The organism is Streptococcus cameli, from assembly GCF_053207365.1.
In genome coordinates this window covers 1-57,671 of record NZ_JBRUIM010000007.1, presented here as the reverse complement: position 1 = coordinate 57,671, position 57,671 = coordinate 1, and the positions used below count along the sequence as shown (strand labels likewise).

56 protein-coding genes, 1 other RNA gene and 1 CRISPR repeat array are annotated in these 57,671 nt (G+C 41.4%); of the genes, 50 read left to right on the top strand and 7 right to left on the bottom strand.

What is annotated here, in order from left to right; all coding sequences use genetic code 11:
• Window positions 1–42: 42 nt before the first annotated feature.
• The 23 genes from ACVR1I_RS10395 (at window position 43) to csn2-St (ending at window position 20,607) form a co-directional block, all read left to right on the top strand.
• The gene (locus ACVR1I_RS10395) at window positions 43–1,215 is read left to right on the top strand and encodes a galactokinase (RefSeq protein WP_447443960.1); all 1,173 of its coding nucleotides are present in this window, start codon (window positions 43–45) and stop codon (window positions 1,213–1,215) included.
• An 11-nt stretch (window positions 1,216–1,226) separates the two neighbouring features.
• On the top strand, window positions 1,227–2,708 hold the full coding sequence (galT, locus tag ACVR1I_RS10390; RefSeq protein WP_447443959.1) for a UDP-glucose--hexose-1-phosphate uridylyltransferase: 1,482 nt from the start codon (window positions 1,227–1,229) through the stop codon (window positions 2,706–2,708).
• A gap of 80 nt (window positions 2,709–2,788) precedes the next feature.
• Window positions 2,789–3,712, top strand: coding sequence for a DMT family transporter (locus ACVR1I_RS10385; RefSeq protein WP_447443958.1), 924 nt, complete (start codon window positions 2,789–2,791; stop codon window positions 3,710–3,712).
• A gap of 155 nt (window positions 3,713–3,867) precedes the next feature.
• A complete protein-coding gene (locus ACVR1I_RS10380) occupies window positions 3,868–4,395 on the top strand; it encodes a YqeG family HAD IIIA-type phosphatase (protein ID WP_447443957.1) in 528 nt (175 codons plus the stop codon).
• Window positions 4,396–5,502 (top strand): ribosome biogenesis GTPase YqeH, encoded by a 1,107-nt coding sequence (yqeH, locus tag ACVR1I_RS10375; RefSeq protein WP_447443956.1) that lies wholly within the window; start codon window positions 4,396–4,398, stop codon window positions 5,500–5,502. It begins immediately after the preceding gene.
• Between the two features lie 24 nt (window positions 5,503–5,526).
• Window positions 5,527–5,916, top strand: a complete 390-nt coding sequence (locus ACVR1I_RS10370) for a DUF5301 domain-containing protein (protein WP_447443955.1) — start codon at window positions 5,527–5,529, stop codon at window positions 5,914–5,916.
• 33 nt (window positions 5,917–5,949) lie between these two features.
• A complete protein-coding gene (gene yhbY / locus ACVR1I_RS10365; RefSeq protein ID WP_447443954.1) occupies window positions 5,950–6,261 on the top strand; it encodes a ribosome assembly RNA-binding protein YhbY in 312 nt (103 codons plus the stop codon).
• 127 nt (window positions 6,262–6,388) lie between these two features.
• The gene (locus ACVR1I_RS10360; RefSeq protein ID WP_447443953.1) at window positions 6,389–7,021 is read left to right on the top strand and encodes a nicotinate-nucleotide adenylyltransferase; all 633 of its coding nucleotides are present in this window, start codon (window positions 6,389–6,391) and stop codon (window positions 7,019–7,021) included.
• Complete coding sequence (gene yqeK / locus ACVR1I_RS10355; RefSeq protein ID WP_447443952.1) at window positions 7,018–7,608, top strand: bis(5'-nucleosyl)-tetraphosphatase (symmetrical) YqeK; 591 nt, start codon at window positions 7,018–7,020, stop codon at window positions 7,606–7,608. The genes ACVR1I_RS10360 and yqeK overlap by 4 nt, the downstream gene beginning before the upstream one ends.
• 48 nt (window positions 7,609–7,656) lie before the next feature.
• On the top strand, window positions 7,657–8,010 hold the full coding sequence (gene rsfS, locus ACVR1I_RS10350; protein WP_447443951.1) for a ribosome silencing factor: 354 nt from the start codon (window positions 7,657–7,659) through the stop codon (window positions 8,008–8,010).
• Window positions 8,011–8,057: 47 nt separating this feature from the next.
• Entirely contained in the window at window positions 8,058–8,792 is a 735-nt protein-coding gene (locus ACVR1I_RS10345; RefSeq protein ID WP_447443950.1) for a class I SAM-dependent DNA methyltransferase, read from the top strand.
• Window positions 8,793–8,834: 42 nt separating this feature from the next.
• Window positions 8,835–9,698: a hypothetical protein gene (locus ACVR1I_RS10340; RefSeq protein ID WP_447443949.1), complete on the top strand. Its 864-nt coding sequence runs from the start codon at window positions 8,835–8,837 to the stop codon at window positions 9,696–9,698.
• A gap of 87 nt (window positions 9,699–9,785) precedes the next feature.
• Entirely contained in the window at window positions 9,786–10,061 is a 276-nt protein-coding gene (locus ACVR1I_RS10335) for a hypothetical protein (protein ID WP_447443948.1), read from the top strand.
• A 53-nt stretch (window positions 10,062–10,114) separates the two neighbouring features.
• Entirely contained in the window at window positions 10,115–10,468 is a 354-nt protein-coding gene (locus ACVR1I_RS10330; RefSeq protein ID WP_447443947.1) for a hypothetical protein, read from the top strand.
• A gap of 277 nt (window positions 10,469–10,745) precedes the next feature.
• Window positions 10,746–11,000: a type II toxin-antitoxin system Phd/YefM family antitoxin gene (locus ACVR1I_RS10325; protein WP_447443946.1), complete on the top strand. Its 255-nt coding sequence runs from the start codon at window positions 10,746–10,748 to the stop codon at window positions 10,998–11,000.
• A 3-nt stretch (window positions 11,001–11,003) separates the two neighbouring features.
• Window positions 11,004–11,258 (top strand): Txe/YoeB family addiction module toxin, encoded by a 255-nt coding sequence (locus tag ACVR1I_RS10320; protein ID WP_447443945.1) that lies wholly within the window; start codon window positions 11,004–11,006, stop codon window positions 11,256–11,258.
• 307 nt (window positions 11,259–11,565) lie between these two features.
• Entirely contained in the window at window positions 11,566–12,960 is a 1,395-nt protein-coding gene (locus ACVR1I_RS10315; protein ID WP_447443944.1) for a YeeR family protein, read from the top strand.
• Between the two features lie 264 nt (window positions 12,961–13,224).
• Window positions 13,225–13,506: a hypothetical protein gene (locus tag ACVR1I_RS10310; RefSeq protein WP_447443943.1), complete on the top strand. Its 282-nt coding sequence runs from the start codon at window positions 13,225–13,227 to the stop codon at window positions 13,504–13,506.
• 38 nt (window positions 13,507–13,544) lie between these two features.
• On the top strand, window positions 13,545–14,633 hold the full coding sequence (locus tag ACVR1I_RS10305) for a nucleotidyltransferase (RefSeq protein ID WP_447443942.1): 1,089 nt from the start codon (window positions 13,545–13,547) through the stop codon (window positions 14,631–14,633).
• 115 nt (window positions 14,634–14,748) lie between these two features.
• On the top strand, window positions 14,749–18,135 hold the full coding sequence (gene cas9, locus ACVR1I_RS10300) for a type II CRISPR RNA-guided endonuclease Cas9 (RefSeq protein WP_447443941.1): 3,387 nt from the start codon (window positions 14,749–14,751) through the stop codon (window positions 18,133–18,135).
• Window positions 18,136–18,303: 168 nt separating this feature from the next.
• Window positions 18,304–19,215, top strand: a complete 912-nt coding sequence (cas1, locus tag ACVR1I_RS10295; protein WP_447443940.1) for a type II CRISPR-associated endonuclease Cas1 — start codon at window positions 18,304–18,306, stop codon at window positions 19,213–19,215.
• Between the two features lies 1 nt (window position 19,216).
• Window positions 19,217–19,540 (top strand): CRISPR-associated endonuclease Cas2, encoded by a 324-nt coding sequence (gene cas2, locus ACVR1I_RS10290; RefSeq protein ID WP_447443939.1) that lies wholly within the window; start codon window positions 19,217–19,219, stop codon window positions 19,538–19,540.
• Window positions 19,537–20,607, top strand: coding sequence for a CRISPR-associated protein Csn2-St (gene csn2-St, locus ACVR1I_RS10285; protein ID WP_447443938.1), 1,071 nt, complete (start codon window positions 19,537–19,539; stop codon window positions 20,605–20,607). Before cas2 ends, csn2-St begins: the two co-directional genes overlap by 4 nt.
• Before the next feature lie 41 nt (window positions 20,608–20,648).
• A CRISPR array of direct repeats spans window positions 20,649–21,145; the repeat unit is 36 nt; unit sequence GTTTTTGTACTCTCAAGATTTAAGTAACCATAAAAC.
• 28 nt (window positions 21,146–21,173) lie between these two features.
• On the opposite strand, the gene trpB is transcribed toward csn2-St, so the two are convergent.
• Window positions 21,174–22,349, bottom strand: coding sequence for a tryptophan synthase subunit beta (trpB, locus tag ACVR1I_RS10280; protein ID WP_447443937.1), 1,176 nt, complete (start codon window positions 22,347–22,349; stop codon window positions 21,174–21,176).
• Between the two features lie 730 nt (window positions 22,350–23,079).
• Between trpB and ACVR1I_RS10275 the strand changes: the two genes are divergently transcribed.
• The 6 genes from ACVR1I_RS10275 to ACVR1I_RS10250 all read left to right on the top strand — a co-directional run bounded on the left by ACVR1I_RS10275 (window position 23,080) and on the right by ACVR1I_RS10250 (window position 29,459).
• Window positions 23,080–25,173 (top strand): AAA family ATPase, encoded by a 2,094-nt coding sequence (locus tag ACVR1I_RS10275; RefSeq protein WP_447443936.1) that lies wholly within the window; start codon window positions 23,080–23,082, stop codon window positions 25,171–25,173.
• Between the two features lie 249 nt (window positions 25,174–25,422).
• On the top strand, window positions 25,423–26,040 hold the full coding sequence (locus ACVR1I_RS10270; protein WP_447443935.1) for a CPBP family intramembrane glutamic endopeptidase: 618 nt from the start codon (window positions 25,423–25,425) through the stop codon (window positions 26,038–26,040).
• 14 nt (window positions 26,041–26,054) lie between these two features.
• The gene (locus ACVR1I_RS10265) at window positions 26,055–26,465 is read left to right on the top strand and encodes a peptide deformylase (protein WP_447443934.1); all 411 of its coding nucleotides are present in this window, start codon (window positions 26,055–26,057) and stop codon (window positions 26,463–26,465) included.
• Window positions 26,466–26,594: 129 nt separating this feature from the next.
• Window positions 26,595–27,584 carry a lipoate--protein ligase gene (lplA, locus tag ACVR1I_RS10260; protein WP_447443933.1) on the top strand — a complete coding sequence of 330 codons (990 nt, stop codon included), beginning with the start codon at window positions 26,595–26,597 and terminating at the stop codon, window positions 27,582–27,584.
• Window positions 27,585–27,738: 154 nt separating this feature from the next.
• The gene (gene trhO, locus ACVR1I_RS10255) at window positions 27,739–28,725 is read left to right on the top strand and encodes an oxygen-dependent tRNA uridine(34) hydroxylase TrhO (protein ID WP_447443932.1); all 987 of its coding nucleotides are present in this window, start codon (window positions 27,739–27,741) and stop codon (window positions 28,723–28,725) included.
• A gap of 83 nt (window positions 28,726–28,808) precedes the next feature.
• Window positions 28,809–29,459, top strand: a complete 651-nt coding sequence (locus tag ACVR1I_RS10250) for a uridine kinase family protein (protein WP_447443931.1) — start codon at window positions 28,809–28,811, stop codon at window positions 29,457–29,459.
• Window positions 29,460–29,463: 4 nt separating this feature from the next.
• Here ACVR1I_RS10250 and rsmG read toward each other — a convergent pair whose 3' ends face one another.
• From rsmG to recU, 3 genes are read right to left on the bottom strand one after another with little or no spacing between them, the layout of a single operon-like run.
• Entirely contained in the window at window positions 29,464–30,177 is a 714-nt protein-coding gene (gene rsmG, locus ACVR1I_RS10245) for a 16S rRNA (guanine(527)-N(7))-methyltransferase RsmG (protein ID WP_447443930.1), read from the bottom strand.
• A gap of 55 nt (window positions 30,178–30,232) precedes the next feature.
• Window positions 30,233–32,395 carry a penicillin-binding protein PBP1A gene (pbp1a, locus tag ACVR1I_RS10240; RefSeq protein WP_447443929.1) on the bottom strand — a complete coding sequence of 721 codons (2,163 nt, stop codon included), beginning with the start codon at window positions 32,393–32,395 and terminating at the stop codon, window positions 30,233–30,235.
• Window positions 32,385–32,996: a Holliday junction resolvase RecU gene (gene recU, locus ACVR1I_RS10235; RefSeq protein WP_447443928.1), complete on the bottom strand. Its 612-nt coding sequence runs from the start codon at window positions 32,994–32,996 to the stop codon at window positions 32,385–32,387. Before recU ends, pbp1a begins: the two co-directional genes overlap by 11 nt.
• Before the next feature lie 65 nt (window positions 32,997–33,061).
• Here recU and ACVR1I_RS10230 point away from each other — a divergent pair, with 65 nt between their 5' ends.
• The 5 genes from ACVR1I_RS10230 (at window position 33,062) to ACVR1I_RS10210 (ending at window position 36,985) form a co-directional block, all read left to right on the top strand.
• On the top strand, window positions 33,062–33,613 hold the full coding sequence (locus ACVR1I_RS10230; RefSeq protein ID WP_447443927.1) for an SLOG family protein: 552 nt from the start codon (window positions 33,062–33,064) through the stop codon (window positions 33,611–33,613).
• Between the two features lie 69 nt (window positions 33,614–33,682).
• Complete coding sequence (gpsB, locus tag ACVR1I_RS10225; RefSeq protein WP_447443926.1) at window positions 33,683–34,015, top strand: cell division regulator GpsB; 333 nt, start codon at window positions 33,683–33,685, stop codon at window positions 34,013–34,015.
• 12 nt (window positions 34,016–34,027) lie between these two features.
• Window positions 34,028–34,388: RNase P RNA component class B (gene rnpB, locus ACVR1I_RS10220), an RNA gene on the top strand.
• A gap of 81 nt (window positions 34,389–34,469) precedes the next feature.
• The gene (locus ACVR1I_RS10215) at window positions 34,470–35,627 is read left to right on the top strand and encodes a THUMP domain-containing class I SAM-dependent RNA methyltransferase (protein WP_447443925.1); all 1,158 of its coding nucleotides are present in this window, start codon (window positions 34,470–34,472) and stop codon (window positions 35,625–35,627) included.
• An 11-nt stretch (window positions 35,628–35,638) separates the two neighbouring features.
• A complete protein-coding gene (locus ACVR1I_RS10210; protein ID WP_447443924.1) occupies window positions 35,639–36,985 on the top strand; it encodes a cell division site-positioning protein MapZ family protein in 1,347 nt (448 codons plus the stop codon).
• A 38-nt stretch (window positions 36,986–37,023) separates the two neighbouring features.
• Here the strand turns inward: ACVR1I_RS10210 and ACVR1I_RS10205 are convergent, their stop codons facing one another.
• Window positions 37,024–37,506, bottom strand: a complete 483-nt coding sequence (locus tag ACVR1I_RS10205; RefSeq protein ID WP_447443923.1) for an S-ribosylhomocysteine lyase — start codon at window positions 37,504–37,506, stop codon at window positions 37,024–37,026.
• Window positions 37,507–37,665: 159 nt separating this feature from the next.
• Here ACVR1I_RS10205 and ACVR1I_RS10200 point away from each other — a divergent pair, with 159 nt between their 5' ends.
• The 13 genes from ACVR1I_RS10200 to ACVR1I_RS10140 all read left to right on the top strand — a co-directional run bounded on the left by ACVR1I_RS10200 (window position 37,666) and on the right by ACVR1I_RS10140 (window position 52,428).
• The gene (locus ACVR1I_RS10200; protein WP_447443922.1) at window positions 37,666–39,279 is read left to right on the top strand and encodes a ribonuclease Y; all 1,614 of its coding nucleotides are present in this window, start codon (window positions 37,666–37,668) and stop codon (window positions 39,277–39,279) included.
• Window positions 39,280–39,627: 348 nt separating this feature from the next.
• On the top strand, window positions 39,628–40,254 hold the full coding sequence (gene gmk, locus ACVR1I_RS10195; protein ID WP_447443921.1) for a guanylate kinase: 627 nt from the start codon (window positions 39,628–39,630) through the stop codon (window positions 40,252–40,254).
• A gap of 25 nt (window positions 40,255–40,279) precedes the next feature.
• Window positions 40,280–40,594: a DNA-directed RNA polymerase subunit omega gene (gene rpoZ / locus ACVR1I_RS10190; RefSeq protein ID WP_447443920.1), complete on the top strand. Its 315-nt coding sequence runs from the start codon at window positions 40,280–40,282 to the stop codon at window positions 40,592–40,594.
• A gap of 84 nt (window positions 40,595–40,678) precedes the next feature.
• Window positions 40,679–43,060, top strand: a complete 2,382-nt coding sequence (locus tag ACVR1I_RS10185) for a primosomal protein N' (protein WP_447443919.1) — start codon at window positions 40,679–40,681, stop codon at window positions 43,058–43,060.
• 109 nt (window positions 43,061–43,169) lie between these two features.
• Window positions 43,170–44,102 carry a methionyl-tRNA formyltransferase gene (gene fmt, locus ACVR1I_RS10180; protein WP_447443918.1) on the top strand — a complete coding sequence of 311 codons (933 nt, stop codon included), beginning with the start codon at window positions 43,170–43,172 and terminating at the stop codon, window positions 44,100–44,102.
• Complete coding sequence (gene rsmB / locus ACVR1I_RS10175) at window positions 44,095–45,408, top strand: 16S rRNA (cytosine(967)-C(5))-methyltransferase RsmB (RefSeq protein ID WP_447443917.1); 1,314 nt, start codon at window positions 44,095–44,097, stop codon at window positions 45,406–45,408. The genes fmt and rsmB overlap by 8 nt, the downstream gene beginning before the upstream one ends.
• Before the next feature lie 38 nt (window positions 45,409–45,446).
• On the top strand, window positions 45,447–46,181 hold the full coding sequence (locus tag ACVR1I_RS10170; protein WP_447443916.1) for a Stp1/IreP family PP2C-type Ser/Thr phosphatase: 735 nt from the start codon (window positions 45,447–45,449) through the stop codon (window positions 46,179–46,181).
• A 3-nt stretch (window positions 46,182–46,184) separates the two neighbouring features.
• Window positions 46,185–48,134 (top strand): Stk1 family PASTA domain-containing Ser/Thr kinase, encoded by a 1,950-nt coding sequence (pknB, locus tag ACVR1I_RS10165; protein ID WP_447443915.1) that lies wholly within the window; start codon window positions 46,185–46,187, stop codon window positions 48,132–48,134.
• A 167-nt stretch (window positions 48,135–48,301) separates the two neighbouring features.
• Window positions 48,302–48,997 (top strand): cell wall-active antibiotics response protein LiaF, encoded by a 696-nt coding sequence (gene liaF, locus ACVR1I_RS10160; protein ID WP_447443914.1) that lies wholly within the window; start codon window positions 48,302–48,304, stop codon window positions 48,995–48,997.
• Window positions 48,997–50,013, top strand: coding sequence for a sensor histidine kinase (locus ACVR1I_RS10155; protein ID WP_447443972.1), 1,017 nt, complete (start codon window positions 48,997–48,999; stop codon window positions 50,011–50,013). The genes liaF and ACVR1I_RS10155 overlap by 1 nt, the downstream gene beginning before the upstream one ends.
• Complete coding sequence (locus ACVR1I_RS10150; protein WP_447443913.1) at window positions 49,985–50,626, top strand: response regulator transcription factor; 642 nt, start codon at window positions 49,985–49,987, stop codon at window positions 50,624–50,626. The genes ACVR1I_RS10155 and ACVR1I_RS10150 overlap by 29 nt, the downstream gene beginning before the upstream one ends.
• 31 nt (window positions 50,627–50,657) lie before the next feature.
• Window positions 50,658–52,058 carry a Cof-type HAD-IIB family hydrolase gene (locus tag ACVR1I_RS10145; protein ID WP_447443912.1) on the top strand — a complete coding sequence of 467 codons (1,401 nt, stop codon included), beginning with the start codon at window positions 50,658–50,660 and terminating at the stop codon, window positions 52,056–52,058.
• Between the two features lies 1 nt (window position 52,059).
• Window positions 52,060–52,428: a S1 RNA-binding domain-containing protein gene (locus tag ACVR1I_RS10140; protein ID WP_447443911.1), complete on the top strand. Its 369-nt coding sequence runs from the start codon at window positions 52,060–52,062 to the stop codon at window positions 52,426–52,428.
• Window positions 52,429–52,449: 21 nt separating this feature from the next.
• On the opposite strand, the gene cysK is transcribed toward ACVR1I_RS10140, so the two are convergent.
• On the bottom strand, window positions 52,450–53,373 hold the full coding sequence (cysK, locus tag ACVR1I_RS10135) for a cysteine synthase A (protein ID WP_447443910.1): 924 nt from the start codon (window positions 53,371–53,373) through the stop codon (window positions 52,450–52,452).
• 89 nt (window positions 53,374–53,462) lie between these two features.
• The gene (locus ACVR1I_RS10130) at window positions 53,463–54,095 is read right to left on the bottom strand and encodes a YigZ family protein (protein WP_447443909.1); all 633 of its coding nucleotides are present in this window, start codon (window positions 54,093–54,095) and stop codon (window positions 53,463–53,465) included.
• Between the two features lie 57 nt (window positions 54,096–54,152).
• On the opposite strand from ACVR1I_RS10130, the gene ACVR1I_RS10125 reads away from it, so the two are divergent.
• The 3 genes from ACVR1I_RS10125 to hpf all read left to right on the top strand — a co-directional run bounded on the left by ACVR1I_RS10125 (window position 54,153) and on the right by hpf (window position 56,722).
• Complete coding sequence (locus ACVR1I_RS10125) at window positions 54,153–55,442, top strand: ATP-dependent helicase ComFA (protein WP_447443971.1); 1,290 nt, start codon at window positions 54,153–54,155, stop codon at window positions 55,440–55,442.
• Window positions 55,435–56,106 (top strand): ComF family protein, encoded by a 672-nt coding sequence (locus ACVR1I_RS10120; protein ID WP_447443908.1) that lies wholly within the window; start codon window positions 55,435–55,437, stop codon window positions 56,104–56,106. Before ACVR1I_RS10125 ends, ACVR1I_RS10120 begins: the two co-directional genes overlap by 8 nt.
• 76 nt (window positions 56,107–56,182) lie before the next feature.
• A complete protein-coding gene (gene hpf, locus ACVR1I_RS10115; RefSeq protein WP_447443907.1) occupies window positions 56,183–56,722 on the top strand; it encodes a ribosome hibernation-promoting factor, HPF/YfiA family in 540 nt (179 codons plus the stop codon).
• Window positions 56,723–57,671 lie beyond the last annotated feature (949 nt).

Sequence of the window (57,671 nt, the reverse complement as noted above, 5' to 3'; positions counted from 1 at the left end):
ATGATTAAAATAAAATAAAAACGGTTACAAAGGAGAATTCTGATGAAGACGACGGAATTAACACAAGCTTTTGTTGAAGTATTTGGAGTAGAGCCAGATGCGACCTTCTTCTCGCCTGGTCGAATCAATTTGATTGGGGAGCATACAGACTACAATGGAGGGCACGTTTTCCCAGCCGCTATTACGTTAGGAACCTACGGGGCTGCTCGAAAACGGGATGACCAAACCTTGCGGTTTTATTCCAAGAATTTTGCCGATTTAGGGATTATTGAAGTATCGCTGGCCGATTTAGTGTTCAAAAAGGAGGACAACTGGACCAATTATCCAAAAGGTGTCCTCAAGTTCTTGCAAGAAGCGGGTCATACCATTGATTCGGGGATGGATGTCTATGTCTATGGCAATATTCCAAACGGATCAGGCTTGTCTTCTTCTGCCTCCTTGGAATTGCTGACAGGAATCATTGCTGAAGAGCTTTTTGATCTGGATTTGGAGCGTTTAGACTTGGTTAAAATCGGAAAACAAACCGAAAATGAGTTTATCGGGGTCAATTCTGGTATTATGGACCAATTTGCCATCGGTATGGGGGCAGACCAACGGGCCATTTATTTGGACACCAATAGCTTAGAATACGATTTGGTGCCTCTTGATTTGGGAGACCATGTAGTGGTCATTATGAACACTAACAAACGCCGTGAGTTAGCGGATTCCAAATACAATGAACGCCGGGCAGAATGTGAAAAAGCAGTTGAAGAACTCAATACTGTCCTATCGATTGAAACCCTGGGTGAGTTGGATGAGGCAACCTTTGACCAATATGCTTACTTGATAAAAGATAGCAACCGACTCAAACGGGCCCGCCATGCGGTTTCTGAAAACCAGCGGACCTTAAAGGCAAAAGAGGCCTTGGTGGCGGGCGACTTGGACCAATTTGGTCGTCTGGTCAATGCTTCGCATGTGTCTTTGGAACACGATTATGAAGTGACCGGTGTGGAGTTGGATACCTTGGCACATACAGCTTGGGAACAAGAAGGTATATTGGGTGCCCGCATGACAGGTGCTGGATTTGGTGGCTGTGGCATTGCCATTGTCCAAAAAGACAAGGTAGGAGCTTTTACGGAAAACGTTGGCCGCATCTACACAGAGAAAATTGGCTATGCTCCGGATTTCTACATTGCTGAAATTGCAGGTGGTAGCCGCGTCTTGTCACGAAAATAGTAGGAAAAATTATGGTTGAAACACTACTGGGAAAATTTGTTCAACAGGTTATTGAACACAGTGATTACGAAGAGTTGGACCGGATTTATCTATCCAACCGGGTTATGGCCCTGGTGGGGGAAGAAGGTCTTGAAACAGAAACAGGAGCAGAAACCCTGATCGACTTAAAGGATGAGTTGGTGGCTGTGGCTGTTCAAAATGGCTATTGCGGGCCATTATTGGAGGAACAAGATATAGTGGGTGCCCAACTCATGGATTTTGTGACGCCTCCTCCGAGCCAAGTCAACCAGCGCTTTTGGTCGACATATGCAGAAAATCCAGAGAAGGCCATTGCAGATTTTTACCAATTGAGCAAGGCCAATGATTATGTAAAGGTAAAGGCCATTGCCAAAAATATCTATTACCAGGCTTCGACGGAGTATGGGGATTTGGAAATCACCATCAATTTGTCCAAGCCCGAAAAAGATCCAAAGGCCATTGCAGCAGCCAAATTGGCAAAAAAATCTTCCTATCCAAAATGCCAGCTCTGTATGGAAAATGAAGGGTACCAGGGTCGGATCAACCATCCAGCTAGATGCAATCACCGGGTGATTCGTTACCAAATGCAGAATGAAGAATGGGGATTCCAGTATTCTCCGTATGCGTATTTTAATGAGCATTGTATCTACTTCTATGGCCAGCATGAGCCCATGCAGATTGGGGATTCGACCTTTGTTCGCCTCTTGGACATTGTCGATCAGTTTCCGGGGTATTTTGCAGGATCCAATGCAGACTTGCCAATTGTAGGCGGATCGATTTTGACCCATGAACACTACCAAGGTGGTCGGCATACCTTTGCTATGGAAGTGGCCCCTGTTGAAAAAGAATTTGTCGTCACAGGATTTGAGAATGTGTCCGCGGGCATTGTCAAATGGCCGATGTCGGTGATTCGGATTGCTAGCACGGACAAGGTTGCCTTGGTGAAATTGGCCTCTCACATCTTGGCTGTTTGGCGAGGGTATTCGGATGAGGATGCTCAGATCAAAGCCTTTACTGGGGAGACTCCGCACCATACCATTACACCGATTGCCCGTAAAAAAGGGGTGGTCTTTGAGTTGGATTTGGTCTTGCGGGATAACCAAACAACAGCTGAATTTCCAGATGGACTTTACCACCCGCATCCAGATGTCCAACACATCAAAAAGGAAAATATTGGTTTGATTGAGGTCATGGGATTAGCCATCTTGCCACCTCGTCTCAAGGCGGAATTGCAAGATGTCGAGGACTTCCTATTAGGAAAGGCCGTAGAGGTTGCTCCTTATCACCAAGCTTGGGCAGAGACCTTGCGAGACAGCTTTGTGGTAACTGAGGAAAATGTGACAGAAGTTGTCCAAACGGCAGTGGCTAAGGTGTTTAGCCGTGTCCTGGAAGACGCTGGTGTCTACAAACGTACCCCTCAAGGGCAGGCAGCCTTCTGGCGCTTTGTGCAAGAGTTGGGGATTCACTCATCATAGTCTAAAAAAAAGGTTAGGTTATCCTAGCCTTTTGTGTTATACTATTTAGAAATAGATTGATGAAAATGAGATGAATAAAGATGAAAACAAGCACAAAAGGAACCTTGTACACCCTGATTGCGGGGATCGCTTGGGGGATTTCAGGAGTCAGCGGACAGTATTTGATTGAAAACGGCATGCCGGTTGATTTGATTACCATGCTACGGCTCTTGGTATCAGGTGTCGTCCTAACAGCGATAGCGGTAGTTCGCCAACCCCAGCAGCTAAAAGACATGCTTGGTGAGCGTAAGTCGCTTGGTTTATTGGCTGTTTTTGCCTTGACAGGCTTAGCCTTAAATCAATTGGCTTATTTAACGGCTATCCAGCACAGTAATGCTGGGACCGCAACGGTGCTCCAGTATCTCTGTCCCATCATTGTCCTGGCCTATACCTGCCTGCGCCAAGCCCAGTGGCCAACTAGGATTGAGCTTATCTCGATGTTCTTGGCCATCTTTGGAACCTTTTTAATGGCGACGCATGGGCAAATAAGAGAATTGGCCATCACCCCACTTGGTTTGTTCTGGGGGATTTTCTCTGCCGTTACTTATGCTATCTACATCATTTTGCCCTTGCCCTTGATCAAGCGCTTTGGTAGTTTGGTGGTCATGGGTGTGGGTATGTTGATGGGCGGTATCGTATTAAGTCTCTATTATCAGATTTGGACCTACTCGATTGACTGGACAAGTGGCACCATCTTAGGCCTCTTTGGAATCGTGGGGATTGGGACCATCTTTGCCTATACGGTCTTTTTAGAAGGGGTTAGCATGGTCGGTTCTGTCAAGGGGAGCCTTTTGGCCTCCATTGAACCAGTCGCCTCTGTCATCTTTGCGGTATTGTTGATCAATGAAGTCTTTCATGTCATTGATTTGCTTGGGATGGTCTTGATTTTAGGAGCTGTCTTGCTGATTTCTCTTCGTGATTTATTAGCGTTAAACAAACAAAAACAAAACAATAACCCAGTTTAAGGATACTTTAAGTCTATTTCAGTAAACTAAATCTATTCTTTTTCATATTATCTCCTAGAAAACACCTGACTCCCTGAGTTGGGTGTTTTCGTTTGCCTTGGGGATTTACCGAAAATATGGTAGAATAGTTTCAAATACTTGTATGGGAGATAAATGTGGCAATAGAAGATTACATGCCCGATTTTGTGGTAGAAAAAGCGTATGATGTAACGGTAGCGAGCTTGGAGAAAAACAATATCAAGGTCGTATTTGTAGACTTAGACAACACCTTGATTGCTTGGAACAACCCAGATGGGACACCAGAGATGCGGCAGTGGCTCCATGACTTGCGAGATGCTGGAATTCGAGTGGTGGTTGTGTCCAACAACAATTATGAGCGCGTGAAACGGGCTGTTGAAAAATTCAATATTGATTTTGAAGCACGGGCCATGAAGCCTTTTACTTTGGGAATCAATCGGGCCATCAAACGTTTTGGTGTCAAAAAAGAAGAAGCGGTCATGATTGGAGACCAGTTGATGACTGATATTCGGGCTGCCAAGCGGGTTGGAATCAAGTCTATCTTGGTGCGGCCTTTGGTGGAATCTGATGCCATTCAAACCCAATTTAACCGTTGGAGAGAACGCCGCATGTTGAAGAAAATTGCTGCTAAACACGGCGCATTTGATTATAAAAGGGATATTTAAGTGGAAGAATTATTTTGTATCGGCTGTGGAGCAGCCATCCAAACCAGCGACAAAGAACAGGCAGGTTACACCCCCCAATCAGCTCTTGAAAAAGGGCTAGAGACTGGACAGGTCTATTGCCAACGGTGTTTCCGTCTGCGCCATTACAATGAGATTTCAGATGTGAACATCTCTGATGACGAATTTACCAAATTGCTTCATGAGGTAGGCGATAGCGATGCCCTCGTGGTCAATGTGGTGGATATTTTTGACTTCAATGGCTCCATCATTCCAGGCCTGTCCCGCTTTGTGTCGGGCAATGATGTTCTGTTAGTGGGCAACAAGCAGGATATTTTGCCCAAGTCTGTTAAGACAGGTAAGGTCACCCAATGGCTGACGGAGCGGGCTCATGAAATTGGCATGCGGCCGGTCGATGTGGTGTTGACCTCAGCTCAGACCAAACAAGCCATTAAGGATTTGATGGAAAAAATTGAAGAACACCGTAAGGGACGAGATGTGTATGTGGTAGGTGTGACCAATGTGGGTAAATCAACCCTGATCAATGCCATTATCCAAGAAATTACGGGTGACAAGGACGTGATTACGACCTCTCGCTTTCCTGGAACGACTCTGGATAAGATTGAAATTCCCTTGGACGACGGTTCCTATATCTTTGATACACCAGGGATTATCCATCGCCACCAGATGGCCCATTACTTGTCGGCTAAAAACCTCAAATACATCAGTCCTAAAAAGGAAATCAAGCCAAAAACTTACCAGCTTAATCCAGAGCAAACCCTCTTTTTGGCAGGGCTTGGCCGATTTGATTTTATAGCGGGGGAACGCCAAGGCTTTACCGCCTTCTTTGAAAACACGCTCGACTTGCACCGGACCAAATTGGCTGGGGCAGATGCCTTTTATGAAAAACATGCTGGAACTCTCCTGACACCGCCTTCGCAAAAAGAAATGGCAGATTTCCCAGAGTTGGTCCGTCATGAGTTCATGATCAAAGAAAAGACCGATGTGGTCTTCTCAGGTCTGGGCTGGATTCGGGTCAATGATACCGCCAAAATTGCGGCCTGGGCACCAAAGGGTGTCGATGTCGTCTTGCGAAAAGCGATTATTTAACCAGTCTCACAAAAGGAGTCGCTCATGAAAAAAGTCTTAGCCATACTGGCCCTTGTTGGCTTATGTATGTTGGCTTATTGGATTTGGCCTGGAGAAGCACCGAACCTTCCTAAAGCCAGTGATGTAAGAGAAATCCATTTGGTCAAAGATCAAGAAGAAGTCGTCATTGACCAGCCAGAAGCGATTGGCGCCTTTTTGGCAGAACTTGGACATGCCAACAAGACCCGTCAAGATAGTGTGCATGATGCACCCTTGGTATCTCCACATGTGCGGATTGACTTTGTCATGACAGAAGGGGAAGCCGCCGCTTATGTCTATGAAAGAAGACTAGGGACTTATCTGGAGTTTCCCTACACAGGTATCTACAAGCTAAAAGAGCCTCCCCAACTAATCCAAGACATGCTAGCAGATTAGCTCTGCTTTGTTCAAAAAAAGAAAAGAGAAATTATGTCCTTAACATCTAAACAACGTGCCTTTTTAAATAGCCAGGCACACAGCTTGAAACCTATCATTCAGATTGGAAAAAATGGTCTCAATGACCAAATCAAAACCAGTATTCGTCAGGCCCTTGATGCCCGTGAGTTGATCAAGGTGACCCTCTTGCAAAATACGGATGAAAACATCCATGAAGTAGCGGAAATCCTCGAAGAAGAAATCGGTGTGGATACCGTGCAAAAAATCGGCCGCATCCTCATCCTCTTTAAGGTTTCTGCCAAAAAAGAGAACCGCAAATTGTCGGTCAAAGTCAAAGAAATATAAGAGAGATAGCCAGGGAGAAATCCTTGGCTTTTCTTGTGGCTAGCTCGCTCCGCAAAAATGGATTCGGCTTTTTCTTTTTCCTAAATTGTGCTATAATGGACAGTGATATTAACCGAGGAGACTGCCCATGGCAATAGAACTCTTAACCCCTTTTACCAAGGTGGAATTAGAAGAAACAGTAGAAAAAACAGATCGCAAACAAGTTGGCATTTTAGGTGGGAATTTTAACCCAGTCCACAATGCCCACCTGGTGGTGGCTGATCAGGTCCGCCAGCAATTGAACCTCGATGAGGTCTTGCTGATGCCAGAAGCCATCCCGCCTCATGTGGATACCAAGGAAACCATTGATGAATTTCACCGCCTCAATATGCTCAAGATGGGGATTGCAGGCATTGATGGGCTCGGTATCGAGACCATTGAACTGGAACGTGGAGGCATTTCCTATACCTATGACACCATGAAACTTCTAACGGAGAAACATCCAGACACGGATTATTATTTCATCATCGGTGGCGACATGGTCGAATACCTGCCCAAGTGGTACAAGATTGACGAGTTGGTTAAGCTGGTCCAATTTGTCGGAGTGCAACGTCCGCGTTACAAGGCCGGGACTTCCTATCCTATCATCTGGGTCGATGTGCCCCTCATGGACATCTCTTCCAGCATGGTGAGGGACTTTATCCAACAAGGTCGCGTTCCCAACTTTCTCCTGCCCCATGAGGTCTTGGATTATATCGAAGAAAAAGGGCTTTACCAATGAACTACCAAGCATACACCGGATTAAATCGCGAAGAATTGCTAGGAAAAGTCAAGGCTTCCATGTCTGAGAAGCGGTTCCAGCATGTTCTTGGGGTGGAAAAAGCTGCGCTGGATCTGGCAGAGCAATACGGCTGCGATTCCACTAAGGCTAGCCTAGCAGCCCTCCTCCACGATGTGGCCAAAGAAAGAGAGGACCAAGTCTTTCTAGAGACCATTCGTGAGGAAGGATTGGACCCTGATTTGATCCATTGGGGCAACAACATTTGGCATGGTGTAGTTGGAGCCTATCTGATTGCCAAAGAATTTCAGCTGACAGACACTGAGATCCTGACAGCCATTCAACGGCATACGGTTGGCGCCAAGGATATGACCCTTCTGGACAAGGTCCTCTATGTGGCTGACTACATTGAGCCAGGCCGTGATTTTCCGGGAGTTGATAGGGCTCGAGAACTAGCAAAACTGGACTTGGACCAAGCGGTGGCTTTTGAAACAGCCCAGACCGTTGCTCATTTAGCCAAAAAAGCCATCCCGATTTACCCCCAAACCCTAGAAACCTATAATGCCTATATCGGGCATTGGAAACCCTAAAGATAGATAGAAAAACGATTGGGCTTACCCAATCGAAAGAGGAATAGAATGAAAGAACTTGAATTAGTTGAATTGGTGGTCAAGGCCGCTGATGAAAAACGTGCAGAAGACATTGTGGCTATGGAAGTGACAGGCTTGACCAGCCTGACAGACTATTTTGTCATCGCCAGCAGTAGCAACGTCCGTCAATTGGATGCCATCGTGGAAAATATCCGTGAAAAAGCAGCCGAAGCCGGCCAACGCGTAGCCCATGTCGAAGGCGATGCGACTAGTGGTTGGGTGCTATTAGACTTGGGTGATGTCATTGTGCACGCCTTTTCAGAAGATGAGCGCCTGCATTACAACCTCGAAAAACTCTGGCACGAAGCACCAACTGTGGATGTCAGCCCTTATTTGGTGTAAAGAAGATCGATAAGCAGTCCCCGAGGCTGCTTTTTGAAAGGACAAACATGACTACATACGAAACATTTGCGCGTGTCTATGATGCCATCATGGACGACTCGCTCTACGATCTCTGGACCGATTTTTCGCTCCGCCATTTTCCAAAAGGAAAGACCAAGCTCTTGGAGTTGGCTTGTGGGACCGGCATCCAGTCCGTTCGCTTTGCCAAAGCTGGCTTTGAGGTGACGGGCCTGGACTTGAGCAAAGACATGCTTAAACTGGCAGAAAGAAGGGCCCAAACAGCAGGAGAAGAGATTGACTTTGTTGCTGGCAACATGCTGGACTTATCAGGTCTTGGTCAGTTTGACTTGGTGACTTGCTACTCGGACAGCCTTTGTTACTTAGCGGATGAGGTCGAGATGGGAGATACCTTTGCAGAGGTTTACAAGCATCTCAATGACGGAGGGACCTTTATCTTTGACGTCCACTCGACCTACCAGACTGATGAGGTCTTTCCAGGTTATTCCTACCATGAAAATGCGGATGACTTTGCCATGGTCTGGGACACCTATGCTGATGAGGCCCCGCATTCTGTTGTCCATGAGCTGACCTTCTTTCTTGAAGAAGAAGATGGTCGCTTTAGCCGTCATGACGAAATCCATGAAGAGCGCACCTATGAACTCTTGACCTACGATGTTCTCCTGGAACAAGCGGGCTTCAAAGACATCAAAGTTTATGCGGACTTTGAGGATAAGGAGCCAACCGACACCAGTAAGCGCTGGTTCTTTGTAGCGAGCAAGTAGGACGTTTCACTTTTTCTAGAGCAATCGAAAGGAGAAACTGGCATGAAAAAACGGTGGATTGTGACCTTCCTATTGGTGTTTAGCCTGCTCAGCTTTTTGCAAGTAGAGGCCAAAACAAGAGAATCAGGCCTCCTGCCCTTTAAGAAAAAATCCTATCTGAGACTGGGCAAGTTGGACAAGCTCAACCGTCCGACTGGTGCCCGGATTCATTATAAGGCTTGGTCGGACACGCCTATCCGCTACAAGACGGACTCTAAGGCCCTTGACAAGCTGCCGGGCTTTCACCAGGAACGCTATGCCTATGCGGGCTCATCCTTTCCAGAAACCCTTTACTATACAGGTGGCTTGCTGCCGCAACCGTGGTTGGAGCACACCTTGAAGCACCCTCGCCACCAAGGCTTGATTACCCAATTTACCTACGATACCTACGGAGACAAGACGCCAGCATCGATCGCTTTTTATGAAAACGGTCTGACGACCTGGTTGGAAGACGGGAAGGTTAAATGGGTGGACTACCGCATTTCCTTGCTCTACCAAGAAAGTGAACTGGTCCCCCGCCAAATCAAGTTGGAATTCATCGGTTTGACCAAAAAAGGAAAAACCAAACCCATCAAACTAGGTGGAAAGGAAACTTTCTCCAAAGATGGCCTTGCGACGGTCATCCTGGAAAACACCACCCCAAATGCCAAAATAGACTACCAGACAGGAAAGTCCACTGGCCAAGAATGGAAACCAAGTAACTCCAGTGCCACCGATGAAACAATGAACACCGAAGTCTACGTCCGGATCGGTGACGACAGCGGCGCCTACTACTACGATATCCCGGCAGAAAAAGACATCGAAGACTACTACACCCGTATCGAACAAGACGCCATCCAAGACGGTGGCTATCCAGTTTATGAGTAGCCTGAACAACTATGAATGTATACAAGAAAAGCCCTGAAATGAGGGCTTTTTGTTATAATAGACAAATATCGTTTGTTGAGGTTATGTATGACGAATTTATTGATTATTGTTGGGTTGGTTTTTGCTGTGATTGACCCTGTAGGTATGCTATTGCTACTTGGTGGCTTGACTAGTGGCTTCGATAAGAAAAAAGTTTTTATCTACGCACTAGGTGTTTTTCTGGGAACCAGTCTTTTAGGTACACTATTATCTGCTATTTTTGGTAAGGATTTGAGCCGTGTTATAAAGAGTTTATCCTCTAATCTATTTAATATGAAGATATTCTATGGGTGCCTATTTACATATTTATTATTGTTTTTCTAATCGTTTTAGGAGTTAGGAGGATAAGGACTATTAAAAAGCCTGTGAAGGATAAGGTGATAAAGGAAAGTCAAAAAGGTCTTTGGGGCATGATCGGCTTTATGTTAATCACAGCCTTGATTGATCCGACCTTTATCGCAGTTCTAGCCTTGTCGGGACGACAAAATATAGTACTAGCCTTTTTCAGCAATTTCATCTGGGGAATTCTAAGCCAGTTGCCACTTCTTTTATTGGCGCTTGCTATCCTAACCAATAAACATCAAAAATTTACGGAAAAGTTTAATCAGTTTACAGCCAAAAATCGACAACTTACGAGACAAATGATGACGGGTCTATTCTTTCTAGTTAGTCTTATTTTATGTTCAGACTTGGCAACCAACTTGATAACAGGATCCTGGTTGATTGAGTAAGAAAGGGGTAATATATCTAAAGGTCGGAAGGATGAGAAATGGACTATCATTCCGTTAATAGCAAAACATTGTTCCGTTAATCCTTATATCCTTCCGAAGATTGCTTTATAAAACGTGGAAAAACCCTAAAATGAGGCTTTTTCTTCGTTTGGAATTTTTAACAATAATAGAGATCAGTTTACGAATAAACTAGTGAGGGAAAAATTGTTGTACAAGTTCTTGATGTTTTTTTATCTTCTGCTATACTTAAGGAAATGAGGTAAAGTGAGGTATGGTGATGGAAGCAGTAGTGTATTCGACTTTTCGCAATCATCTCAAGGATTACATGAAAAAGGTCAATGATGAGTTTGAACCCTTGGTTGTGGTCAATAAAAATCCCGATGAAGATATTGTGGTGCTTTCAAAAAAAGAGTGGGATAGCCTGCAAGAAACGCTCAGAATCGCACAGAATAAGGAATTGTCTGATAAGGTTTTACGCGGTATGCAAGACGTCAAACAAGGGCTGACGCAAGTACGCACCATTGAGGACTAACCCATGCTACTGACCTTTACAAATGCTGCTTGGCAGGATTACACCTACTGGCAAAGTCAGGATAAAAAGACGTTGAAACGAATCAATAAACTAATCAAGGATATTCAGCGTGCTCCTTTTAAGGGTATTGGGAAACCTGAGCCGTTAAAATATGAGTTTCAAGGCGCTTGGTCTCGGCGTATCGATGCGGAGAATCGTGTCATTTATATGGGTGATGAGGAGAGCATCGCCTTTCTCTCCTTTAAGGATCATTATTAAAGAGAGTAACCTCTCCATGAAGTAACCAGTTATCAGAGCTCAGTACAATCAAACGTGCTGTGTTTTTTGTTAGATCTTCTATTCTTACGTTAATGGCAAAGTATTGTTCCGATAGTTGCTCATAGCTCGTGGAAAAGAGGCTGGGCAAAAACTCAGAATTTACTCTTTTTGGTAAAAATTGAAGAACACAAAATGGCTTAGAATAAACGGTTTTTATGACGTTATTCTAAGCCATTTACTATTTCTGAGACTTTTTTCCCAGCCCCTTTTTGTGGTATAATTAGAAATAATATATCAGGAGAAAAAGATGTTTAAATTGATAATTGCTATTTTAATTATAGTAAGTGTTTTGTATTTTGGTAATCTAATCCATAGAATCAGATTTTTTAAGTGGTATATGAATAATAAAGAATTACATGATTATAATCAGGATAAAATACGTGATATTTTGAATCAATTAGCCAATTCATTTGATTATTCAGGTTCAAAAATACCTTATGGTAGAGCTAAATGGTTTGTGGAGGGAGAGAAAGATTTTATTAAGACTTATGGTGATGATGAACTAGAGTTTTTTGGATATAGTCCTGTGAGAAGTAAAATTGAAGAAGAGTTTTTAGAATATGGTCTACTTTTAACTCAAAATGGAATTTATTATAAAGAGCAAATTGATACCCAGAATAAAGATAAAAACAATAGATATATATCTATTTCCAAATATTTTCCTTTTGATGGTTTATGGCGAATTGATATTAGCCAATCTGAGATTAATTTTTATTATCCACATCGTATAGAAAAGATTCCGTTTCAGTTTAAAAATAGTCAGCAAGTAAATTTAATGGTAAATTTAAATGATTTAATAAATACTGGCTATACAGCGGATTTGTATGGACACTATATTGAAAAAAAGGTTAATCAAACTTTCCATAAACAATTTAAAATTACGCCTTTTGAAGATGGGGTTAATTTCGGTAGTATTGTAGGAATGAACTTGAACTTGGGACAACATTTAAGGGATATTCAATTTAATCCTATTGCAAATGCAAGAATGGCGCATGGATATGCAGCAGAATATAGTAATGATATCAATGATAAGATTAAATATCCTTTTAAGGACGTTCAACAAATTGGTCAAAATAATCAGAAAAATGGTGCTGATAGGATGGTTGGAATTCAAAAAATTCAAACGAAATATCATTCTAAAGCTCGAAGTACAGTTAATTCTGCATTTGAGCCTAAAGAAAAGGGAGGAACATATCGATACCCGAATATGCAATTAGAGGTTCCTAAAGAACAATACAATGAATCCATTCAGATTATGAAGGAAAAAATTAGAGATGGTAAGGTTCCGGGACACCATAATCCAGAAGATGCATATAAAATAATTAGAAAAGGTAATGTTACATACAATGAAGCTAAATTAATTGCAAAGGGCGGTAATGTTACTTCATTAAAATATGATGCGCTTGATGGAGCTATACAATCTCTACCCGCTGCAGGAATTAGTTTTGTAATAGTTTTTGCAGGAGCGAAATGGTCGGGTAGTACAACGAAGGAAGCTGCTACTTTAGCAATCAGGGCAGGTCTGAAGACAATGACAGTTGGCACAATTATTTATGCTACATCACAACAAATAGGAAAAATTGCGACTGTTTATATTGCGAATATTACTGGTAAAAAAGTAGCAGCAAATTTAGTAGCTTAAAGATTTGCTGGAATCATCTCGTTTGGAATTGTAATTGGCCCTGATTTATTTGATGCACTGCGTGGAAGGATTTCAAGTCAACAGTTATTAAAAAACACTTTAATTGCGGGTGGTGGCATAGCAGGTGGGATAGCAGGTGGTGCTATTGTAGGAGCAACACTTGGTCCTGTCGGAACAATAGTTGGTGCAGTTGCTGGCGGAACATTAGCCACCATTGGATCGAAATCAATTTTAGACAACTTTTTTGAGGATGACAGGGTTGAAATGTTCGCTATTTTAAAAGAAGAATTCATAGATGTTGTGATGTCTATGAGTATCACTGATGAAGAATTTGAATTGATTCAAGACAGTATTTTTGATAAAAAACTTAACGAAAAATTAAAAGATATGTTCCAGAAGCATCAATCAAAAAATAATAGAACTTATACAAGAGAAAAAGTAATCGAAAAAGAAATTGAAAGAATTATTGCAGAACGAACTAAAGTGACTGAGTATGATATTCTTGAAGCTGTAGAAATTGCAGAAAAAGAATTTGCTGTTTTATAATGTATAGTCACTTAATTAATCACAGAAAGGAACCACACATGACCATCACGGGTATTATTGCAGAGTTTAATCCCTTTCACCATGGGCACAAGCACTTGCTGGCTCAGGCTGAGGGGCTCAAGGTTGTGGCCATGAGTGGCAACTTTGTCCAGCGGGGTGAGCCTGCCATTATCGACAAGTGGACCCGGGCCCAGATGGCCTTGGCGCATGGGGCTGACCTGGTGGTGGAGCTTCCCTTTCTGGTCTCGGTGCAGGCCGCGGACTATTTCGCGAGCGGTGCGGTGGCCATTTTGGAGAAGCTGGGCATCGACACCCTCAGCTTCGGGACGGAGGAGATGCTGGATTACCAGCAGTTGGCGGACGTTTATGGGGAAAAAGCAGAGCAGATGGGCCAGTTTCTCCTGACGCTTCCAAATTCCTTGTCCTATCCCCAGAAGACCCAGCGTATGTGGGAGGAATTTACAGGGATTGCTTTTTCAGGAGAGACCCCCAACCACATTCTGGGCCTAGCCTACGCCAAGGCTTGCGCAGGAAAAGAGATTCGACTCCAGCCCATCCCGCGCATTGGCGCAGGATTTCACTCTGAGGAGAAGGTGGCCATTGCGTCAGCGACAGCCATTCGCAAGCACGCTGCGGATGAGGCTTTCCTTCAGTCGGCCATGCCTGATGCGGCGCTCTTTTTGTCAGAGAGTCCGGTCAGCTGGGACAACTACTTTGACCTGCTCCGTTACCAGATTCTGACCAGCCCCGACTTGACAATGATCTATCAGGTCAATGAGGAGATGGCTGTTCGGATCCGCTCTGCCATTGCCAAGAGCAAGACTGTGGATGAGCTGGTGGATATGGTGGCGACCAAGCGCTATACCAAGGCCCGTGTGCGGCGGCTCCTGACTTACATCCTGGTCAATGCCAGAGAGACAGGTCTGCCTGAGGAAATCCATGTGCTGGGCTTTACGGAGAGAGGTCAGGCCCACCTAGCCCGCATCAAGGGGCATACCCAGCTCATCACCAAGATTGGCAAGGAACCCTGGGACAGTCTGACTCAGCAGGCCGATCAGGTCTACCAACTGGGGCACCCAGCGATTAAGGAGCAGACCTTTGGGCGCATGCCGGTGAGAAAAACCTAATAAATGAAAACAGTTTTCTGAGTAGCGAAAACTGTTTTATTTTACTAAAAATGATTGCGTTTTCAACAGAAAGACGATAAAATATTGATATATTCTTAACAAGGAGAAAACTAGTATGACAAATGGTAAGATTCTAGGACTTGATATTGGTATTGCATCTGTTGGAGTAGGTGTATTGGAAGCATCTACTGGTAAGATTATTCATGCGAGCTCACGCATTTTTCCAGCTGCTAATGCAGATAATAATGCAGAGCGTAGAGGTTCTCGTAGTAGTCGTCGCTTGGTACGCAGAAAAAAACACCGTGTGACTCGAGTAAAAGATTTATTTGAGAAATATGGAGTTGAAACGAGTTTCCAAAACTTAAATCTAAATCCTTATGCTCTAAGGGTCAAAGGCCTAACAGAAGAATTATCCAATGAAGAATTATTTGCTGCATTGCGTAATATTGTTAAGAGGCGTGGGATTTCTTATCTTGACGATGCCAGTGAGGACGGAGTTGGTTCAGGAACTGAGTATTCTAAATCGATTGAAGCCAATCAAGAATTATTAAAAATAAAGACACCAGGAGAAATTCAACTTGAACGTTTAGAAAACTATGGTCAAGTGCGTGGAGATTTCACGATATATGATGAAAATGGAGAGAAACAACGTGTCATCAATGTTTTTTCAACTTCAGATTACGTTAAGGAAGCCAAGCGTATTTTAGAATGCCAATCCAAGTTTCATACTCAGATTTCAGATGAATTTGTGAATGACTACCTTTCAATTTTAACTGCTAAACGAAAATATTACCATGGACCAGGTAATGAGCAATCTCGTACGGATTATGGACGTTTCAGAACAGATGGAACAACACTCGATAACATCTTTGGTATTTTAATTGGCAAGTGTAGTTTTTATCCAGAAGAGTACCGAGCAGCCAAAGCATCCTATACGGCACAAGAATTTAATTTTTTAAACGACCTGAACAACTTAACAGTACCAACAGAAACTGGTAAATTAAGTACAGAACAGAAGCAAACACTTGTAAGTATTGCACAGAATAGTAGTCGTTTTAGTCCGGATTTATTATTAAAAGAAATTGTCAAATTAGTGGGTGGTACAAAGGAGGACATTCGTGGTTATCGACTAGATGCTAAAGATAAACCAGATATGCACACTTTTGAAAGCTACCGCAAGATGAAGAATGCTCTTTCTGATCAGATTGAATTTGAAAAAATTACAGTTCAGGAGTTAGATACATTAGCTCATATATTGACTTTAAATACGGAGCGAGAAGGGATTGAAGAGGCAATTACCCATAACTTACCAAATCGGTTTTCAGTAGATGACATAAAGGTATTTGTTGAGTTTAGAAAGAAAAATAGCGCGATTTTCTCAAAAGGGTGGCATAGCCTCTCTGTTAAATTGATGTCGGAATTGATACCAGAATTGTATGGTACATCGGAAGAGCAAATGACCATTCTAACAAGAATGGGGAAACAGAAGTATCAAGAAAAGACCTCGAAAAGAACAAAATACATTGATGAGATGTTGGTTACAGATGAAATATATAATCCCGTTGTTGCCAAATCAGTCCGCCAAGCGATTAAGATTATCAATGCCTCTGTAAAAAAATGGGGTGAATTTGACAAGATTGTCATTGAGATGCCTCGTGATAAAAATGAGGAAGATGAACGCAAGAACATTGCGCAGAGACAAAAAAATAATAAAGCGGAAAAAGATGCAGCTGAATTACGTGCGGCAACGCTATACAATGGTAAGAAGGAACTTCCAAATGAAGTATTTCATGGGCACAATCAGTTAGCTACTAAAATTCGTTTGTGGTATCAGCAAGGAGAAAGATGTCTCTATACTGGTCAGCCGATTGATATCCATAACTTGATTCATAATCAGCACATGTTTGAAATTGATCACATTCTCCCACTGTCTCTATCATTTGACGATAGCCTAGCCAATAAAGTATTGGTACTTGCGACAGCCAATCAGGAAAAAGGTCAGCGAACGCCTATTCGTTATTTGGAAACAGCTAAAAGTAGCTGGTCAATTCGAGAATTTAAAGATTATATTTGGAGTTTGAAAGGTTTCAATAAAAAGAAACGTGAATATCTCTTAACAGAGGAAGATATTAACAAGATTGAAGTCAAACAAAAATTCATTGCTCGAAACTTGGTAGATACTAGCTATGCTTCAAGGACCGTCTTGAATGCCTTGCAGGATGCTTTGAAGGTAATGGGAAAAGAAACAAAGGTATCTGTAGTACGAGGACAATTTACTTCACAACTTCGTCGACAATGGAAAATTGATAAGAGCCGTGAGACCTATCATCATCATGCCATTGATGCCTTGGTTATTGCAGCTTCCACTCAGTTGAAATTGTGGAAAAAGCAAGGTGATCCACTTTTTGTTGATTATATTGAGAACCAAAAAGTAGATATTGAAACCGGAGAAATTTTGTCGGATGCTGAATACAAAGAAGCAGTCTTCACGCCTCCCTACCAAGGCTTTGTCAATACCATAGCTAGTAAAGCGTTTGAGGATGAAATTCTCTTCTCCTATCAAGTCGATTCTAAAGTCAATCGTAAAATTTCAGATGCGACGATTTATGGAACCCGTCAAGCACGACTTGAAAAAGATAAGAAAGCTGAGACTTATGTCTTAGGTAAAATCAAAGATATCTATTCACAAGCAGGATATGATGCCTTCATCAAGCTTTACAATAAGGACAAATCCAAGTTTTTACTGTATCAAAAAGATCCTGTAACATGGGAAAAAGTTATTGAAGTTATTTTGTCGGACTATCGAACTTTTGATGACAAAGGAAAAGAAACAGGCAATCCTTTTGCTGCTTATTTTGAAGAGCATGGGTACATCTGTAAGTACAGTCGAAAAAACAAAGGTCCAGCTATCAAGTCCTTGAAATACTATGATGAAATTCTTAAACCAATCTCTGGATTAAATATCACACCAAAATTAAGTAAAAGTAAAGTGATTTTACGATCGTTAAATCCTTGGAGAACAGATGTTTATTTTAATTCAATTTCGAAGAAATATGAATTGATGGGGATAAGATATTCTGATTTAGGATTTGAGATAGGAACAGGAAAGTATCTTCTAAAAAAAGAAAAATATCTAGAGATAAAAGAGAGGGAAGGTGTCTCACAGGATTCAGAATTTAAGTTTACGCTGTATAAAAATGATTTATTACTTATAAATGATACAGCTAGGAAACAGAAACAAATTTTTCGGTTTTTATCAAGAAGTGATTTAAGTAAAAAAAATAAGGTTGAACTAAAACCTTATGATCGAGCGAATTTCACAGGCAAAGAGAATGTTATTGAACTTTTAGGAAAAGCTCCAAAAAGATTTATAAAAACTTTAACATATAGTAATCTTTCTCTCTACAAAATCAAAACAGATGTATTAGGAAATCAGTTCTATATTAAGAAAGAGGGTGACGAGCCTCGCTTAGATTTTGGAAATCATAAAAAAGAAAAATAAAATATAGGAAAGGGATTGCAATGTTTTTGTAAACGCTGTATAATAGTATGTGCAAGGGACGCCTTGCATGGTTACTTAAATCTTGCAGAGCCTACAAAGATAAGGCTTTATGCCGAAATCAGCACCCCATCTTGATGGGGTGCTTTTCGTTGTGTCAAAGGAGGATGTATGACTTGGCGAATTGTTCATATTTGTGATAGTGAAAAAATGAGGTTAAAGCTAGATAATTTGCTGATAAAAAAACAAGGAGAAGAATTTACGATTCCCTTGTCAGATATTTCCATTGTTGTAGCAGAAGGAGGTGATACAGTTGTCACATTGCGGTTGCTGAGTGCTTTTAGTAAATACAATATTGTTCTGATTGTTTGTGATAGTCACCATTTACCGACGGGAATGTATTATGGATTGAATGGACATTTCCATGCCTATCGGAAGTTTCAAGCTCAACTGGCCTGGACACAGGAACAAAAGAAATGGTTATGGAAAGCGATTGTCCAATATAAAATCAATAATCAACAAGATGTTTTGGCAATGTTGGAGAAAGATTTAACAGCGATACAATTATTGGCCAATTACATCGAGCAGATTGAGCCTGGTGATAAAACAAATCGTGAAGGCCATGCGGCTAAAGTGTATTTCAATGAATTGTTTGGAAAATCCTTTGTCCGGATCAGCCAACGAGAAGCTGATGTGATCAATGCAGGTTTAAATTATGGTTATACTATTTTTCGTGCACAAATGGCTCGAATCGTTTCTGGTTATGGATTGAACCCATTGATGGGGATTTTCCATAAAAATGAGTTTAATACCTTTAATTTAGTAGACGATTTAATCGAACCTTTCAGGCAGATTGTGGATGTTTGGGTTTATCTGAATTTAAGGGAAGAAGCTTATTTAACCTTTGAAGCTAGATTGAAAATCACGAACTTACTCAATGCTAAAATTCAGTATGGAAAAGAAAGTTGCACCGTAACTACAGCAATGGATAAATATGTTAAAGGATTCATTAAGTGCATGAACGACGGGGATACCAGCCGTTTCTTTTGTCCAATAGTATCCAGTTTAGAAGTGGAGGAGTAAAATGAGGTATGAAGCGATGAGACTGATGTGTTTTTTTGATTTACCGATGGAAACAACGCAAGAAAAAAGAGTCTACCGTCAATTTCGTAAGGAGTTATTGGCCAATGGCTTTGAAATGTTGCAGTTTTCGGTCTATTATAGGACCTGTCCCAATAGAAGTTTTGCTAAAAAGTTTTACAAACGATTGGCTGAAAGTAGCTTACCCTCAGGAAATGTCCGTTTACTAGCTGTTACTGAAAAACAGTTTTCAGAAATGGTCCTCATTGTTGGTGGAAAGACCAGACAAGAAGAAGTTATCAGTGATAAGAAGTTGGTGGTCATATGAAATGGACGTTTCCTCACCCCTATTTAGAACATTTATCCCTTCAAGTTGGACCGTTTACACAAATCATAGGCCATAATCAAGAATTAAAATATTATTTATGGCAATTGTTGGTTTGGTATTTTGATGGTAAGAAATACAAGGAGGAGGACTTAACTCTCTTCCAACAGGTTGAACCTGTCATTCAGAAAGATTCAACTCCCCTGAAACGAAATCATTATCGTTTTATTACCATTTCGGATATCAGTGCTTTATTAGAACAGATGGTTTATAAAAAAGGGACTGTCGCGTTTGATTATATGAAAAAGAAATGTAATCGAGTAGATGTTATGACACATCTAGAGGAAATTAACAATCTTTTAGATATGATGTCCATGCAGCTGAATGATATTCTTGATTTGAACATGGCAGGAGTGAACTACCATACGGAAAGCCAGTATTTTACGATTGATCAGTTGCTGTCAAAGAATTTTTTACCCTATTTCAAAAAAGACGAGCAAAATATTGCTTTTGAATTTGTTGAAAATGAAAAGAAAGTTATTATTTTCTTAAAAATGTTATGTGAATTGCTACAGGATGACACTCAGCCAACTCTTTTACTGTTTAAAAATATGGATGATTATCTGAGCTACCAGTCTTTTCTTTGTGTCTGTCAAGAATTGGAAAAGATGACGAATAGTTTCCCTTATTTTCAAGTAATGATTTTTCCATCAAATGAGGGATACTTGTATTTAACGAGTGAGTTGATGTCAAATGTTAACATTTTTGGAGATTTCGTTGCTCATTTATACGAATTCGATTTTCTGTACGAACGTTTTGCAATTCAGTACCCATCAAATAATGTGCCAACTAAGGAAGTATTTTTACAACAGTTACAAAAAAATGCCAGCTACTTATTGACCGATCAATTGGAATATATTAGTTTATCAGTGACTGATCTGGTGATGATAACTATTTTGAATCGCTTGTATCACTATGAGAAAAAAATCAAATATCCAATTATTGTACCAGATCAGCTAGAAGTCGATTACTTGAGGGCAGAAGTTGACGAAACAGTTGCTAAAAGGTAAAATTAGATTGAAAGTGCAAAAACTAAAAATGACGATTTGAGGTTTTTGTACTCTCAAGATTTAAGTAACCATAAAACTGGGTAAAGTCGTTGCTCCTGGATTGATGGTTTTTGTACTCTCAAGATTTAAGTAACCATAAAACAATCCAAAAGAAAGAGTAGCGATATCTCTAGTTTTTGTACTCTCAAGATTTAAGTAACCATAAAACTGTCTTAGAACATCGAGACGAAGGTGTTTGGTTTTTGTACTCTCAAGATTTAAGTAACCATAAAACTGTCTTAGAACATCGAGACGAAGGTGTTTGGTTTTTGTACTCTCAAGATTTAAGTAACCATAAAACAAGTCTGTGGTCCAGAAATTGATTAGCGCAGTTTTTGTACTCTCAAGATTTAAGTAACCATAAAACCAATTTTTGGGTTGATGTAGGATCAAATCCGTTTTTGTACTCTCAAGATTTAAGTAACCATAAAACATAAAATCAATCTCCTTGCTCAACTAGCAGGTTTTTGTACTCTCAAGATTTAAGTAACCATAAAACCGCTCAGCTTGGCTGGGCGGTTTGTTTTTTATTTGGCGTCAAGGTAGTCGGCAATGGCTGCGACGTCTTTGTCTCCACGGCCAGACAGGTTGACGATGATGATTTGGTCCTTGTCCAGTTGAGGCGCCCGCTTGATGGCTTCTGCCAAGGCGTGGGAGCTTTCGATGGCTGGGATGATGCCTTCGGTTTTGGAGAGGAGAAGAAGGGCTTGGACCGCTTCTTCATCGGTGGCTGCGACATAATCAACGCGGCCTGAATCTTTCAAGAAGGCGTGTTCTGGCCCTACTCCTGGATAGTCCAGACCGGCTGAAATGGAATAAACTGGAGAGACACTGCCATCTTCTTCAAAGAGGGAGATGGTCTTCATGCCATCGACAATGCCAACGGTTCCCTTGGTCATGGTAGCAGCATGCTTGTCGGTGTCCACTCCGTGTCCAGCTGCTTCCACCCCGATAAGGGCAACGTCTGTGTCTGCTACATATTGGGAGAAGGCACCGATAGCGTTTGATCCACCACCGACACAGGCGATGACGGCATCTGGCAAACGGCCCTCTTTTTCAAGAATTTGCTTGCGGGATTCGGTACTGATGACTTTTTGGAATTCGTGTACGATGGTTGGGTATGGATGTGGGCCTACAGCAGAGCCAAGGACATAGAAGGCGTCCAAGTCACTCATCCATGCTCCGAAGGCAGCGTCGACTGCTTCTTTCAAGGTGGCTGTTCCTTCTGTCACCGCATGTACGGTTGCTCCCATCATCTCCATCCGAAAGACGTTGAGGCGTTGGCGTTTGACATCCTCAGCCCCCATGTAAACATCACAAGCCATACCAAATTTTGCGGCAGCAGCAGCAGTAGCAACCCCGTGTTGGCCAGCTCCTGTTTCGGCGATGACGCGGGTCTTGCCCATGCGTTTGGCCAAAAGGATTTGACCCAAAACGTTGTTTAATTTGTGGGAGCCCAAGTGGTTCAAGTCTTCTCGCTTGAGATAGATTTTTGCACCGCCTAGATGAGTACTGAAGCTTTCGGCATAGTAGAGTGGCGTTTGGCGACCTGAATAATCCTGTAGGTAGAAGTTGAGTTCTTCTAAGAAATCAGGGTCTTGTTTGTATTGTTCAAATGTTGCTTCCAATTCATCCAAAAGTGCTTGAATTGGCTCTGGTACGAAGCTACCGCCGAATTGTCCGAAATATCCTTTTTCTGTCATGATCTTTTCTCCATTTTCTTTTTGATGTTTAATCGTCTATTTTTTATTTGTCTTTGAAGGTAGATGGCAGCATCGCCATCGCTTGCTATCTTGTTTTTTCATTGGTTTCTCCTTTTGGAAAATAGAAAAGCCCCCGCATAGCCTAAGCTATGCGAGGGCGTTTAGTCCTAAAAACGCGGTACCACCTCGATTAACAGGCTCCTATTGTCCTGTCATCTCACTCTCCTCTAACAAGGAGTTGCACGGTAAGGGGTGCCTACCTGAGGAGTATGTCTTGTCCTCATAATCTGTCATCAGCCCAATGTTCGCAAGTTCCTGCTGCTCGTTTCCACCAACCACGAGCTCCCTGAAAGCCATCTCTTGTTACTTTTCTGATTGTGTATTATTATACAGGGAGTGGAATCTTTTGTCAAGCGTTTTCAAAAACTATTTTTTGTTAAAAGGTCAAAAAAAGTCAAACAAAACCATTGACCTTTACTGACTAATGGTGTATACTAGTCTCATAAGGACAGCAGTCCTTATCAAAAACGAGTTAAAGGAGTGGTCAGGATGGTTTCTTTTTTTGAAGAATTGGTCAGAGATAGTCAGATATATCCGGCAAAACCTGCCCCAGTTCCAAGAGTCGTTTCATTTTAAGAAGCAAAATTATTTTTTTAGAGAAAAGGTCAGTTTTGGTCAAACAATCAAAACCAGCCTTGCACATGCACATAAAATATAAAAGAGGTAAGCTATGAACAACAATTTTAATCAATTTCACAATATGGATGACATCTTCCAACAATTGATGGGAGATATGGGTGGCTACCGTTCTGAAAGCAAACGCTACTTGATCAACGGTCGCGAAGTGACGCCAGAAGAATTTGCCATTTACCGCAAAACAGGTCAGTTGCCACAAGAAGAAGGAGTGACTCCTCAGGCAAGTAAGGGTGGTGTCAAACCCGATGGGATTTTAGCTAAGTTGGGTCGTCATTTGACAGAAGAAGCCCGTCAAGGAAAGTTGGATCCGGTGATTGGCCGCAATAAGGAAATCCAAGAGACTGCTGAAATCTTGGCCCGTCGGACCAAGAACAACCCTGTTTTGGTTGGAGACGCAGGCGTTGGAAAAACGGCGGTTGTAGAAGGTTTGGCCCAAGCATTGGTAAATGGGGATGTACCAGCAGCCATTAAGAACAAGGAAATTTACGCCATTGATATTTCCAATTTAGAAGCGGGGACCCAGTACCGTGGGGCTTTTGAAGAAAATATTCAGCAGTTGATCCAAGAAGTTCAAGCGGCAGGCAATATTCTCTTGTTCTTTGACGAAATTCACCAGATTTTAGGAGCGGGATCAACAGGTGGGGATTCCGGTTCCAAGGGCTTGGCCGATATGTTGAAACCAGCTCTTTCTCGTGGGGAATTAACAGTGATTGGTGCGACTACCCAGGATGAGTACCGCAATACCATTATGAAAAATGCGGCCTTGGCCCGTCGCTTTAACGAAGTCAAGGTAAATGCCCCATCCGCTGAGGACACCTTGGCCATTTTGAAGGGGATTAAACCGCTCTACGAAGCTCACCACAATGTGGAATTGCCAGATGCGGTGCTTCAAGCAGCGGTAGACTATTCCATTCAGTACATTCCACAACGCAGCTTGCCAGATAAGGCCATTGACTTGGTCGATATGACGGCAGCTCATTTGGCAGCCCAACATCCTGCTACGGATTTGAAATCCTTGGAAGCAGAGATTGAAACAGCCAAACTCTTGCAACAAGAGGCTGCAGATCGGGAAGATTATGAAGCTGCTTTGAAGGAAAAGGTACGGATTGATGAATTGCAAGCACGTATCACAGATTTCTCTGAAGTGCAAAAAGCGGTTGCGACAGCCAACGATGTGGCAGAAGCAGTCGAACGCATGACGGGTATTCCTGTATCGCAAATGGGGGCATCAGACATCGAGCGTTTGAAAGGCTTGAAAGACCGTTTGGAAACCAAGGTAATTGGCCAAAATGCAGCGGTTGCTGCGGTGTCTAAGGCCATTCGCCGGAACCGGGCTGGATTTGATGAAGGCAGTCGCCCAATTGGTAGTTTCCTCTTTGTCGGCCCAACAGGGGTTGGTAAGACGGAGTTGGCCAAACAATTAGCCTTGGATATATTTGGTACCAAGGAAGCCATTATCCGCCTCGACATGTCAGAATACAGTGACCGGACTGCTGTGTCTAAGTTAATCGGCACAACAGCAGGCTACATTGGTTATGATGACAATTCCCATACCTTGACGGAGCGTGTTCGTAGAAATCCGTATTCCATTGTCTTATTGGATGAGATTGAAAAAGCAGACCCGCAAGTCATCACACTCTTGTTGCAGGTCTTGGATGATGGGCATTTGACAGATGGCCAAGGCAATACCGTGAACTTCAAGAACACCGTGATTATTGCGACTTCCAATACCGGGTTTGGGTATGAGACCGAGACGGATGAGTCTGGGAAAGTGGATATTATGGAGCGGATTGCTCCTTACTTCCGTCCAGAATTCCTCAACCGTTTCAATGGGGTTATTGAATTTGAGTCCCTTTCCAAAGAGAGTCTCTTGGAAATTGTGGACTTGATGTTGTCGCAAGTGAACCAGACCTTAGACAAAAAAGGCATCCGTTTATCCGTTTCCGCAGAAGCCAAAACCTTCTTGATGGAAAAAGGCTATGACAAGGCGATGGGAGCTCGTCCACTTCGCCGTGTGATTGAAAACGACATCCGTGACAAGGTGACCGATTTCTATTTGGACAACCCAGAGGTGACCGAATTGGTAGCAGATGTGGTGGATGGAGAAATTCAGATAAGAGAAGCTTAAAAATGAAAGAGGTTGGACAGTAGGTCCAGCCTTTTTCGTTTTTTATAAAGTAGCAGCTAGTAGCAATTTTACTTTTTCTGTGTCAATCATTGTTATCCATTGTTTGGGACAAAATTAAGTTCGTTGGCATCTATTTTGAGAAATGAGAGAATAGGAAAAGCTCTCTTTAAATCATTAGAATGGCTATTGACCTTTATAAAGTAGTCATTTACAATAGATATATACTGACTAGAAAACGGGAGAATAATCGTGAAAAAAGTTATCGGATTGTTGACAGGTCTTGGCCTTGTTTTACTGATGGGGATTGGATCCAGCTTTGTCATAGACCAGCCAACGACGGGTGATATCATCACGAGCTTTCTTATCAATGGGACTTGTTTGGGATTGGCCCTATGGTATGCGAAGAAACAGGGATTTTTTGAAGATGTGGAGCCCTTGTGGTCATGGAAACGATTAGCTTATGTGTTGGTCTTTTATGCTCTCTTGCTTGCCACTAGTGCCTTAGGTAGTTGGTTGATGGACTTGCAAGGGAAAGCCGATACAGATAATAGTGTCCTAATTGACAGTGTGCGGACCCAATTACCGATCTGGCATAGCTTTTTCAGCAGTGTCGTGGTTGCTCCAGTTGTAGAAGAGATGATTTTTCGGGGCATTGTTCCTCAAATCCTCTTCCCGAAACACCAACTTATAGGGCTTCTCATCAGTGCAGTCATTTTTGGTTTTTTCCATGGAGTAGCAACCCTTGGAGAAGCGGTGATTTATATTGGTGCCGGCCTGGTATTTGGTTTGGCTTACTACCGGAAACAATCTGTGACAGATAGCATCTTGCTCCATCTAGTCGCGAATTTCTTAGCATTTATGAGTTAGAAAAGAGGTGGAAGATGATTCGTCCCATTATGAAAGATGTCCTATTTTTGCAACAAAAATCCCAACCCGCTACTCGGGCAGATTTAGCAATTGGCAAGGATTTACAAGATACCTTACTAGCCCATAAAGATTCCTGTGTTGGGATGGCAGCCAATATGATTGGAGTCAACAAACGCATTATCATTTTCTCAATGGGCATGATGAACCTGGTTTGTTACAACCCAGTTTTGGTTTCCAAAGACAAGCCCTATTTTTCAGAAGAGGGGTGCCTGTCCTTGTCAGGAACTCGTCCGGTTACCCGCTATGAAACCATTACGATTTCTTTTAAAAATCAGGATTGGCAAGACAAGACTATGACCTTTACTGGCTTTACTGCTCAAATTATCCAACATGAATTGGACCATTTGGAAGGTATTTTGGTCTAAGACAAGGGATTCTAGCAAGGGATTTTTATAAAATTTCTCAAAAAAGACAGCGTCATTCTAGCCAATTTTCTTGGAAATTTGCTATAATAATCATAGCGTTTTCATACGTAGACAAAAGAGGAGTACCAGATGAAATACATTGTTAACAATTCCAACGATCCTGCTTACAATATTGCTCTTGAAGCCTTTGCCTTTAAAGAGTTAACCGATATCGATGAGATTTTTATTCTCTGGATCAATGAGCCAGCGATCATCATCGGAAAACACCAAAACGCCATTTCGGAAATCAACAAAGAATACACGGATGCTAACGGTATCCATGTCGTTCGCCGCATGTCTGGTGGTGGTGCGGTTTACCATGATTTGAACAACTTGAACTACACCATTATTTCCAACAAATCAGAAGAAGGAGCCTTTGACTTTAAGACCTTCTCCAAACCGGTGATTGATACCCTTGCAACTCTGGGGGTTGAAGCCAACTTTACAGGCCGTAATGACTTGGAGATTGATGGCAAGAAAATCTGTGGTAATGCCCAAGCCTATGCCAAAGGTCGGATGATGCACCATGGTTGTTTGCTCTTTGATGTGGATATGACTGTCTTGGGACATGCTCTTAAGGTGTCAAAAGACAAGATTGAGTCCAAAGGGGTCAAGTCTGTTCGGGCACGTGTGACCAACATCAATAACGAATTACCAGAAAAGATGACAGTTTTAGAGTTCAAGGATGCTATCTTGGACCAAATGAAAAAAGAATACCCAGACATGGATGAGTATGTCTTGAATGAAGACGAATTGGCCCGTATCCAAGAAATCCGTGACACCCAATTTGGGACTTGGGAGTGGAACTTTGGTACAACACCAGAGTACACCATTGAGCGCAATGTTCGCTATCCTGCAGGGAAAATCACAACCTTTGCCAAGGTAGAAAAATCGGTCATTGAATCCATCAAAATTTACGGAGACTTCTTTGGGATTGGCGATGTTTCGGATATTGAAAAACTTTTGGTTGGTAGCCGTTACGAATACAAAGATGTATTGGAAAAATTGCAAACCATCGATACAACCCATTATTTCTCTCGTATGACGACAGAAGAAGTAGCTAAGGCCATTGTGGCATAAGTGTTAAGCAAATAGGTGACTAGTTCACCTATTTTTGTATTGTGAAAAGGTTAGGGCAGGCGATTTACAGACAAATCAATTGTAAAAAAGGCTGATTCTCTGTAAAATAATACAGAACAACTGTCTCTTGCAAAGACAGATAAAGGAGAAAAAAATGTCAAACGATATTCGTGTATTGCTCTATTACAAGTATGTTCCGATTGAAAATGCGGAAAGCTATGCCAAGATCCACTTGGACTTTTGTAAGTCAATCGGTTTGAAAGGCCGGATTTTGATTGCGGATGAAGGAATCAACGGTACTGTTTCTGGAGACTACGAAACCACTCAAAAATACATGGACTGGGTGCATAGTGATGAGCGCTTTGCAGACTTATGGTTCAAGATTGATGATGAACCACAAGATGCCTTCAAGAAAATGTTTGTCCGTTACAAGAAAGAAATCGTTCACCTTGGTTTAGAAGACAATGATTTTGACAGCGACATTAACCCGCTGGAAATAACTGGTGAATACCTCAATCCAAAACAATTTAAAGAAGCGCTTTTGGATGAAAACACCGTTGTCTTGGATACGCGCAATGACTACGAATATGACTTAGGCCACTTCCGTGGTGCCATTCGCCCAGACATTCGCAACTTCCGCGAATTACCACAATGGGTCCGTGACAACAAGGAAAAATTCATGGAAAAACGCGTTGTCGTATACTGTACAGGTGGTGTCCGCTGTGAGAAATTCTCTGGTTGGATGGTCCGTGAAGGCTTTAAAGATGTGGGCCAATTGCACGGCGGTATCGTAACCTACGGAAAAGATCCAGAAGTCATGGGTGAATTGTGGGACGGTGCCATGTACGTCTTTGACGAGCGGATTTCTGTACCGGTAAACCGCGTGAACCCAACGGTTATTGCCAAGGATCACTTTGATGGGACCCCATGTGAACGCTATGTAAATTGTGCAAATCCATTCTGTAATGAGCAAATCTTTGCGTCAGAAGAAAACGAAGCAAAATACGTTCGTGGATGCTCACCAGAATGCCGTGCGCATGAGCGCAACCGTTATGTTTCTGAAAATGGTTTGACCCGTGAAGAATGGACTGCCCGCTTAGAAGCGATTGGTGAAACCTTACCAGAAGTTGTTGGTGCTTAATAAAAAACAAACGGTTGAAACAAGATGTTTCAGCCGTTTTTTGGTATCATAAATGGGATATTAAGAAAAGGGAGAGAAGGAAAATGGAGAAGGACTTACTCGCAGATATTGTGGCATGGTGCCAAAAAAGGGACCGAACAGTTATTCGCATTTGCGGACACGGCGCTTCTGGTAAGACCACTTTTGCCAAAAAGCTAATGGATTCTTTTCCTGAAGGCAGAGCCCAACTGGTCGAGACGGATGCCTATGTCATTTCCAATGCATACAGCAAAGATGCCGTCTTAGAATACGAATTAGACGGTCAATGGGTCCGTCATGCTGCGACAGCCTGTCACCCCGTTCGGCATGAACTGATTGGCCTCAAACGAGACCTGTCCATGCTGGAAAAAGGCATGGACCTGCTGACTCCTGAAGATTTACCCTGGATGCCAGCAAATTATTTAAAAGCTGCTTGTCCAGTCACCATTGTGGAGGGGATGACACCAACCTTTTTAGACAAGGACCTGTTTGATTTGTCGCTTTTCTTTTATACGGATGCTGAGACAGAATTAACGAGAAGACTGGCAAGGGATACCAAGGAGCGAGGGCGAAAGGCTGACTTCGTCACTGAAACCCACGCCCACCGCAGGCGTCAGTACGACTTGTTTATGGCCCATTACAAAGACGAGTTTGATATCATTGTTAACCAGAGTGGGAATCGATTTACCGTTGAAAAAAAGACTAGGATTTCCTAGCCTTTTACAAGGGACGCTTATTAGGGATACCGGCTTTACGCGGGTATTTGTTGGGCGTTTCTTTTTTCTTTTCCACAATAGTCAGGGTTCGGGGGTCACCGTTTGGCAACTGGTAATCCACATTTTTAATGACCTTGGCAAATAAGAGCGTGAGGGCATTTGTGGCCTGAGCCAATTCATCTTCTGCACTGGAAGCTTTGAGGGCAATCAGTTTGCCGTTTAAGGTCAAAAATGGAATGGTCAATTCTGACAATATCTGCATTCGGGCAACCGCACGAGCCGTTACCAAATCAAATTGCCCTCTAAAATTCTTATCCTGGGCAAAATCTTCGGCCCGTCCGTGGTGGAAGTGGACCTTATCGAGACCGAGGTCCTCTGCCAATAGATGGAGAAATTGGATCCGTTTGTTGAGGGAGTCAATAATCGTCACTTCGATATTTGGACAAAGAATTTTCATGGGAAGGCTAGGAAAACCAGCACCAGCACCGATGTCTAATAGGGAAATGGACTCGTTTTGGATATAGCCCTGTAAGACAGGTGCCAAGGAATCGTAAAAATGCTTGAGGTAGACTTCTTCTTGGTCTGTGATGGCGGTTAGATTGACCCGTTCATTCCACTCGACGAGGAGCTCAAAATAGCGATGGAATTGGTGTTTTTGCAGATCGGTAAGTAAAAAGCCGATTTTTTCTAATTCAGTGTAAAAAATTTCTGGTTTCATGTTTCTATCTTATCATATTCTGGAAAAAAGAAAAACTCAGAAATCTTTCTGAGTTTTAAGGATTTTGTTGACTAGAACTTGTAGACGGCTCAGGCTCTTCTACGGTTGATGTCGAACTTGGTTCTGTGCTGGAGCTAGGTTCAGTCGTAGAAGGTTCTGGTTCGCTACTTGTAGTTGAACTACTGGTAGTGCTTGAAGATGATGGATTATAGTTATAATTGTAGTTGTAGTTATAACTTGGCTGAGCTCCTTTTAGATAGAGGTAGGCTCCATAGCGGGTTAAGCCGGCAGGCATGTCCCAATCTGTTGCGGTTTCAACTGGATTAAGGTAAGCCATCATACTTCGATAGACATCTGTTGCAATGAGCATACCGTTATCTAAAACGGGAGTGGTACGATTGGTGTAACCTGTCCAAACAGCCATAGCGTATTTGGTGGAGTATCCAACAAAGTTTTCATCTGGAACGACCATTTGACTGTAATTGGCCATTTCATTAGATGAAAGGATTTTTTCCATCTCTTCATCAGTATAGTTTGAGGTACCAGTTTTACCAGCTTGTGGCACACCATAAATAGCACCATTTAAACCATTTCCGTATGTCATGACACTTTTTAGGACATCTGTCATCATGTAGGCAACTTCTTCGCTAATGACTTCGTTTCCTTCCGGTTTAAATTCTTTCACAGTACTATCGCTGAAAACAATTTTATTGACGTATTGTGGTTTGTAATAAGTTCCACCATTGGCAAAGATAGCATAGGCCGCAGCCATTTTTTCAGTGCTAGCTCCATACTGGTTGCTGGAATCGGTTGTATTGCTGGAAATGGCGTTTGAATATAACAGTTGAGGATAGTTGATGCCGATACTGCTAAGGAAATCCTTGGCCTTGTCTAATCCAGTATTTTCTAACACTTTAACAGCAGGGACGTTGCGGGAGTACTGAAGAGCAGCTTTGAAGGTCATATTTCCGTAATAACCTCTATCCCAGTTATAGACAGGTGTAGTGGTTCCAGGGTAGTTGTAGGGTCTATCTGCGATTGTATCTGCAGTTGAAGTGTAAATTTCATGCTTCAAAGCAGGGGCATAGTCTGTAATTGGCTTCATGGTGGATCCAAAGTCACGGTTGGTTTCCACAGCTTGATTGGTTCCAAAAGAAACATTAGTGGATTGGTTACGTGAACCCAATTGGGCAATAACACGGCCATTGGAGACGTCTACAACAGTAGAGGCAACTTGGAAGATATTGTCTGGATAGGTTACAAATTCATCTGTATTATAGATATTCCAAAGCTGTTGTTGGGCTGCAGGATCTACATTTGTATAAACATCCATACCTGTTGTGAGCAAGTTGTAGCCAGTTTTTTCTTGGACTTCCTCAATGACTTCTTTTAGGTAATTATCCATGTAAGGAGGATAAGCAGCTGTGTTTTTCAGTGGTTGCAGGCCGTCGGTTACTGGTGTAGCGACAGCGGTGTCATATTGCTCTTTGGAAATGTATTTTTCTTTTAACATCTGTCCCAATACTAGATTACGTCTATTTTGGGCTGCTTCAGGTTGTGTATAAGGATCATATTGATTTGGGGCTTGAGGCATACCAGCTAATAGAGCATGTTGTGCCAAACTCAACTCTTTTAACTCTTTTCCATAGTAGGAATTGGCAGCTGTTTTCATGCCATAATTTCCGTTTGACATATAAACCTTATTTACATAATAGGTCAATATTTCTTGTTTGGTATTGCGTTGTTCTAACTGCATCGCAAGCCAAGCTTCTTGGATTTTACGCTTGATATTTTGGTCTTGCGTTGATGTGGAGAAATAAGTTAATTTAATAAATTGTTGGTCTAGGGTTGACCCACCTTGTAAATTTCTGCTGGTTAGATTATTTACAAAAGCTCCTGCAATCCGAATGACATCAATACCACGGTGGTTAAAGAAGCGTTGGTCTTCGATCGAAACAATGGCATTGACCAAATCAGTTGGGATATCATGGGTTTTTGCATTTGAGCGTTTTTCTGCTCCTAAATCTGCAATCAGTCCACCGTTTTTGTCATAAATCTTACTAGAAGTTGTGGCTGTTAAAGCTTCTTCAGTTAGTTTGGGTGCAGACTGGATGTAGTAAAAAGCGATTGCAGCTCCAGCTAAGACACCAATTGTAAACAATGAAAGCAGTACATTGGCTACTAGGATAAAAATCCTTTTTAGGTTTTCATTTTTCAAGTTTTTCACCACCTAATAACTTTTCTTCGATGATATCAAGATAAGGGAGGCTAGGGTAACCGCCCATTTTAATTTCAAACCCATATTCACGAATATAGTCAATGGGCATGGATTTACTACCTTTATCAATCTGGTAAAATTTCACCAAGGAATCGGCTGGTAGCAAATAGGTTTCTTTAAGAGTTGAGAAGTGCAACAATACAAAACAGATTCCCTTTTGTTTTAAAACTTGTGTCATATGCTCGATTTGATGGGCATGAAAGTTTTTCATGGGCATGGCTGTTTTTTGCCTTGTTTCCTTTGCTTCAAAATCTACGTAGTGCCCTTTATAGACACCAGAGTAGTCTGTTGTTGAGGCTTGTCGGAAATAGGCTTCGACAATCTTAGCACGGCTACGCTTGGGATAGTCAACTTTCACAATTTGCACAGGAGTAGGTTTTTTATGGATAACAGCTTTTCCATGTGCAAGATAGTATTGGTTGCTACTATTTATGGCAGATTCAAAGCTCATTCCGCGATTGGCAAAATCAATGGAAGACTCTTTTTTTGAAAGAGGAAGTGTCTTGTTTTGTTTTGCAACCCGATGAGGATAATTGACCATAATGCTCCTTCTTGATAAAATAATATCAGTATATTATAACATAAGATAGGAAAAGAGTACAAGAATTGAGCGTTAAGAGTCTGTTGGTAACAGGTTATAAACATACGGATTTGGGAATTTTTTCAGAAAAAGACCAACGCATTCCCATCATTAAAGAGGGGATACGCAGTCATTTGATTCGGTTTTTGGAAGAAGGAGTTAGTTGGTTTATTTTTACAGGAAATCTTGGGTTTGAACATTGGGCCATAGAGGTCTTAAAAGAGCTACAAAATGAAGGGTATAGCTGCCAAATTGCGACGATATTTTGCTTTGAAAACCACGGAGAAAATTGGAATGATGCAAATAAGCTGAAGTTGGCTACTTTTCAAGCTGTTGATTTTGTCAAATATGCCTATCCTCGATACGAAAATCCATCCCAATTTCGAGAATACAATCAATTTCTAATTGAAAATACAGACGGGGCTTATATTTTTTACGATCATGAAAATGAAACAAATCTGAAATATCTTTATCATACAATGGTAAATAAAGAAGAGTATACTATAACTGTTTTGGATTTCGAATATCTAAATGAAGTCGCAGAAAATTTTGCAGAAAAAATTTCAAAAAATGAGTAATTTAGCTTGATTTTTGCCTATATTTTTTAATATAATAGAGATAGTGACTTTTAGATTGGGGATAGAGTAATGGCGACGATTAAATTTACAACAAAAGATATTTATGAACAGGATTTTAAAATTGGGTTTCGTGGGTACGATCAAGACGAAGTAAATGATTTTTTAGACAGCATCATGAAAGACTATGATGCCTATGAGGCAATTATTAAAGAGTTGAAGGGGGAAATTGCGCGTTTGAAGGCACAAGCAGCGAATGCTCCAAAAACCTTTTCAGCACCAGCAGACGAAACCGATACACTTCGCACAGAACGTGGATCTTCAGCAACCAATTTTGATATTTTGCGTCGCTTGAACCGTCTTGAAAAAGAAGTCTTTGGCAAGCAAATTGCACAAGACGAATAAGCAATATGTGCAATTTTTGGATAATCGCATGGCCATTTGGTCATGAGGAAAGTCCATGCTAGCACTGGCTGTGATGCCGGTAGTGTTTGTGCTAGGCGAACAAATAAGCCTAGGCACGCCTTTGGCGTGACGGCGGTCAAACGGGCTAAGTCGAAAGATAGGCTCTACTAGACCTGAAAGTGCCACAGTGACGTAGTTTTTAGGGAAATCTAAAAAGTGGAACGCGGTAAACCCCTCAAGCTAGCAACCCAAACTTTGGTCGGGGCATGGGAAAGCTGGAAACGAACGGTCTTTCCTGACTGGAAACAGTAGACAGATGATTATCGAAGGTGGTAGAGCCTAGTACCACTGGAACAAAACATGGCTTATAGAAAATTGCATAATAGGTAGTAGAGTCTAGGACGAAAGTACCTAGGCTTTCTTGTTTAGTAGCCAAATAGAAAAAGTGAGAAATATGCGAAAAACATTTCAATTAGTCGCAACAGCAGCGGCAGGTTTAGAGGCTGTTGTTGGACGAGAATTAAGAGAATTAGGCTATGAATGCCAGGTTGAAAATGGGAAAGTCCGCTTTGAAGGTGGGACTTCAGCCATTATTGAGACCAATTTATGGTTGCGGTCGGCAGATCGGATTAAGATTGTTGTCGGCCAGTTCCCTGCCAGAACATTTGAAGAACTTTTTCAAGGTATTTTTGCTTTAGATTGGGAAAATTATTTGCCACTAGGCTGTAAATTTCCAATTTCCAAGGCCAAATGTGTGAAATCAAAGTTGCATAACGAACCCAGTGTTCAAGCCATTTCAAAAAAGGCGGTCGTGAAAAAATTACAAAAACACTTCCATCGTCCAGAAGGAGTACCACTGCAAGAAGTTGGTGCAGAATTTAAGATTGAAGTCTCGATTTTGAAAGATGTGGCAACGGTCATGATTGATTCAACTGGTTCTAGTCTGTTTAAACGGGGATACCGGGTTGAAAAAGGTGGGGCGCCAATCAAAGAAAACATGGCAGCAGCGATTTTACAATTGTCCAATTGGTACCCAGACAAACCCTTGGTTGATCCAACTTGTGGATCAGGAACCTTTTGTATTGAAGCGGCTATGCTGGCAAAAAATATAGCACCTGGACTGAAAAGAGAATTTGCTTTCGAAGAATGGAATTGGATTGATCCAGCAGAAGTGAAAAAACACCGTCAAGCTGCCCAAGAAGCCATTAAGACGGATCTGCAATTGGATATTTTGGGAGCAGATATTGACGGCCGTATGATTGATATTGCTAAGAAAAATGCCTTTGCAGCAGGACTTGAAAAGGATATTGTTTTTAAGCAAATGCGCCTACAAGATTTTAGAACAGATAAAATGAACGGTGTGGTCATTTCCAACCCTCCATATGGAGAACGCCTGTTGGATGATGTAGCGATTGTCATGCTCTATAAGGAAATGGGAGAAGTCTTTGCGCCACTTCAAACCTGGTCTAAATTTATTTTAACCAGTGATGAGCAGTTTGAAGCACGCTTTGGGCAATTGGCTGATAAAAAAAGAAAATTATATAACGGTACACTCAAGGTTGACTTGTATCAGTATTTTGGGCAACGTGTCAAACGAACCCAACCAGAATAGGAGGTTTATCCGTGTCAAAAAAGAAAAAGAAAACGACTGCCAAAAAAGAACAATCCTTGAATTTTGATGATGTAAAAGAAATGACTGTTGGTCAAATCACAAAAAAACATCAAGAATTAAAAGATGGTATTGAAGAAGGAGATAGCGTCTTAGACCGCTATATCAAACAACATAGAGAGGCTATTGAGGCGGAAAAGTTTGATACAATTGTGCAAGCTGCTGTTGTTCCACCGACGATTGTCCCACCAACTAGCCAAGGAGCAGATGAAGTAGAAGAATCGATTCCGGAAGCTTCCTTAAAAATGGAGTCTTCGGTCTCTCCGGTGTCTTCTGATTGGGACGAAACCGATGATGAAGTGGATACTGTGCTAGATAACAAGAAAAAAGCCTTTATCTGGGCTTCTCTTGTAGTGGCTTTTATTGGTATCTTAGTTTCGGCCTATCTGTGGACGAAACCGTCCGATAATGATGAAAATGGAGTGGCAACCTCAAGCAGTAAATCAAGTAGTCGCTCTACAACGAGTTCGTCCGATGAATCCTTAGAGGCATTTGATCAGTTATATGTGACTTATTTTACAGATGGAAGTTTGTCAAAAATCAAAAATGATATGTTTGGTAAGTTGCCAGAATTAAAAGCTCTGCTAGACCAGATGGATCCGTCCAGTGCAAGTTATAAGACTGCTAAAGAAAAATACGAAAAGCTTGAAAAAGCCATCAAAGCGATTCAAGCTATCAATACACAATTCGACAAACCGGCCATTGTAAATGGGGAATTGGATACCACTGCCACTGTTAAAAATGGTGCTAATTTTACCACAACTACAACGGGTATTTCACCAGTTGACACCTTGTTAACGTCAGCTATTAATTATGGACGAACGCAGACGCCAGCTAGTTCTGTTGCAAGTCCAGTGCCTGCTCAGAGTGCTCCAGTCGCTTCAGAACCAGTTGTAGAAGAACCCGTAGTGGCTGCTCCAGCTGGTAACGCGGCCTCTAATCCTGTCACATTCTCAAATGGCTTGATACTGGATTACGGGAAACGAATTGTTTATGGCAGTGACCAGGTGCAATTGCAGCGCCATCTCAGTCGTGTGCCTTATAATGATACTGTGATTGCAGATGCTTCTAATCCAGCATGGATTTTTGCACCAGGCATGTTGGAAAGCATTGTGGCGACATCGAACCAGCGTGGTTATTTTGCTGGACATGACTTTATTCTTGAAAAAGTAAACATTATTAACGGGAATGGTTATTACAACATGTTCCGTACAGATGGAACCTATCTCTTTTCAATCAACGCCAAGACCGGCTACTTTGTAGGAAATGGGTCTGGTTATGCGGACGATGTAGACTTCTAGAAACAAAAAACGAATTGGATAGCCAATTCGTTTTATTTTTACACTAGACGGCGTTCAAAGGCATCTTCTGAAATCCCTTGTGCCAAAATGAGTTTAGCCCATTCTTTGGCTGAATGAAGACTGTGGTCTTTGTAATTTCCGCAGGACTCAATGGTCGTTCCAGGTACATCTTCCCAAGTTGTTGCAGTGGCAATCTCCTCTAAACAATCCTTGAGCACACTAGCAATTTCTCTTGCAGTTGGTTGTCCCCACATAATCATATGAAAGCCAGTCCGACAGCCAAATGGGGAGCAATCAATCATACCATTAATCCGTTGGCGAATCAGTCCAGCTAACAAGTGCTCGATGGTATGTAAACCAGCTGTATCCATTGCGTTTTCATTGGGTTGAATAAGACGGATGTCAAAATTCGTAATGACATCGCCTTTTGGGCCACTCTCTTCAGAAATTAAACGGACATAGGGTGCTTTTACAATAGTGTGGTCGAGCTCAAAGCTTTCAACAATAACTTTTTTTAGCATAGATTTCTCTTTTCTTGTTTTAATAATGGTTTTCCATATCTGGAAATATTCTAAAATGATTATATCATATTTTGAAATTTTGATTTGTGAAATCGTTTAAATTATGGTAGAATAAGAGAGGATTTTTCTAAAAAATTCAAAAACAAAAAGAGGTGCAAGATGGAAATTATACACATTATAATTGCAATCTTAGCCGCTCTCATTGGGTTAGTAATCGGTTATTTAGCTATTTCTGTAAAGATGAAGTCTGCAAAAGAAACTGCAGAATTGACACTTTTAAATGCGGAACAAGAAGCAAGCAATCTTCGAGGAAAAGCAGAGCAAGAAGCAGAAGTGATTGTGAAAACTGCTGAACGTGATCGCCAATCCTTGAAAAAAGAATTGCTCTTAGAAGCAAAAGAGGAAGCTCGTAAATATCGTGAAGAAGTTGCAGAAGAATTCAAGGCTGAAAAGCAGGAATTGCGTCAAACAGAATTGCGTTTGACGGAACGAGCAAGTAGCTTGGATCGCAAGGACGATAATTTAACGAACAAAGAAAAAACTTTGGAACAAAAAGAACAAAGTTTGACAGATAAATCGAAACACATTGATGAGCGTGAGCAAAAGGTTGCGGCATTAGAAGAACAAAAGGCTCTTGAATTAGAAAAGGTAGCCTCCTTATCACAAGAAGAAGCACGTGAATTGATACTGGCAGATACAAGAGACAAGTTGTCTCATGAGATTGCTACTCGTATCAAGGAAGCAGAGCGTGAAATCAAGGAACAGTCTGACAAGACGGCTAAGGATCTACTAGCACAAGCGATGCAACGGATCTCAGGAGAGTATGTGGCAGAACAAACGATTACGTCTGTTCATTTGCCAGATGATTCGATGAAGGGGCGGATTATTGGTCGAGAGGGCCGCAATATTCGAACCTTTGAAAGCTTGACGGGGATTGATGTTATCATTGACGATACTCCGGAAGTCGTTGTCCTATCTGGTTTTGATCCGATTCGTCGGGAAATTGCCCGGATGACCATGGAAGCCCTCCTGCAAGACGGACGGATTCATCCAGCTCGGATTGAAGAGTTGGTGGAGAAATTCCGAGTTGAAATGGACAATCGCATTCGTGAATATGGTGAAGCCGCTGCTTATGAAATTGGTGCGCCAAACCTTCACCCAGATTTGATTAAGATTATGGGACGCTTGCATTTCCGTACGTCCTATGGTCAAAACGTCTTGCGCCACTCGATTGAGGTTGCCAAACTTTCTGGCGTTCTCGCTGCAGAGTTAGGTGAAAATGTGAACTTGGCCCGTCGTGCAGGTTTCTTACACGATGTCGGCAAGGCCATTGACCGTGAGGTGGATGGTAGCCACGTTGAAATCGGTATGGAATTGGCTCGCAAGTATAAGGAAAACCCTGTTGTGGTCAACACGATTGCCAGCCACCACGGAGATGTAGAAGCTACCAGCACCATTGCTGTTATTGTTGCAGCAGCGGATGCCTTGAGTGCGGCTCGTCCAGGATCCCGTCGTGAATCCATGGAAGCCTACATCAAACGTCTCCACGACTTGGAAGAAATTGCCAATAGTTTTGAAGGCATTAAACAAGCCTATGCCATTCAAGCAGGTCGTGAAGTCCGGATTGTGGTCCATCCAAATATTGTCAATGATGACAAGGTGACAATTTTGGCTCATGATATTCGTGAAAAAATCGAAAACAATTTGGATTATCCAGGAAACATCAAGATTACGGTTATTCGGGAAACCCGAGCAACAGACATCGCCAAATAAACAAGAAAACTCACTTCCATTTGGAGGTGAGTTTTCGATTTAGACAATCTCTACAAGGAAAAGAAGGGATAGAGCTATCTGATTGTTTGGAGTGCTATCCGCCGGTTAGATTGGTTTGAAACCTAACTTTTTATTTTATATGATTTATAAAAGAAAATAGTAGAAATTAATATACAAATTGTTCCAGTCGGTTTAAAGAAGGTTATGTGACAGAGACGAATGAGGTGTCGTTCAAAAGATAGTTTCTTACAAACGTCTCTTTTCAAAAATTCAAAAAGCCGTGTCAATAAGCTTGAAATCTATTGGTATTTCTGATACACTAAAGAGAAAGATTGAGAAGGAGAGGTCATGACGGAACGTGGATTGCTGATTGTCTTTTCTGGCCCATCAGGTGTTGGAAAAGGAACAGTTCGTAAAGAAATTTTTGAAAGCTCTGACAATAAATTTGAATATTCTGTGTCGATGACAACTCGTCCTCAACGTCCAGGTGAAGTAGATGGTGTTGATTATTTCTTCCGTTCTCGGGAAGAGTTTGAGGACTTGATTCGTCAAGGGCAAATGTTGGAATATGCTGAATATGTCGGCAACTATTATGGGACTCCCTTGACCTATGTGAACGAAACATTGGACCGAGGCGTGGATGTTTTTCTGGAGATTGAAGTTCAAGGTGCTTTGCAAGTGAAGCAGAAAGTGCCAGATGGGGTCTTCATTTTCTTAACGCCACCTGATTTGGAAGAGTTGCAGGACCGTTTAGTAGGTCGTGGAACAGACAGCGCGGAAGTCATTTCACAGCGGATTGAGCGAGCAAGAGAAGAAATTGCCCTCATGCGTGAATACGATTATGCTGTTGTGAACGATGAGGTGCCACTGGCTGCTGAGCGTGTGAAACGCATTATTGAGGCAGAGCATTTTCGTGTGGACCGTGTGATTGGTCGCTACGATGAAATGATGAAAGAACAAGTCATTGTTCGTTAAATAGAGAGAAAATAGGTAAAAAAAGATGATGTTAAAACCGTCAATTGATACCTTGTTGGACAAAGTACCATCAAAGTATTCCTTGGTTATTTTAGAGGCTAAGCGTGCCCACGAACTAGAAGCTGGCGCAAAACCAACACAGGAATTTACGTCTGTTAAATCGACCTTGCGTGCCTTGGAAGAAATTGAAGCAGGCAATGTTGTGATTCATCCAGATCCAGAAGCTAAACGTGAAGCTGTTCGCCGCCGTATAGAAGAAGAGCGTCTTCGTCAGGAAGAAGAAGAACGCAAGATTAAAGAGCAAATCGCTAAAGAAAAAGAAGAAGGCGAAAAAATCTAAACCGTGTATCAAACTCAGTTGGGCAACCAACTGGGTTTGTTTTTCAGATTCAGCTTAGACAAGATCAGCTAGAAAGGAGAGAAGATGCAAGCACAGGTCATGGTGGATTTACCTCTGTTTCAAACAGACAAGCCCTTTAGTTATAAGGTGCCAGACGATTTGGCACATTTAGTAGCAGTTGGGAGTCGTGTTCATGTTCCCTTTGGTCAGGGAAATCGCCTGATCCAAGGAATTGTTCTGGGTGTTACAGAGCAAGAAAGTAAAGACCTAAAGGAGATTGTTGAAGTATTGGACGTACATCCTGTCTTTACAACAGAGCAACTCTGGCTAGCGGATCAGATTCGGAAGACTGTTTTTTCTTACAAAATTACCATTTTAAAGGCCATGTTGCCGAATTTACTGCACTCTACCTATGATAAAATCGTTAAAAAGATTGGCTCTCAGTCGTTAGGACAGATAGATGCACTTTTTTCCTCCTCGGGACAGCTCTCGTTTTCGAACTTGGATTTGGAGCAACAAAAAGAAGTCATGCGTTTGGCTCAAAGAGGCTTGGTTGAGGTGACTTATCTTGCCAAAGATAAAAAACAAGTCAAGATGGAGAAGTGGTATAGAGTTTGTCATAAGGCATTGGCTGAGGCGACCATTTCAAATCGGTCCAAAAAGAAGCTTGAATTGCAAGAGGTATTGCTTGAGGAAGTTGGCGAGAAGCGCTTAAATGAGTTGAAAAAGCGCGGTTTTTCTTCACAAGTCATTGCCTATTTTGTAGAAAATGGTTGGATGGACATTTATGAAAAAGAAGTCAGTCGCCTGCAAGGCTTCTTTGAGGGAGTAAAATCCAGTCAGGCTCTGATCTTGAATCCAGAACAAGCGATTGCCCGTCGGGAGATTCTCTCTACTATTGGTGAGGAAAGTCAGACTTTTTTACTACAAGGAGTGACAGGGAGCGGAAAAACGGAAGTCTATCTTCAAGTGATCGAAGAAGTGTTGGCTAAGGAAAAAACTGCTATTATGCTGGTGCCAGAAATTTCGTTGACTCCTCAGATGACCCGAAGATTTGTCTCGCGCTTTGGAGGACAGGTGGCGATTTTACATTCGGCTTTATCGGATGGTGAAAAATACGATGAGTGGCGAAAAATCAGGAACGGCCAGGCAAAAGTTGTTGTCGGAGCCCGATCGGCTATTTTTGCTCCCCTTGAAAACATCGGAGTTATTATCATTGACGAAGAACACGAGGCAACCTACAAGCAGGAGAGCAATCCCCGTTACCATGCAAGAGAAGTTGCAAAATTACGAGCTAGTTACCACAAAGCCAGCTTGGTTTTGGGGTCTGCGACACCTAGTTTGGAAAGTCGGGCAAGGGCCAGCCGTGGTCTTTATCGTTTATTGGCCTTGCAACAGCGAGCCAACCCAGAAGCGACCTTACCAACTATTGAGATAGTCGATTTCAGAGATTTCATTGGTCAGCAAGAAGTTGGTAACTATACACCACGGTTGGTCGAAAAAATTCGTGAAAAACTAGAGCGAAAAGAACAGGTTGTGCTGCTCTTAAATCGCCGTGGCTATTCCTCCTTTGTGATGTGCCGGGATTGTGGTGCGGTAGACCAGTGCCCCAATTGTGATATTTCACTGACCCTTCATATGGATACGCGTTCGATGCATTGCCATTATTGCGGTTTTCAAAAAGGGATTCCTCGAACATGTCCCTCTTGTGATAGCAGTGCGATTCGGTACTATGGAACGGGGACGCAAAAAGCCTATGAGGAATTACAAGAGCTATTTCCTCAGGCTCGAATCTTACGGATGGATGTTGATACAACTCGAAAAAAAGGAGCACATGAAAAACTATTGCAATCCTTTGGAGATGGAGAGGCTGATATTTTATTGGGCACGCAAATGATTGCCAAGGGATTGGATTTTCCTAATGTGACCTTGGTAGGGGTCTTAAATGCAGATACAGCATTAAATCTTCCAGATTTTCGTTCTTCTGAGCGGACCTTCCAACTTCTGACACAAGTAGCTGGTAGAGCTGGACGGGCCCACAAAGAAGGTGAGGTCTTGATTCAGACCTACAATCCAGATCATTATGCGATTCAATTTTCCAAGGAACAGGACTATGAAGGCTTTTACAATTATGAGATGCAGTTGCGTCGAAATTTGGCCTATCCTCCCTATACTTTTACAGTTGGGCTGAGTTTCTCGCATTTTTCAGAAGAAATTGTCGTTAAAAAAGCCTATGAAACAGTTGGTTTTTTAAGGCAACACTTATCTGACAAGATTCAGATTCTCGGACCGACTCCCAAGTCAATTGCCCGAACGCATAACCTTTACCATTACCAGATTATTCTCAAGTACCGTAAGGAAGAGGGGCTTGAAGGGGTATTAAACGCCATTCTGGATTGGTCCCAGGAAAAAGACAACAAAGACTTGCGCTTGGTGATTGACCATGAACCACAAAATATATCTTAATAGGCTGGTACTTCGCCCAGCCTTTTTCATGTGGGGACAAAAGGCATCTTTAAGGAAAAAACGAGTAAACATGGTATAATAAGAAGATATGAAGAGAAGGGAGAAGAGAATGACAAAGATTATTTTTATGGGAACACCCCAATTCTCTGCGACTGTATTAAAAGGATTGTTAGAAGAAAAAAGCTACCAAATTATGGCGGTAGTAACCCAACCTGACCGAGCAGTAGGACGCAAACGCCAGATTCAAATGACGCCTGTTAAAGAGTTGGCTTTGGAATACCAATTGCCTGTTTACCAACCAGAAAAATTATCAGGGAGTCAGGAGTTAGAAGAACTCTTGGCCTTGGGAGCAGACGGGATAGTGACTGCGGCCTTTGGTCAATTTTTGCCTAGTCGTTTGCTGGACAGTATGGATTTTGCTGTCAATGTCCATGCCTCTCTCTTGCCGAAATACCGTGGTGGTGCTCCGATTCACTATGCCCTAATCAATGGTGATGAAGAAGTGGGTGTGACTATTATGGAAATGGTCAAGGAGATGGATGCTGGTGATATGATTTCCAAAGCCAGTATTCCGATTCTAGATACGGACAATGTAGGAACACTCTTTGAGAAATTAGCGGTTGTCGGCCGAGATCTCCTGATTCAAACCCTACCAGCCTACCTATCAAAAAAAATCCTCCCAGAAAAACAAGATCCCCATCAAGTGACTTTTTCTCCCAATATTTTGCCAGAAGAGGAGCGCTTGGATTGGACCAAATCGGCTCGCGAAATTTTCAACCATGTTCGTGGTATGAATCCCTGGCCGGTGGCGCATGCTCTTTGGAATGGCCAACGCTTCAAAATTTACGAGGCCAGCCTATCAGATGAAACTGGCTCACCGGGTCAAATCATTCGTAAGACAAAGAAAGAATTGGTTGTTGGAACAGGACAGGGAGCGGTTGTTTTGCAGCTTGTCCAACCTTTTGGAAAACCAAAGATGGCGATTGCAGATTTCTTAAATGGCGCGGGTCGCGAATTAAAAGAAGGAGATTTCTTTGACTAAAAAATTAAGAGAGTCAGCACGAGGGCTTGCTTTAAAGGTGTTGATAGAAGTCTTTGAAGAAAAGGCCTATTCCAATATTGCCTTGAAGAAGGCTCTCCAAACGGCGCAATTATCCGAAGCAGATAAGGGTTTGGTGACAGAGTTGGTCTATGGGACTGTTGCTCGAAAAATGACCTTGGAATGGTATCTGTCTCATGAAATCCCAGATCGTAACAAGTTAGATTCGTGGGTTTATTACCTCTTGATGATGAGCCTTTATCAAATGGTGTATCTGGATAAAATCCCCCCTCATGCAGTGGTCAACGAGGCGGTTAATCTTGCAAAAAGAGGAAGAGGGACAGATAAATTTGTTAATGCGATCCTACGCTCCTTTTTGTCCAAAGAGCTTCCAGATATAGGAAGTATCAAGCGTATCAACAAACGTCTCTCCATTCAGTATTCGACGCCTGTTTGGTTGGTCAAAACCCTAGTGGAAGAATATGGGGAAAAGCGAGCTGAGGCGATTTTAGAAAGTTTATTTGTTCGCAACAAGGCGAGTGTTCGGGTGGTAGATCCGTCTGACTTTACCCGTCTTTCAACAGAATTGGAGGCAGAGCCGTCCAGCCTATCTCCAGTTGGCTTGGTCAAATCCAGTGGGCATTTTGCAGGAACAACGGCTTTTGCAAAAGGTCAAATAACCATTCAAGACGAGACAAGCCAGCTGGTAGCGCCGACTCTGCAGTTGCAAGGAGATGAAGTCGTCTTAGATGCTTGTGCAGCTCCTGGCGGGAAGACGGGTCATATAGCCTCTTATCTGACAGATGGGAAAGTCATAGCCCTAGATCTTTATGACCACAAACTAACTTTGATTCGGGAGAATGCTGAGCGTCTAGGTGTAGCAGATAAGGTGATTCCTCAAAAATTGGACGCCCGCCTGGTTCATCAGGCCTTTGAAAAGGATACTTTTGACAAGATACTAGTCGATGCTCCCTGCTCTGGTATTGGCTTGATTCGACGCAAACCAGACATCAAATACAATAAGGAAATAGCTGATTTTAACAGCTTACAAGCAGTCCAATTACAGATACTGGACAGTGTTTGCCAAACCATCAAAAAAGGTGGTATAATAACTTATAGTACCTGTACGATTGTCGGTCAGGAAAACCAAGAAGTTATCCGGCAATTCTTGGAAAAACACCCTGATTTCGAACAGGTTTCTTTGGAGCATGAAAATACTGATATCGTTCATGATGGTTGTCTTGTTATCACACCCGAGCAATATCAAACAGATGGTTTTTTCATTGCTCAAGTAAGAAGATTATCCTAGATTTAGAGGAGGAAGCTGATTTATCAGCGAGAAACAATATGGAAATTGCACTATTAACAGATGTGGGACAAAAACGTTCCAATAACCAAGATTATGTAAATCGCTATACCAATCGTGCAGGCATTGATTTGATTGTTCTGGCTGATGGTATGGGTGGGCATAGAGCTGGTCATATTGCCAGTGAGATGACCGCAACGGATTTAGGAGCCAGCTGGGTTGATCAACAATTGCATACTCTAAATGATGTTAGAGAATGGTTTGTTGAGATGCTTGAAAAAGAAAATAAAAAGATTTATGAACTCGGACAAACGGATGAGTACAAGGGAATGGGAACAACATTAGAAGCGGTTGTCGTCATTGACCAACAAATGATTTATGCTCACATTGGGGATTCTCGTATCGGAATTGTTCGCGATGGGGAATATAGTCAATTGACGAGTGACCATTCTCTGGTTGGAGCTCTTGTACGTGCGGGTCAGTTAACAGAAGAGGAAGCTAGTCGTCATCCACAAAAAAATATCATTACACAATCAATTGGCCAACTAGACCCGGTCGAGGCGGATATTGCCATTAAAACGATTGAACCAGGAGACTATGTACTGATCAATAGCGATGGCTTAACCAATATGGTATCTGTCGGAGATATTCGGGATATTCTTGTAAGTGAGGTTCCGCTACAAAGCAAGGCTGAAAGTTTGATTCGTTTTGCCAACAATGCTGGCGGAACAGACAATATTACTGTTGCCATTCTTCATTTCCCAGAGGAGGGTTAACCTATGATTCAGATTGGGAAAATCTTTGCAGGACGCTACCGTGTTGTTCGGCAAATTGGCCGCGGTGGCATGGCAGATGTTTACCTGGCAAAAGATTTAATTTTAGACGGTGAAGATGTCGCGGTTAAGGTTCTTCGTACCAACTATCAAACGGATCAAATTGCTGTTCAACGTTTCCAACGAGAAGCGCGTGCAATGGCGGATTTGGATCACCCAAATATTGTTCGAATTTCAGATATTGGAGAAGAAGATGGCCAACAATATCTGGCCATGGAGTATGTGGATGGATTGGACTTAAAACGCTATATCAAGGAAAACGCTCCGCTTTCAAATCACGAAGCAGTTCGGATTATGGGACAAATTCTACTAGCGATGAGAATGGCCCATACCAGAGGAATCGTTCACCGTGATTTAAAACCGCAAAATGTTTTGTTAACTAAGGACGGAACGGCAAAAGTGACGGACTTTGGAATTGCAGTTGCCTTTGCAGAAACGAGTTTGACCCAGACCAATTCTATGTTGGGCTCTGTTCATTATCTATCACCAGAACAAGCTCGTGGATCAAAAGCGACTGTTCAAAGTGACATCTATGCGATGGGAATTATTCTTTTTGAAATGTTAACAGGACGAATTCCTTATGATGGAGACAGTGCTGTTACGATTGCCTTACAGCATTTCCAACAACCCCTTCCTTCTGTTATTGAAAGCAATGCCTCTGTTCCACAAGCATTGGAAAATGTTGTGTTTAAAGCAACTGCAAAAAAATTAACCGATCGTTACAAAACCGTTGCGGAAATGTATACAGATTTGGCTTCTGCTCTTTCACCAGATAGACGAAGCGAGAGACGGGTGCAATTGACCGATAATAAGGTGGATACAAAAACCTTGCCTAAATTATCACAAGCATCTTCTGAGACGAAAAAGCCACTTCAGAAAAAAGAAACAGGCAAAGTGGTCCAATCGTCCCCGAAACCTGCTCCTAAACCAGCTAAAAAACGGATGCGGACGCGATACAAAGTCCTGATTGGTGCAATTTTATTATTGGCTGCTGCATTTGTTGCCATGTTGTACAACACTCCTGCAACAGTAACAGTTCCGGATGTCAAGGGAATGACTTATGAAGCAGCTGTGGAAAAAATTGAGACAGCAGGCTTAAAGGTTGGAAAACGGACAGAAGAGGCTTCTAGTGAAGTAAAAGAAGGGACCGTATTACGGACAGACCCAGCAGGAAATACCTCAAGAAGAGAAGGTAGTCAAGTCAATATTGTGATTGCAGTAGCAGAAGTCGAACTCGTTCCAGATGTTAAGGGAAAAGATTTAGAGACAGCAAAAGCCGAAATAGAGGCAAAAGGTTTCCTTGTCTCGGAAGTGAAGGAAGAGCATAGCGATTCCGTTGAGAAAGGCCTGGTTATTTCCACCAATCCAAATGCCAATGCTTCAAAAGCCAAGGGCTCTAAAATCGTGATTACAGTTTCTTCTGGACCAAAATTAGAAGGTATCCCAGATGTGACGGGTAAGAAAATAGAAGAAGCGGAGCGCTTGTTAAAAGAAGCAGGATTTGTAATCGGAAATGTTACGGAGGAATACAGCGAAAAAGAAGCAGGAGTTGTGATTGGGACAGACCCAGCTGCAGGAAGCAGTGCAGTCAAGGGAACAGTCATCAATATCACTGTTTCAAAAGGAGCTGGAATTGTGATGCCAGATTTTGGTAGCTTGAAAGTTACCTATGCTGAAGCGCGGAGACAGTTGCAAACATTAGGAATCTCAGTATCCAATATTGAGAAAATTGAAGACCACTCTTATCAATCTGAGATTGGTGATTTGGTTGTTGCGCAATATCCTGCTGCTGGAACCAAGATTGACGGTACTGTAACACTTTACGTGACAGTGGCCTCAACCCCAAGCAGTTCTACAACGACTCCATCAACCAGTACAACATCCAGCTCGGAGTAATAATTAAACAAAGAATCACTGACAAGAAGATGAGCCCCTCTCTTCTTGCCAGTGATTTTTTTATAAAAGAGATCATTTCAATTTTCTAGGGACAAAGTAACTTTTTGCTACTTGAGGCGGAGGCAATTGCCAAGAAATTTGATACAATAGTAAGGAAAGGAAATCGTATGAGAAAAGTACAGTTTTTTATCCTGATTGAAGTGCTATTAATGGTACTAGCAGTTTTCAATATTTTAGCTGACGAAGGATCCAGAGGAATTTTATTATTTGCTGTGGTCTTGCTCTTAATTCGTCATTTTCTAGGCAGTAAAGAAATTGATTTTTTATTGGTGAGTGCAGCGACCTTATTTTTGGTTGTTTTTGTACTAAATCCCTACTTCATGTTAGGGATGCTCTTGTTGGCAGTCTATATGATGGTGAACTTTTTCTCCCGTTATGAAAAACAAAATCAATACACCCATGTTGTATTAGACCAAGAATCGGTTGAAGCCAAACGCGAAAAGAGTAGATGGTTTGGTAATCAGAACCATTCCCAAGATCAATATGGCTTTGAAGACATCAATCTCATTCGTTTGTTTGGAAATGACATTGTCGACTTGGATGAGACAGTCTTAGTAGGACGGGACAATATTGTCATGATTCGAAAAACATTTGGGAAAACAAAAATCATTGTCCCGATTGATGTAGAAGTTTCCTTGCATGCTACCAGTCTCTACGGACAAGTTCGTTTTCTTGGGATGTCTGCTTGGGATTTGAGAAATGAACAATTCTCCATTGCCAGTCCTCACTACAAGGATTCACACAAGCGTGTTAAAATCGTTGTGAACTGCTTCTTTGGAGATGTGGAGGTGGTCCGCGTATGATGAAAAAAGGTTCGTTTCTACTCTTTATCTGGTATGCTACGATTATCGTTTTTGTCTTTCTAGCCGCGATTCTTCCTTTGTTAAAGCATTCCTTGTTAGACGTTTCCTTGTGGATCGATACAGAACAGTTTCTTTTTACCTTGTTGTTGCTGGTTTTTTCAATTGCCTTTTTTCTATATGTTCTGGTACAGACAGCTATTCTTGTCGCGACTCAAGGACTGAGACAGCAACTTCGTTCGATTTTACAAAACAAGAGCATTCGCTCCTCAGCAAAAGAAGATTCCTTACTCATGGATTTATCCGAAAAGGTGATGACGCTAACAAGACAAGTTCAACTGATTGACAATCAGGATTTGGTCAAAAAAGAAGAGATTGTTGAGGGGGAACGCAAACGAATTGCAAGGGATCTACATGATACGGTGAGCCAAGGACTCTTTGCTTCTAGTATGATTTTGTCCGGTCTAACTGCAAGTGTTGGTTCAATCTCAGAAGAAAATATGAAAAAGCAGCTAGAAACTGTCAAACAGATGGTGGAGACAGCCCAACGGGATTTACGGATTTTGTTGTTGCACTTACGTCCTAGCGAATTAGAGAGTAAGAGCCTCATTGAAGGATTTGAATTGATTTTAAATGAGGTGAGGGATAAAAGTGCCATCGAGGTTTATTTCCAACATGATATTGACCAATTGCCAAAGTATGTTGAGGAACACCTGTTTCGAATTGCACAAGAAATCATCAGCAATACGCTTAGACATGCGCATGCCAAGCGCCTAGATGTCTATCTGATTCAGACAGAATACGAAGTGCAGCTCAAAATGACAGATGACGGTGTTGGATTTGTTCAGGAAGAGGAACAAGATTTGAGTTATGGTTTGCAAAATATCCGAGAGCGGGTCGAAGATATGGCAGGTACTATAAAACTAAGGACAGCACCAAATAAGGGAGTCGCCATTGACATTCGCATTCCCATATTGAAAGGAAAAGAAGATGAAACCGATTCGCGTGATGCTGGTTGATGACCATGAGATGGTCCGACTAGGATTGAAAAGTTTTTTGGATTTACAAGAAGATATTGAAGTTATAGCAGAAGCTAATGATGGACAAGAAGGATTAGAAAAAGCCTTGGACATTCAGCCAGATGTCGTTGTCATGGATCTGGTGATGCCACGTTTGTCGGGAGTGGAGGCAACGTTAGCCATTTTGAAAGAATGGCCGGAAGCAAACATTGTGATTCTAACGTCGTATTTGGACAATGAAAAAATTTATCCTGTCATTGAAGCAGGTGCCAAGGGCTATATGCTCAAGACATCCAGCGCAGAAGAAATTTTGTCCGCCATTCGAAAAGTCTCCAAGGGCTATTTGGCGATTGAGACAGAAGTTGAAAAAAAGGTTGAAAATCACCGCAATAATCCTGATTTGCACGATGATTTAACAGCGCGTGAGCGGGATATTCTGGCGCTTTTAGCCAAGGGGTATGACAACCAACGAATAGCAGATGAATCCTTTATTTCTCTAAAAACAGTGAAAACTCATGTGTCCAACATCTTGTCGAAATTACAGGTTAGCGATCGAACTCAAGCTGTTGTCTATGCCTTTCAACATGGCTTGGTAGCACAAGACGAGGAATAATGGTATAATAAGAAAGTGATAAAGGAGTTTTATGGACGCAAAATTAAAGTACAAGGCTAAAAAAATCAAACTGGTTTTCTTTGATATTGATGACACCTTACGTGTAAAAGACACAGGATTTATGCCAGATTCTCTTTCCTATGTCTTTGATTCTTTACGAAAAAAAGGAATTCAAACAGGCATTGCTTCTGGTCGTGCTATCTATGGAGTTGTGCCAGAAATCATGGCCTTACAACCAGATTATTTTGCAACAATTAATGGCAGCTGTGTGTTGGATAAAAAAGGGAAGGTTCTGTACCATCAGCCTATTCCAAAAGAATTGGTAGAACAGTATGTAGACTGGTCTAATGAAGTTGGTTACCACTACGGCCTAATGGGGAATCAAAAACCAGCTCTTTCTTATCGGACAGAGAAAATCAGTGAAACCATGGACATTATTTACGAAAATATTGAAACGCTCCCTGAGTTTCACAAAGAAAATGATGTCTATCAGATCTGGGCTTTTGAGCCAGAAGGCGTTCAGTTAGAGCTGCCAGAACATTTGGTTCAGAATTTGAAAGCTGTTCGATGGGAAAAAAGGGCCTTAGATGTTATTCTAAAAGATAGTTCAAAAGCAACAGGGGTTGCAAAGATTGTCGAATCTCTAGGTCTCAAGCCAGAAAATGTTTTGGTGTTTGGTGATGGTCCAAATGATAGAGAACTATTCGACTATGCAGGTATTTCTGTTGCAATGGGTGTTTCGGATCCCGAATTGCAAGAAAAAGCAGACTTTATCACAAAAAAAGTAGAAGAAGACGGCATCTTATATGCCTTGGAGGAACTCGGTTTGGTAGAAAAACAATTACACTTTCCACAATTAGATTTGGTATCAGTTGAAGGTCCAAAAGCAACGATCAAAACCAATCATGGTGAGTTGAAGATTCAGCTTTTCCCAGAACAGGCACCAAAAACAGTTGCGAATTTTGTAGCTTTGTCTAAAGACGGCTATTACGACGGTGTGATTTTCCACCGTATTATCAAAGATTTTATGATTCAAGGTGGCGACCCAACTGGAACTGGTATGGGTGGTAGTTCAATTTATGGCGATCGTTTTGAAGATGAATTTTCAATGGAAGTCTTTAATCTTCGTGGTGCACTGTCCATGGCCAATGCAGGCCCAAATACCAATGGTAGCCAGTTCTTTGTTGTTCAAAATAGCAATCTTCCTTATGCACCAAAAGAATTGGAACGTGGTGGTTGGCCAGCTCCGATTGCAGCTCGTTATGCAGAAACTGGGGGAACGCCACATTTGGATCAGCGCCATACCGTTTTTGGTCAGTTGATTGATGAAGCGTCTTACACAGTGCTTGATGCCATTGCGAATGTTGCAACAGGTGCGCAAGATAAACCAGTAGAAGATGTTGTTATTGAGACTGTTGTGATTGAGGATTAAGATGAAAATCGGAGACAAACTAAAGGGGGTCATAACAGGCATTCAACCCTATGGTGCTTTTGTAGAATTAGAAAATCATACGACAGGTCTCATTCATATTTCTGAAATAAAAACAGGTTATGTAAACAATATTCGGGAGTTGCTTCATGTGGACCAGGAGGTTCTTGTTCAGGTTGTTGATGTGGATGAGTACACAGGGAAAGCTAGTCTTTCCTTGCGAACCTTAGAAGAAGAGAAGCAGTCTTTGCCACGTCGCCATCGGTTTACCAATGCAAAACATAAGATTGGATTTGCAAGTTTAGCCAAACAAATGCCACTTTGGATTCAAGAATCAAAAGATTATTTGGACAAACAAAAAACTCAGAGTTGATCTAACTCTGAGTTTTTTTGGTTATTCAAAATCGTAAAGGGCAGTTGAAAGATAGCGTTCTCCGTTATCTGGTAAGATAGCAAGAACTTTTTTACCAGCACCCAATTCTTTTGCAACTTCTATTGCAGCATAGATAGCTGCACCAGCTGAAATTCCGACTAAGAAACCTTCTTTTGCTCCAATGCTACGTCCTGTTAAAATAGCATTATCACTGGTAACACGTACAATGCTATCGTAGGATTTTGTATCCAATGTTTCAGGGATAAAACCAGCAGAAATTCCTTGGATTTTGTGTGGACCAGGTTTTTCTCCAGATAAGATTGCTGACTCATCGGCTTCAACAGCATAAATTTTTGTAGCAGGATTAGCTTTTTTCAAAACATGGGAAACACCAGAGATGGTACCGCCAGTTCCAATACCGGATACAAAGGCATCCAAACCATCTTCGCCAAAGGCTTCAAGGATTTCAACACCTGTTGTTGCTTCGTGGATGGCAGGGTTGGCAGGGTTGTTAAACTGCAACGGAACAAATCCGCTCTTTTCTTTTGCAATCTCTTCTGCCTTGGCGATTGCACCCTTCATGCCTTCTGCCCCTGGTGTCAAGACTAATTCCGCACCGTAGGCTTGAATGATTTTACGGCGTTCGATAGACATGGTTTCTGGCATCACGATGATCACTTTGTAACCTTTTGCACTACCAACCCAAGCAAGCCCAATACCCGTATTACCACTGGTTGGCTCAACGATGGTATCTCCTGGTTTTAAGCTACCATCTTTTTCAGCAGCTTCAATCATAGCAAGCGCGATGCGGTCCTTGACAGATGAACCTGGATTAAAGGCTTCTAATTTGACATAGACATCTGCAGCTCCCTCAGGAACAATATTGTTTAATTTAACAATTGGTGTTTTTCCGACCAATTCTGTAATATTTTGATAAATAGCCATAAGGTACCTCCGTTTTTCTAATGATACCAGTATACTCTGCTTATTATTCTTTGTAAAATATAAAAAACCTATACAATTGATAGGTTTTTTTAATCAATGGAAATTTCAATAATACGAGGATTGGATGTCGAATAGCTGATTTTACCATAATAAAAATCTTCCAAATCTGCCAACAATGGGTCAACAGATTCTTTGTCCGTGTAAATAGTTGTTTGAACAGTTTCTAAAAATACTGAATCGTATTCTTCCAGCTGATGCTTTAGTCGCCAATTCGCAAAATTTTGGTATTGCGGATAGGTCATTTCAATCTGTATGCCGACTTGCTCCTTGATGATAACACATCCAATTTCTTTGATAGCAGTAGCTACCGCATCTGTATAGGCACGGATTAGACCACCGGATCCTAATTTGATACCACCAAAATACCGTGTGACAACTGCTACGACATTGGTCAGTTCCTTGTTTTCGAGTACCGTTAGCATTGGGATGCCTGCTGTTCCAGATGGTTCTCCATCATCAGAGGAACGTTTGGTATTTCCTTCTTCGCCTATGATAAAACTCGAACAATTGTGATTGGCCTTGTGCTGCTCTTTTTTGATGGATTGGATAAAGTTTCTGGCCTCGTCTTCTGTTTCAACTCGTTTCAAATGACAAATAAAACGCGATTTTTTTATCTCAATCTCATATTGTCCGTCTTGTTTGATTGTTTGATATGCTTTCATACCTTGATTGTACAGATTTTTTTTAGAAAAGGCAAGGCTATTCCGAATAAAAATATGATGAAAGATTATAAAGATTATGCAGGTTGTTGGTTTACCAAATACCAATTAAGTGAAGAAGAAAGAGCAGCTGCTCTTTTAGTAGAATCAGATAATATGGAATCTTGCTTAAGATGTGCCAGCCCCTACCAAGCAGAAAATCAGTTGCCAAATGGGGCCTATTATTGTAGAGAGTGTATATTATTGGGACGTGTACGAAGTGATGAATCACTGTATTATTTCCCACAACTTGCTTTTCCAAAAGAAAGTGTTCTGAAGTGGCAAGGACAATTAACAAGGTGGCAAAAGCAAGTTTCAGAAGGGTTATGCCAGGCTGTTGATGTAAAACAGTCTACTCTGGTGCATGCTGTTACAGGAGCTGGAAAGACAGAGATGATGTATGCTGTTGTAGCGAAAGTTATAGCAGAAGGGGGGGCGGTGTGTATTGCCAGTCCACGGATTGATGTTTGCATTGAGTTGCACAAACGCTTGTCCACGGATTTTATATGTCCAGCGGCCTTACTGCACGGGGAGTCAGAGGGATATTTTCGTACGCCTCTGGTAGTAGCAACCACTCATCAGTTGTTGAAATTTTATCAGGCCTTTGATTTATTGATTATTGATGAAGTAGATGCCTTTCCCTATGTTGATAACCCGATGCTTTATTGTGCTGCTCAAAATAGTCGCAAAAAAGAAGGTGTGGTAGTCTATTTAACGGCTACTTCAACAGATGCACTAGACAAAAAAATTAAGTCAGGAGAGTTAAAAAAGTTAAGTCTGCCCAGACGATTTCACGGAAATCCTTTAGTGGTTCCCCGGAAAATATGGGTAGGTAGATTTAACAAACAAATTGCAAAAGGTCAACTTCCTTCTATAATATACAAACAAATCAAGCTACAAAGAAATACAGACTGGCCACTGCTCATTTTTGCTCCTGAAATTGAATTAGGAGTAAAGATAGCAAGCATCCTTCAAAATTATTTTCCCGAAGAAGAAATTGGTTTTGTTTCCAGTCAAACAGAAAATCGTTTAGAGATTGTTGAAAAATTTCGGGCTCAAGAAATCACGATTTTGGTTTCTACTACGATCTTAGAAAGAGGAGTGACTTTTCCAGGAGTAGATGTACTGGTCTTACAAGCAGAACACCGTCTCTATACATCGTCTTCCCTCATTCAGATTGCTGGCCGCGCTGGTCGCAGTATGGAGCGACCGACTGGTATTGTCCAATTTTTTTCTGAAGGCAGTACTTCAGCTATTGAAAAGGCAATTGCTGAAATTAAAAAGATGAATCAGGAGGCTGGTTATGAATAATTGCCTACTATGTAATCAGATTATTGTGAAGAAGATTCAATTTTCAGCGATTTTTTCTTTACAAAAGCAAGAGCAGGCAATATGCAATCATTGTACAATGCAATTTACAGAAATAGATTTCAAGAACAGTTGCCAGCGTTGCTGTAAAAGAAGTACAGAAAAAATTTGTAAAGATTGTAGCTACTGGCAAAGTAAGGGAGAAATTGTTGATCACCATGCTTTATACCATTATGATGAACAGATGGAGGATTATTTCAGTCACTATAAGTTTCAAGGAGACTACTTATTAAGAACGATTTTTTCTAAAAAAATAAAAGAGGCATTACAAGCCTACAAAGAGTATGTGGTTGTCCCTATTCCAATCAGTCAAACACGCTATGAGGAAAGAGGTTTTAATCAAGTTATCGGATTGTTAGAAGGAGCTGGTGTACCATATGAAACGTTCTTGTCCAAAGAACACACAAAAAAACAATCTAGTTTAACAAGAAAAGAACGTTTAAATACAAAACAAAGTTTTTATCTTTCTCCATCAGAAAAAAACTTACCAGAAAAAATTTTATTGGTAGATGATATTTATACTACGGGGGCTACAATCCGCATGGCAAAGGCAATTTTAATGAAAAACGGTGTGAAATTCGTCAAAACTTTTTCATTAGCTAGATAAGAAAACGCTTGCAAAAAAATCAAAAAATGATATAATAAGAGTGAACAAAGGCGAAAGCCAAGAAAGAGGTACTTATATGATTAAATTTAACATTCGTGGAGAAAATCTCGAAGTTACAGAAGCTCTTCGTTCCTATGTAGAAGAAAAAGTTGCAAAAATTGAAAAGTATTTTAACACTGATCAAGAATTAACTGCTAAAGTCAATTTAAAAGTATACCGTGAAAAGACATCTAAAGTAGAAGTTACCATTCCGTTAGGATCCATCACGCTTCGTGCGGAAGATGTTTCACAAGATATGTATGGCTCAATTGACTTGGTTGTGGATAAAATCGAACGCCAAATTCGCCGCAATAAAACAAAGATTGAAAAGAAAAATAGACAAAAAGTTCCTACTGGTCAAATCTTTACAGAAGAATTGGTAGAACAAGTTGAAGAAGAAGTGAAAGTAGTTCGTACAAAACAAGTAGATTTGAAACCCATGGATATTGAAGAAGCAAAACTTCAATTAGATTTATTGGGACATGACTTCTTTATCTACACAGATGCAAAAGACAATACAACCAATGTCTTATACAAACGTGAAGATGGTGATTTAGGTCTGTTAGAAGTGAAATAAACTGATTAACAAACTTCAAAAATAGAAATATTACCCAAAAGTTTATCAGCAAAACGAACTTTTGGGTTTTTTTATGGAAACGATAAAGTTTTTATCTATCAAGTGTACAATACATTACAGACCTTATGGGTTAACTAGTAAAAGTTTACAATAAGGGGTAGAAATTTTGGGGGTATCTATCTAAATAAGCACAATTCTTTCAGATAATAGAGAAACGCTTTAATTCTTACTACTAATTGACTTCTCATAAACAAATGATAATGCAAAAAGCTATTACATTTCAGCGCCAAAAGGCTTGGGAAGGGAATCGTCAAATTAATGCTTGGGCTTAAAAATATATTTATAAAATATACAACTTCGTTGATACTTGTTATTATATTTCATCTTATAGCACATTACATTTTCAATCTTGAACAAAAAAGCATACCACAATTATTATTTTCTGCCATAATATCAGAACCATTGGAAACAAAAAAGAAAGCTAAAAATTAGCTTTCTCAATTTAAAGACAAACATCCATTTGGTGTTTGTCTTTTTACCTATCAATTTATCTAATTTAATAAAATATCAAAAATGTTCTATTAAAATGTAATAAGAGCCATCAGGTATTTTAGATTTTTCAAAACAAAGAAAGGAGAAAAAATATGACAGATAAAAAAAGTAAAAAAAGTGTTGACAAAAGATTCCCGAACATGGTATATTAGATAAGCTTTCTTATGAAATGCCAAACACTAAATATTCTTTTCAAAAAAGTTTAAAAAAGATAAGCAAAAGTTATTGACAAGAATAAATGAAGGTGGTATACTAAGATAGTTGTCTCGCAAGAGGCATGAAAGACCTTTGAAAATTAAAGAAGACGAACCAAACGTGCAGGGTGGACTTGTTTAACAAGTCCGTCAATGACAAAAAAACAATAAACGGATAAGCCAGAGTGCTTAGCCGGACAAAC

Excerpts from the sequence above, each read along its gene's own strand:
- ACVR1I_RS10320 (WP_447443945.1), top strand. The coding sequence starts at position 11,004 with ATGCTACTGACCTTTACAAATGCTGCTTGGCAGGATTACACCTACTGG.
- ACVR1I_RS10130 (WP_447443909.1), bottom strand. The coding sequence starts at position 54,095 with ATGAAAGCATATCAAACAATCAAACAAGACGGACAATATGAGATTGAG.
- ACVR1I_RS10185 (WP_447443919.1), top strand. The coding sequence starts at position 40,679 with ATGCAAGCACAGGTCATGGTGGATTTACCTCTGTTTCAAACAGACAAG.
- pknB (WP_447443915.1), top strand. The coding sequence starts at position 46,185 with ATGATTCAGATTGGGAAAATCTTTGCAGGACGCTACCGTGTTGTTCGG.
- recU (WP_447443928.1), bottom strand. The coding sequence starts at position 32,996 with ATGGTCAATTATCCTCATCGGGTTGCAAAACAAAACAAGACACTTCCT.
- rsmG (WP_447443930.1), bottom strand. The coding sequence starts at position 30,177 with ATGAAACCAGAAATTTTTTACACTGAATTAGAAAAAATCGGCTTTTTA.
- fmt (WP_447443918.1), top strand. The coding sequence starts at position 43,170 with ATGACAAAGATTATTTTTATGGGAACACCCCAATTCTCTGCGACTGTA.
- ACVR1I_RS10385 (WP_447443958.1), top strand. The coding sequence starts at position 2,789 with ATGAAAACAAGCACAAAAGGAACCTTGTACACCCTGATTGCGGGGATC.
- cas1 (WP_447443940.1), top strand. The coding sequence starts at position 18,304 with ATGACTTGGCGAATTGTTCATATTTGTGATAGTGAAAAAATGAGGTTA.
- ACVR1I_RS10370 (WP_447443955.1), top strand. The coding sequence starts at position 5,527 with ATGAAAAAAGTCTTAGCCATACTGGCCCTTGTTGGCTTATGTATGTTG.
- lplA (WP_447443933.1), top strand. The coding sequence starts at position 26,595 with ATGAAATACATTGTTAACAATTCCAACGATCCTGCTTACAATATTGCT.
- ACVR1I_RS10335 (WP_447443948.1), top strand. The coding sequence starts at position 9,786 with ATGACGAATTTATTGATTATTGTTGGGTTGGTTTTTGCTGTGATTGAC.
- cas2 (WP_447443939.1), top strand. The coding sequence starts at position 19,217 with ATGAGGTATGAAGCGATGAGACTGATGTGTTTTTTTGATTTACCGATG.
- ACVR1I_RS10265 (WP_447443934.1), top strand. The coding sequence starts at position 26,055 with ATGATTCGTCCCATTATGAAAGATGTCCTATTTTTGCAACAAAAATCC.
- ACVR1I_RS10340 (WP_447443949.1), top strand. The coding sequence starts at position 8,835 with ATGAAAAAACGGTGGATTGTGACCTTCCTATTGGTGTTTAGCCTGCTC.
- cysK (WP_447443910.1), bottom strand. The coding sequence starts at position 53,373 with ATGGCTATTTATCAAAATATTACAGAATTGGTCGGAAAAACACCAATT.
- trpB (WP_447443937.1), bottom strand. The coding sequence starts at position 22,349 with ATGACAGAAAAAGGATATTTCGGACAATTCGGCGGTAGCTTCGTACCA.
- csn2-St (WP_447443938.1), top strand. The coding sequence starts at position 19,537 with ATGAAATGGACGTTTCCTCACCCCTATTTAGAACATTTATCCCTTCAA.
- ACVR1I_RS10120 (WP_447443908.1), top strand. The coding sequence starts at position 55,435 with ATGAATAATTGCCTACTATGTAATCAGATTATTGTGAAGAAGATTCAA.
- ACVR1I_RS10395 (WP_447443960.1), top strand. The coding sequence starts at position 43 with ATGAAGACGACGGAATTAACACAAGCTTTTGTTGAAGTATTTGGAGTA.
- ACVR1I_RS10215 (WP_447443925.1), top strand. The coding sequence starts at position 34,470 with ATGCGAAAAACATTTCAATTAGTCGCAACAGCAGCGGCAGGTTTAGAG.
- gmk (WP_447443921.1), top strand. The coding sequence starts at position 39,628 with ATGACGGAACGTGGATTGCTGATTGTCTTTTCTGGCCCATCAGGTGTT.
- ACVR1I_RS10345 (WP_447443950.1), top strand. The coding sequence starts at position 8,058 with ATGACTACATACGAAACATTTGCGCGTGTCTATGATGCCATCATGGAC.
- ACVR1I_RS10325 (WP_447443946.1), top strand. The coding sequence starts at position 10,746 with ATGGAAGCAGTAGTGTATTCGACTTTTCGCAATCATCTCAAGGATTAC.
- trhO (WP_447443932.1), top strand. The coding sequence starts at position 27,739 with ATGTCAAACGATATTCGTGTATTGCTCTATTACAAGTATGTTCCGATT.
- rpoZ (WP_447443920.1), top strand. The coding sequence starts at position 40,280 with ATGATGTTAAAACCGTCAATTGATACCTTGTTGGACAAAGTACCATCA.
- liaF (WP_447443914.1), top strand. The coding sequence starts at position 48,302 with ATGAGAAAAGTACAGTTTTTTATCCTGATTGAAGTGCTATTAATGGTA.
- ACVR1I_RS10145 (WP_447443912.1), top strand. The coding sequence starts at position 50,658 with ATGGACGCAAAATTAAAGTACAAGGCTAAAAAAATCAAACTGGTTTTC.
- ACVR1I_RS10155 (WP_447443972.1), top strand. The coding sequence starts at position 48,997 with ATGAAAAAAGGTTCGTTTCTACTCTTTATCTGGTATGCTACGATTATC.
- ACVR1I_RS10170 (WP_447443916.1), top strand. The coding sequence starts at position 45,447 with ATGGAAATTGCACTATTAACAGATGTGGGACAAAAACGTTCCAATAAC.
- ACVR1I_RS10315 (WP_447443944.1), top strand. The coding sequence starts at position 11,566 with ATGTTTAAATTGATAATTGCTATTTTAATTATAGTAAGTGTTTTGTAT.
- ACVR1I_RS10200 (WP_447443922.1), top strand. The coding sequence starts at position 37,666 with ATGGAAATTATACACATTATAATTGCAATCTTAGCCGCTCTCATTGGG.
- ACVR1I_RS10205 (WP_447443923.1), bottom strand. The coding sequence starts at position 37,506 with ATGCTAAAAAAAGTTATTGTTGAAAGCTTTGAGCTCGACCACACTATT.
- ACVR1I_RS10125 (WP_447443971.1), top strand. The coding sequence starts at position 54,153 with ATGAAAGATTATAAAGATTATGCAGGTTGTTGGTTTACCAAATACCAA.
- ACVR1I_RS10305 (WP_447443942.1), top strand. The coding sequence starts at position 13,545 with ATGACCATCACGGGTATTATTGCAGAGTTTAATCCCTTTCACCATGGG.
- yhbY (WP_447443954.1), top strand. The coding sequence starts at position 5,950 with ATGTCCTTAACATCTAAACAACGTGCCTTTTTAAATAGCCAGGCACAC.
- gpsB (WP_447443926.1), top strand. The coding sequence starts at position 33,683 with ATGGCGACGATTAAATTTACAACAAAAGATATTTATGAACAGGATTTT.
- ACVR1I_RS10275 (WP_447443936.1), top strand. The coding sequence starts at position 23,080 with ATGAACAACAATTTTAATCAATTTCACAATATGGATGACATCTTCCAA.
- ACVR1I_RS10310 (WP_447443943.1), top strand. The coding sequence starts at position 13,225 with ATGTTCGCTATTTTAAAAGAAGAATTCATAGATGTTGTGATGTCTATG.
- yqeK (WP_447443952.1), top strand. The coding sequence starts at position 7,018 with ATGAACTACCAAGCATACACCGGATTAAATCGCGAAGAATTGCTAGGA.
- cas9 (WP_447443941.1), top strand. The coding sequence starts at position 14,749 with ATGACAAATGGTAAGATTCTAGGACTTGATATTGGTATTGCATCTGTT.
- ACVR1I_RS10250 (WP_447443931.1), top strand. The coding sequence starts at position 28,809 with ATGGAGAAGGACTTACTCGCAGATATTGTGGCATGGTGCCAAAAAAGG.
- ACVR1I_RS10150 (WP_447443913.1), top strand. The coding sequence starts at position 49,985 with ATGAAACCGATTCGCGTGATGCTGGTTGATGACCATGAGATGGTCCGA.
- hpf (WP_447443907.1), top strand. The coding sequence starts at position 56,183 with ATGATTAAATTTAACATTCGTGGAGAAAATCTCGAAGTTACAGAAGCT.
- ACVR1I_RS10140 (WP_447443911.1), top strand. The coding sequence starts at position 52,060 with ATGAAAATCGGAGACAAACTAAAGGGGGTCATAACAGGCATTCAACCC.
- galT (WP_447443959.1), top strand. The coding sequence starts at position 1,227 with ATGGTTGAAACACTACTGGGAAAATTTGTTCAACAGGTTATTGAACAC.
- ACVR1I_RS10360 (WP_447443953.1), top strand. The coding sequence starts at position 6,389 with ATGGCAATAGAACTCTTAACCCCTTTTACCAAGGTGGAATTAGAAGAA.
- rsfS (WP_447443951.1), top strand. The coding sequence starts at position 7,657 with ATGAAAGAACTTGAATTAGTTGAATTGGTGGTCAAGGCCGCTGATGAA.